The 43,186-nt window shown below is 39.4% G+C and carries 35 protein-coding genes, 2 tRNA genes and 3 rRNA genes (1 of these 40 running past the window's edge); 26 read left to right on the top strand and 14 right to left on the bottom strand.

Features of this window, described 5'->3' with window-relative positions:
- Positions 1-255 precede the first annotated feature (255 nt).
- Positions 256-927 carry a recombinase family protein gene (locus ADHAQ_RS0109740; RefSeq protein WP_026462764.1) on the top strand — a complete coding sequence of 224 codons (672 nt, stop codon included), beginning with the start codon at positions 256-258 and terminating at the stop codon, positions 925-927.
- A 237-nt stretch (positions 928-1,164) separates the two neighbouring features.
- On the opposite strand, the gene ADHAQ_RS0109735 is transcribed toward ADHAQ_RS0109740, so the two are convergent.
- Entirely contained in the window at positions 1,165-2,091 is a 927-nt protein-coding gene (locus ADHAQ_RS0109735; RefSeq protein WP_026462763.1) for a replication initiation protein, read from the bottom strand.
- A gap of 659 nt (positions 2,092-2,750) precedes the next feature.
- Between ADHAQ_RS0109735 and ADHAQ_RS0109730 the strand changes: the two genes are divergently transcribed.
- The 13 genes from ADHAQ_RS0109730 (at position 2,751) to ADHAQ_RS0109670 (ending at position 16,652) form a co-directional block, all read left to right on the top strand.
- On the top strand, positions 2,751-3,353 hold the full coding sequence (locus ADHAQ_RS0109730; protein WP_026462762.1) for a ParA family protein: 603 nt from the start codon (positions 2,751-2,753) through the stop codon (positions 3,351-3,353).
- Positions 3,354-3,426: 73 nt separating this feature from the next.
- Positions 3,427-3,702, top strand: coding sequence for a hypothetical protein (locus tag ADHAQ_RS0109725; RefSeq protein WP_026462761.1), 276 nt, complete (start codon positions 3,427-3,429; stop codon positions 3,700-3,702).
- Between the two features lie 896 nt (positions 3,703-4,598).
- Positions 4,599-6,119: ribosomal RNA gene (locus ADHAQ_RS0109720) — 16S ribosomal RNA — on the top strand.
- Between the two features lie 240 nt (positions 6,120-6,359).
- Positions 6,360-6,433, top strand: a tRNA-Ile gene (locus tag ADHAQ_RS0109715).
- Positions 6,434-6,446: 13 nt separating this feature from the next.
- Positions 6,447-6,520 (top strand) — tRNA-Ala (locus tag ADHAQ_RS0109710).
- Positions 6,521-6,753: 233 nt separating this feature from the next.
- Positions 6,754-9,641: ribosomal RNA gene (locus ADHAQ_RS0109705) — 23S ribosomal RNA — on the top strand.
- 127 nt (positions 9,642-9,768) lie between these two features.
- A 5S ribosomal RNA gene (gene rrf, locus ADHAQ_RS0109700) occupies positions 9,769-9,880 on the top strand.
- Together the 16S, 23S and 5S rRNA genes with 2 tRNA genes alongside form the textbook arrangement of a ribosomal RNA operon.
- A gap of 266 nt (positions 9,881-10,146) precedes the next feature.
- Positions 10,147-12,171: a BatA domain-containing protein gene (locus ADHAQ_RS0109695; RefSeq protein ID WP_026462760.1), complete on the top strand. Its 2,025-nt coding sequence runs from the start codon at positions 10,147-10,149 to the stop codon at positions 12,169-12,171.
- A gap of 1 nt (position 12,172) precedes the next feature.
- Positions 12,173-13,447: a dihydroorotase gene (locus ADHAQ_RS0109690; protein WP_026462759.1), complete on the top strand. Its 1,275-nt coding sequence runs from the start codon at positions 12,173-12,175 to the stop codon at positions 13,445-13,447.
- Between the two features lie 28 nt (positions 13,448-13,475).
- Positions 13,476-13,985 (top strand): DUF4199 domain-containing protein, encoded by a 510-nt coding sequence (locus tag ADHAQ_RS0109685; RefSeq protein ID WP_034256719.1) that lies wholly within the window; start codon positions 13,476-13,478, stop codon positions 13,983-13,985.
- Between the two features lie 12 nt (positions 13,986-13,997).
- Positions 13,998-14,540 carry a DUF4199 domain-containing protein gene (locus tag ADHAQ_RS0109680; protein ID WP_051359829.1) on the top strand — a complete coding sequence of 181 codons (543 nt, stop codon included), beginning with the start codon at positions 13,998-14,000 and terminating at the stop codon, positions 14,538-14,540.
- Positions 14,541-14,548: 8 nt separating this feature from the next.
- The gene (locus ADHAQ_RS0109675; protein WP_026462756.1) at positions 14,549-15,526 is read left to right on the top strand and encodes a glycosyltransferase family 2 protein; all 978 of its coding nucleotides are present in this window, start codon (positions 14,549-14,551) and stop codon (positions 15,524-15,526) included.
- Positions 15,519-16,652 carry a glycosyltransferase gene (locus tag ADHAQ_RS0109670; RefSeq protein WP_026462755.1) on the top strand — a complete coding sequence of 378 codons (1,134 nt, stop codon included), beginning with the start codon at positions 15,519-15,521 and terminating at the stop codon, positions 16,650-16,652. The genes ADHAQ_RS0109675 and ADHAQ_RS0109670 overlap by 8 nt, the downstream gene beginning before the upstream one ends.
- Here ADHAQ_RS0109670 and ADHAQ_RS25200 read toward each other — a convergent pair.
- Both ADHAQ_RS25200 and purB read right to left on the bottom strand, forming a co-directional pair.
- On the bottom strand, positions 16,627-17,739 hold the full coding sequence (locus ADHAQ_RS25200; protein WP_051359828.1) for a glycosyltransferase family 9 protein: 1,113 nt from the start codon (positions 17,737-17,739) through the stop codon (positions 16,627-16,629). The two genes, ADHAQ_RS0109670 and ADHAQ_RS25200, sit on opposite strands and share 26 nt — an antisense overlap.
- A gap of 36 nt (positions 17,740-17,775) precedes the next feature.
- Positions 17,776-19,125, bottom strand: a complete 1,350-nt coding sequence (gene purB, locus ADHAQ_RS0109660) for an adenylosuccinate lyase (RefSeq protein ID WP_026462754.1) — start codon at positions 19,123-19,125, stop codon at positions 17,776-17,778.
- A 229-nt stretch (positions 19,126-19,354) separates the two neighbouring features.
- Between purB and ADHAQ_RS0109655 the strand changes: the two genes are divergently transcribed.
- The gene (locus ADHAQ_RS0109655) at positions 19,355-21,373 is read left to right on the top strand and encodes a biosynthetic peptidoglycan transglycosylase (RefSeq protein ID WP_245590592.1); all 2,019 of its coding nucleotides are present in this window, start codon (positions 19,355-19,357) and stop codon (positions 21,371-21,373) included.
- A gap of 96 nt (positions 21,374-21,469) precedes the next feature.
- Here ADHAQ_RS0109655 and ADHAQ_RS0109650 read toward each other — a convergent pair whose 3' ends face one another.
- Together ADHAQ_RS0109650 and ADHAQ_RS0109645 are read right to left on the bottom strand one after the other, a co-directional pair.
- Positions 21,470-22,426: a TerC family protein gene (locus tag ADHAQ_RS0109650; protein ID WP_026462752.1), complete on the bottom strand. Its 957-nt coding sequence runs from the start codon at positions 22,424-22,426 to the stop codon at positions 21,470-21,472.
- 172 nt (positions 22,427-22,598) lie between these two features.
- Positions 22,599-23,330 (bottom strand): polyprenol monophosphomannose synthase, encoded by a 732-nt coding sequence (locus ADHAQ_RS0109645; RefSeq protein WP_026462751.1) that lies wholly within the window; start codon positions 23,328-23,330, stop codon positions 22,599-22,601.
- A 155-nt stretch (positions 23,331-23,485) separates the two neighbouring features.
- Between ADHAQ_RS0109645 and ADHAQ_RS0109640 the strand changes: the two genes are divergently transcribed.
- Entirely contained in the window at positions 23,486-24,013 is a 528-nt protein-coding gene (locus ADHAQ_RS0109640) for a D-glycero-alpha-D-manno-heptose-1,7-bisphosphate 7-phosphatase (RefSeq protein WP_026462750.1), read from the top strand.
- 37 nt (positions 24,014-24,050) lie between these two features.
- Here the strand turns inward: ADHAQ_RS0109640 and ADHAQ_RS28070 are convergent, their stop codons facing one another.
- Complete coding sequence (locus tag ADHAQ_RS28070; protein WP_157433388.1) at positions 24,051-24,200, bottom strand: hypothetical protein; 150 nt, start codon at positions 24,198-24,200, stop codon at positions 24,051-24,053.
- Positions 24,201-24,267: 67 nt separating this feature from the next.
- Complete coding sequence (locus ADHAQ_RS0109630) at positions 24,268-25,668, bottom strand: type III PLP-dependent enzyme domain-containing protein (RefSeq protein WP_026462749.1); 1,401 nt, start codon at positions 25,666-25,668, stop codon at positions 24,268-24,270.
- A gap of 264 nt (positions 25,669-25,932) precedes the next feature.
- Here ADHAQ_RS0109630 and argS point away from each other — a divergent pair, with 264 nt between their 5' ends.
- From argS to ADHAQ_RS0109615, 3 genes are all read left to right on the top strand, one after another.
- Positions 25,933-27,723 (top strand): arginine--tRNA ligase, encoded by a 1,791-nt coding sequence (gene argS / locus ADHAQ_RS0109625; RefSeq protein WP_026462748.1) that lies wholly within the window; start codon positions 25,933-25,935, stop codon positions 27,721-27,723.
- Between the two features lie 95 nt (positions 27,724-27,818).
- A complete protein-coding gene (locus ADHAQ_RS25195; protein WP_084523998.1) occupies positions 27,819-28,337 on the top strand; it encodes a glutathione peroxidase in 519 nt (172 codons plus the stop codon).
- 29 nt (positions 28,338-28,366) lie between these two features.
- Positions 28,367-29,275, top strand: coding sequence for a 1,4-dihydroxy-2-naphthoate polyprenyltransferase (locus ADHAQ_RS0109615; RefSeq protein WP_026462747.1), 909 nt, complete (start codon positions 28,367-28,369; stop codon positions 29,273-29,275).
- A 28-nt stretch (positions 29,276-29,303) separates the two neighbouring features.
- Here ADHAQ_RS0109615 and ADHAQ_RS25190 read toward each other — a convergent pair whose 3' ends face one another.
- Entirely contained in the window at positions 29,304-30,602 is a 1,299-nt protein-coding gene (locus ADHAQ_RS25190; protein ID WP_425393679.1) for a DEAD/DEAH box helicase, read from the bottom strand.
- Positions 30,603-31,022: 420 nt separating this feature from the next.
- Between ADHAQ_RS25190 and ADHAQ_RS27220 the strand changes: the two genes are divergently transcribed.
- From ADHAQ_RS27220 to ADHAQ_RS0109585, 5 genes are all read left to right on the top strand, one after another.
- Positions 31,023-32,342, top strand: a complete 1,320-nt coding sequence (locus ADHAQ_RS27220; protein ID WP_051359827.1) for a T9SS type A sorting domain-containing protein — start codon at positions 31,023-31,025, stop codon at positions 32,340-32,342.
- Positions 32,343-32,763: 421 nt separating this feature from the next.
- Positions 32,764-32,925, top strand: a complete 162-nt coding sequence (locus ADHAQ_RS28065; RefSeq protein WP_157433387.1) for a hypothetical protein — start codon at positions 32,764-32,766, stop codon at positions 32,923-32,925.
- Positions 32,926-32,943: 18 nt separating this feature from the next.
- The gene (locus ADHAQ_RS27215) at positions 32,944-34,614 is read left to right on the top strand and encodes a T9SS type A sorting domain-containing protein (RefSeq protein WP_051359826.1); all 1,671 of its coding nucleotides are present in this window, start codon (positions 32,944-32,946) and stop codon (positions 34,612-34,614) included.
- A gap of 201 nt (positions 34,615-34,815) precedes the next feature.
- Positions 34,816-35,568 (top strand): YebC/PmpR family DNA-binding transcriptional regulator, encoded by a 753-nt coding sequence (locus ADHAQ_RS0109590; RefSeq protein ID WP_026462746.1) that lies wholly within the window; start codon positions 34,816-34,818, stop codon positions 35,566-35,568.
- Positions 35,569-35,728: 160 nt separating this feature from the next.
- Entirely contained in the window at positions 35,729-36,394 is a 666-nt protein-coding gene (locus tag ADHAQ_RS0109585) for a hypothetical protein (RefSeq protein WP_026462745.1), read from the top strand.
- Between the two features lie 22 nt (positions 36,395-36,416).
- Here the strand turns inward: ADHAQ_RS0109585 and ADHAQ_RS0109580 are convergent, their stop codons facing one another.
- The 4 genes from ADHAQ_RS0109580 to ADHAQ_RS25175 form a co-directional block, all read right to left on the bottom strand.
- Positions 36,417-38,306, bottom strand: coding sequence for an ABC-F family ATP-binding cassette domain-containing protein (locus ADHAQ_RS0109580; protein WP_026462744.1), 1,890 nt, complete (start codon positions 38,304-38,306; stop codon positions 36,417-36,419).
- A 373-nt stretch (positions 38,307-38,679) separates the two neighbouring features.
- On the bottom strand, positions 38,680-38,847 hold the full coding sequence (locus ADHAQ_RS28060) for a hypothetical protein (RefSeq protein WP_157433386.1): 168 nt from the start codon (positions 38,845-38,847) through the stop codon (positions 38,680-38,682).
- 171 nt (positions 38,848-39,018) lie between these two features.
- A complete protein-coding gene (locus ADHAQ_RS0109570; protein ID WP_157433385.1) occupies positions 39,019-39,627 on the bottom strand; it encodes a hypothetical protein in 609 nt (202 codons plus the stop codon).
- 141 nt (positions 39,628-39,768) lie between these two features.
- Positions 39,769-40,419, bottom strand: coding sequence for a class I SAM-dependent methyltransferase (locus ADHAQ_RS25175; RefSeq protein WP_051359824.1), 651 nt, complete (start codon positions 40,417-40,419; stop codon positions 39,769-39,771).
- A 108-nt stretch (positions 40,420-40,527) separates the two neighbouring features.
- On the opposite strand from ADHAQ_RS25175, the gene ADHAQ_RS0109560 reads away from it, so the two are divergent.
- Positions 40,528-41,418: a c-type cytochrome gene (locus ADHAQ_RS0109560; protein WP_034256716.1), complete on the top strand. Its 891-nt coding sequence runs from the start codon at positions 40,528-40,530 to the stop codon at positions 41,416-41,418.
- 20 nt (positions 41,419-41,438) lie between these two features.
- On the opposite strand, the gene ADHAQ_RS0109555 is transcribed toward ADHAQ_RS0109560, so the two are convergent.
- Positions 41,439-41,933: a CinA family protein gene (locus ADHAQ_RS0109555; RefSeq protein WP_026462741.1), complete on the bottom strand. Its 495-nt coding sequence runs from the start codon at positions 41,931-41,933 to the stop codon at positions 41,439-41,441.
- 60 nt (positions 41,934-41,993) lie between these two features.
- Complete coding sequence (gene thpR / locus ADHAQ_RS0109550) at positions 41,994-42,542, bottom strand: RNA 2',3'-cyclic phosphodiesterase (protein WP_034256715.1); 549 nt, start codon at positions 42,540-42,542, stop codon at positions 41,994-41,996.
- An 83-nt stretch (positions 42,543-42,625) separates the two neighbouring features.
- Between thpR and ADHAQ_RS0109545 the strand changes: the two genes are divergently transcribed.
- Positions 42,626-43,186, top strand: the 5' portion of a protein-coding gene (locus ADHAQ_RS0109545) for a phosphatase PAP2 family protein (RefSeq protein WP_026462739.1). It continues 144 nt past the right edge of the window; 561 of the gene's 705 nt are visible here — the first part of the coding sequence; the start codon lies at positions 42,626-42,628; its stop codon lies off the right edge, out of view.

Here is a 43,186-nt window from a genome sequence, read left to right as displayed (position 1 = left end):
AGGTAGCCGCCAACCCCATTCTAAATCCCCTGTTTATTCGTAATCAGGGGATTTTTTTTTGCCTAACCTTAAATATTACTACCCCTAACTGCTCTCTTACCCCCTAAACCTGTATATCCCCCCTTTAACTTACTTTAATTGGTCAAACCGCAAAAGGGAATTTACATTTCTTAAACATGCGTTTGTAGTTTGTAAATTAGGAGGTATACTTACTTTACAACCACTTTCTATTATTTATTAAAATTAGCGACTCTTATGGAGGGTAAAAAGTACATTGCTTATTATCGGGTTTCTACTGCTAAGCAAGCTGCCTCCCGATTAGGTCTAGAAGCACAAAAGTATGCAGTGGATACTTTTGTAAAAGGAAGCTCTATAATAGCCGAGTACATCGAAATAGAAAGCGGTAAAAAGGATAATCGACCTCAATTACAAGCAGCAATAGTGCATGCAAGTAAAGCCAAAGCAACGCTGGTAATTGCAAAATTAGATAGGCTTAGTCGTAACGCTGCTTTTATCTTTGCTTTAAAAGATAGCGGAATAGATTTTGTATGTGCTGATATGCCAGACGCTAATACCTTAACTATTGGCATATTTGCGGTGTTAGCTCAGCACGAAAGAGAATTAATAAGCTCTCGTACTAAAGCAGCTCTACAGGTTAAAAAAGCCCAAGGCTTTAAATTAGGCAAACCAGAAAACTTAACTAGTAAAGCCAGAATAGCAGCGGTACAGGTACTGAAAGAGAAGGCCTTTACTAACGAAAATAATATACGGGCAGCGGCTCTTATTCAGGCATATAAGTTTCAAGGATTAACTTGGTCAACTATAGCTGATAAATTAAATGCTGCTGGCTTTAAAGCGTCGCGTGGAGGCAAGTTTCAGGCTGTACAAGTACAACGGATACACGAACGGCTACTCAATCTAACATAAAGCTATTATAAAGCCTTTTAACGGATGATAATAGACAACTAAGGTGTTTCCCTGAATTAAGATAAATTATTTAACCTTGGGCATATTAAAGGCTAATAACAGTTGCTTTATAAGTTATATTGATGCTGTATATTTCTGCTCGACAAAAAAACTGATAATTTCTATTTAAGATTTACTGGAATTGGGATGCGGGTATAAGTTTTGAGTTTAGTTACGAAAGCCAAAAATATTATAAGCTTAAATTCCCAGAGTAGTTCGAAAATAACCAGCTGGGTTGCTTATGTCTTTTCTCCGAATAGCAATATCATATAAACATTTATTTGCTTTTTTCCTTAAATCCGTGCTATTGAGCACCAGGTTAATCAAAGTTTTATCTAGTATGCCAATATCATTTAGCCTACGCTTTAACTGAATTGCTTCCTGATCTGTATCGGAAGTTTCGAAGGGAATAACAGTTTGATATTGGTCTACCGTTCTTATAGTAAAATTAAGCTTGTGGATGGCCCTTCCTTTCTTCTCAATGGTATATTCTACCCGGATATCAGATAGTTCATTTATTTGCTTAATGGATGGCTCAATTACATTGTCTTTAAACTGTCCCCATTGTTTGTACTGTTCGGTATTCTTGCCGTTAGGATCTTTCAGGTTGAGCCTATACCGTAGTTGCTCCACTTCAAAAGATAAGTAACCTATATCCTTCCAGCGAGAGAACTGTACATACAGCCACTTGGCGTATTTACTGCTCATGGATAGCACACAAAAGAGCTGGAAAGAAGTAAAATTATTTTTCAGATCTACTAGATACGGTTTAAGCTCATCGGCAATGGTTAACTGAATCCGCCCCTGCCCTTTCAAATATTTGGCACTGCTCATCATGGCTACCTGCAAAAGCCCATCTTCCTCTTCTATTTCAAAAACTTTTCCAATTAATCCGGCAGTAGCTTCCCGTAACTGCTGGTAGTTCCAACCCCGGCCCGTAAGTTCTTCTATCTCCTTAACACTTATTTGATATTTGGTAGATGCAGTATCCCCTGGCTTTAACCGGGAAAGCAACATAAAGTAAATATCTAATTGTACAGCAGTTAAATCATGTCGGGCATTAGTAATTGCATTGTGGTGTCTTACCTGCAGGTGCGTTTCTTTAGTCTCCAGAGCTTCCATCATGCAGGCAAATTAGCAAAAAACTAGCACAAAAAACAGGTCAATGCGTACTTGCTGTTTTTTAACTTATAAAACCTGTTTGATAAACTTATAAAACCTGTTTTTTACGCTTATAAAACCTGTTTTTTAACTTATAAAACCTGTTTTTTAACTTATAAAACCTGTTTTTTAATCGCTGTAAATAATTGAATGTCAGTAGCTTGCAAACCTTACAAATATATCAAATAATTCAAATAATTCACAAATTTGTGATGTAAAGGCTTTTAGGAGGGTTTAAAGAAGTAAATTCAAAAAAAATCAAATCAAAAAAATCGGGAATGCGTAGAGGGGCGGCGGGCGGCGCAAAAAACAGGTTTCATAAGTTAATTAAATGCTAAAACGCTTAGTATTTACTAAGTTTTATAACTATTGCAATCTCATACTAGTTTTGAATTTAAAAGTTGAATAGATCATCTTCTAGGAATAAAGGTTTCTGATTAGCGCTTACTAATTTTAGGACCCACTAAGCGCATTACTTGCCTACGCTTATCAAATAACCTATTAAAGTAAGATAATAATGGTAATTTTAAGGCCAATTGGTTATTTTACTACTAACCTAGGATGATATTTTATTATTTTAATTTATAATTATTATCCTAGTATAAATGTTTTCTTAGATTTTTATGCCTAAAATTATAACTGTAGCACATCAGAAAGGAGGAGTAGGGAAAAGTACTTTAGCTTTGAATCTTGCTGCTTGCTTTATAGGTCAACTAAATATTGCTTTGGTAGATATTGATCCACAAGGCAGTATTAGTGGATTAAAAGAACTATTTCCAGATATTACAATTATTACAGAAGATCAATTTAGTCAAATTCAGGCCTTAGATTATGATGTAGTAATAGTCGATACGCCGCCTTATTTGTCGGCCCGCTTACCTGAGCTGTTTCAAATATCTGATTATGTGCTTGTACCTACAAAAGCCGGATTTTTTGATGTGATGGCCATAAAGGGAACCTTGGAATTAATTAATCAAGCACAGCAGCTACAACCTGGTTTAAAAGCCGGGATAGTATTAAATATGGTTAAGCATCGGTCCGGTATCAATTCAGAAGTAACAGAGCTTTTAAAAAGTATGGAAGCTCCTACACTTAAAACTGTTATTCATGATCGGGTGAGTTTTGCCCGATCGCCAATTAATGGTGGTGTATTAACTAGTGAGGATAAAAAAGCAAAAGAAGAAATAACCAGTTTAGCCGGTGAAATTGTAGAAGCAATCAAATAAATACTTTAATAGGTTTATATTTTAATATTATTGTAGGGTATTAGGTTAGTATAAGTACAAACAATAATGATATATGGCTAAAAAAGATATTCAGTCAGAAAAGTTAAAAGGATTTGCAGACATGCTAAAATCAAGTCCGGCTAAGGCTCCTATTCAGGAAATACGGCCCATTGAGCAACAATCCGAACACGAGGACCCCAAGGAAATTATGAAACAGTTAAATGTTTTAATTCGGGGAAGCATATTAAAGGCTGCTAAAAAGCATAGCGTTATTAATGATATACCATTAAAAGATATGGTAGACCAAGCTTTAGAAGCTTATCTGAAAAGCTTAGGGGCAATAGAATAAGTGTAGGTAGTCATTTGTAAACAGACAGTTATCTATACCTATTTACCTAATTGCTATCAGATGCTTTATAAGGCGCAATAAAATATAAGGCATATAATGTAATAAGGAGCGGGAAAGATTTTACTTAATAGTAAGTATCTTATTGACGGATACATAAAGTTCTTTAGAAGCTTAGAAGCAAAAATTAAAAAAAACTTTACGCAGAAGTTTGCAAGTAGAAAAAAGTTTTCTACTTTTGCACTCCCAAATCGAAAGAAACAGTCTTTCGGGGTTTAGTGAGACAGATAATAAAACATACCACAATATTGCCTTGTGACGATTGTCTAAATAGTTAATGTATCTCGAGTAGATACGCTCTTCAATAGAAGCTTGAAACTGATAAGCTTCATCAAAAAAAAACTTCATATAAAAGTTTATCCCAAACAACTAAAAAGTTTAGTGTTTCGGGAACAAAACGATCAACTAGGGTTGTTTAGCTTAGGTTGGTCTCTTAAGCAAAGAAGAAGATAACAGCAGGTTTTAGGAATGATCAAGTGGAATAATAATCCAGATGATTCTTCTGAAAAAAATAAAAAAACTTTGCATAGAAGTTTGCGGGTAGAAAAAATATTACTACCTTTGCACTCCCAAAACGAAAGAGGATGTCTTTCGGAGCTTGTTTGAAGCAAGTATATAAAAAATAAGTAATATATCACAACAACAGGTTGTGACAATTTAAACTACCAGGGGCTAAGCTTTTGGAGATGAGTTTAAAAAAGTTCTTTGAATAACTGAATAAGAATAGCAAACCGCATAAGTGCTTAATGTTAGCTTCGGCTAACAGGGTCTTATGTTAAAAAAAGAGCGTTGCGATCAGACTACACAAATTGAATCGAAAGATTCACAATCTATTTTCTACAATGGAGAGTTTGATCCTGGCTCAGGATGAACGCTAGCGGCAGGCCTAATACATGCAAGTCGAACGGGTCTAGGTAGCAATACCTAGATTAGTGGCGCACGGGTGCGTAACGCGTATGCAACCTACCTTCTATTGGGGGATAGCCTTCCGAAAGGAAGATTAATACCGCATAATATCATTTGATGGCATCTGAAGATGATTAAAGCTACGGCGATAGAAGATGGGCATGCGTGACATTAGCTAGTTGGTTGAGGTAACGGCTCACCAAGGCTACGATGTCTAGGGGTTCTGAGAGGATGATCCCCCACACTGGTACTGAGATACGGACCAGACTCCTACGGGAGGCAGCAGTAGGGAATATTGGGCAATGGACGCAAGTCTGACCCAGCCATGCCGCGTGCAGGATGAAGGCCTTCTGGGTTGTAAACTGCTTTTATCTAGGAAGAAAATACTCTTGCGAGAGGAACTGACGGTACTAGATGAATAAGCACCGGCTAACTCCGTGCCAGCAGCCGCGGTAATACGGAGGGTGCAAGCGTTGTCCGGATTTATTGGGTTTAAAGGGTGCGTAGGCGGCCTTGTAAGTCAGTGGTGAAAGCCCATCGCTCAACGATGGAACTGCCATTGATACTGCAAGGCTTGAGTACAGACGAGGTAGGCGGAATTGATAGTGTAGCGGTGAAATGCATAGATACTATCAAGAACACCGATTGCGTAGGCAGCTTACTAGGCTGTAACTGACGCTGAGGCACGAAAGCGTGGGGAGCGAACAGGATTAGATACCCTGGTAGTCCACGCTGTAAACGATGATTACTCGATGTTGGCGATAAACTGTCAGCGTCTTAGCGAAAGCGTTAAGTAATCCACCTGGGGAGTACGCCCGCAAGGGTGAAACTCAAAGGAATTGACGGGGGCCCGCACAAGCGGTGGAGCATGTGGTTTAATTCGATGATACGCGAGGAACCTTACCTAGGCTAGAATGCGCGTGACCGATCCAGAGATGGATCTTTCCTTCGGGACACAAAGCAAGGTGCTGCATGGCTGTCGTCAGCTCGTGCCGTGAGGTGTTGGGTTAAGTCCCGCAACGAGCGCAACCCCTATCTTTAGTTGCCAGCACATTATGGTGGGGACTCTAAAGAGACTGCCTGCGCAAGCAGTGAGGAAGGTGGGGATGACGTCAAGTCATCATGGCCCTTACGCCTAGGGCTACACACGTGCTACAATGGACGGTACAAAGGGTCGCTACTTGGTAACAAGATGCCAATCTCAAAAAACCGTTCTCAGTTCGGATTGAGGTCTGCAACTCGACCTCATGAAGCTGGAATCGCTAGTAATCGCGTATCAGCAATGACGCGGTGAATACGTTCCCGGGCCTTGTACACACCGCCCGTCAAGCCATGGAAGTCAGGGAGACCTGAAGATCGTAACCCACAAGGAGCGATTTAGGGTAAAACTGGTAACTGGGGCTAAGTCGTAACAAGGTAGCCGTACCGGAAGGTGCGGCTGGATCACCTCCTTTCTGGAGCTGATTGCAAACCTTATCATATTGTCTTCGGGCAATTGTTATAGACGCCTTTAAGTTAACTATTAGTAGCAATACAAAAGTTAGCAAGGTTTGCTATTCTTATCTCTTATTCAATCTTATCACGATCAGCAACAGGCTGGTTGAACAAAATAGTTTTAGTGGAATAACAGCGTGTAAGCTTGTGAGGGTAAGCAGGGAAAGACTAACAGGATTGCAAGTCACATGTTTAAATGCGGGCTTGTAGCTCAGGTGGTTAGAGCGCTACACTGATAATGTAGAGGTCCCTGGTTCGAGTCCAGGCAGGCCCACTCAAAAGTACCAGGGGGATTAGCTCAGCTGGCTAGAGCGCCTGCTTTGCACGCAGGAGGTCAACGGTTCGACTCCGTTATTCTCCACTAGATTAAAAACCAAGTAAAGACAACAGGTCTTTACTACTACATCTTGACATCATGAACAATACCAACAGCAACTACGATATGAGAAGCTGTTAGTACATGAACGATTAAGAAGAAAGTTCTTTGACATACTGAGAAGAGAGAATAATAATAAGATTCATAAAAAGAAGGTTTGTAGCAATACAAACAAAGTTTAGAGCAATCTAACTATAAGTAAAGAGTAAACTATTTTAAAGAAAGTTACTAAGAGCGTATGGGGGATGCCTAGGCTCTCAAAGGCGAAGAAGGACGTGATAAGCTGCGATAAGCTGCGGGGATTGGCACATACGAGTTGATCCGCAGATTTCCGAATGGGGCAACCCGGCTAGTTGAAGACTAGTCACACTTTAAGTGAGCAAACCCGGAGAACTGAAACATCTAAGTACCCGGAGGAAGAGAAAATAAAAATGATTCCCTAAGTAGTGGCGAGCGAACGGGGAAGAGCCCAAACCATAGTTGTTACGGCAACTACGGGGTTGTAGGACCACGATATGAGACTAAAAATTGAAGCTAAACTACCTGGGAAGGTAGGCCATAGAGGGTGATAGCCCCGTCAGCGTAAGCTTTTTAGCTCTAGTGGTATCCTGAGTAGGGCGGAACCAGAGAAATTCCGTCTGAATCTGCCGGTACCATCCGGTAAGGCTAAATACTTTTGAGAGACCGATAGTGAACCAGTACCGTGAGGGAAAGGTGAAAAGAACCTTGAATAAAGGAGTGAAATAGAACCTGAAACCATACGCTTACAAGCGGTCGGAGCCCTTTTGTGGGGTGACGGCGTGCCTTTTGCATAATGAGCCTACGAGTTACTCCTCTCTGGCAAGGTTAAGAGTCTAAAGGCTCGGAGCCGCAGCGAAAGCGAGTCTGAATAGGGCGCACAGTCAGAGGGGGTAGACGCGAAACTTTGTGATCTACCCTTGACCAGGTTGAAGTGTGGGTAACACCACATGGAGGACCGAACCAGTTTCCGTTGAAAAGGATTTGGATGAGTTGAGGGTAGGGGTGAAAGGCCAATCAAACTGAGAAATAGCTCGTACTCCCCGAAATGTTTTTAGGAACAGCGTCGTGGTTGAGTTTTATAGAGGTAGAGCTACCGATAGGACTAGGGGGAGTCAAATCCTACCGAATCCTGACGAACTCCGAATGCTATAAAATATACACGGCAGTGAGGCTTTGGGTGCTAAGGTCCAAGGCCGAGAGGGAAAGAACCCAGACCATCAGCTAAGGTCCCTAAATTTATGCTAAGTTGAACAAAGGAGGTCCAGTTGCTTTGACAGCCAGGATGTTGGCTTGGAAGCAGCCATTCATTTAAAGAGTGCGTAACAGCTCACTGGTCGAGCGACAGGGCATCGATAATAATCGGGCATCAAGCATAATACCGAAGCTATGGATATATTTATATATGGTAGGGGAGCATTCTTAACCGCGATGAAGGTACCTGGTAATGGGTGCTGGAGCGTTGAGAAAAGCAAATGTAGGCATAAGTAACGATAATGCAGGTGAGAAACCTGCACGCCGTAAGACTAAGGTTTCCTGAACAACGCTAATCGGTTCAGGGTTAGTCGGGTCCTAAGGCCGCAAGCGAAAGCAATGGTCGATGGACAACTGGTTAATATTCCAGTACTTGTTTTATTGAGTGATGTGGTGACGGAGTAGTGAAAGGTCTGCGCACTGACGGAATAGTGCGTTAAAGTCCGTAGGTATTGGTTTGGTAGGCAAATCCGCCAGACTAGCTGAAAGATGATAGTACTCCAAGCCTTCGGGCAAGGAGATAATGACCCTAATCAGACTTCCAAGAAAACCCGCTAAGCGTTTACAATAAAACAACCCGTACCGTAAACCGACACAGGTAGTCGAGGAGAGCATCCTAAGGCGCTCGAGTGAATCACGGCCAAGGAACTCGGCAAAATGGCCCTGTAACTTCGGGAGAAGGGGCGCTTCCTTGCAGCAATGCAAGAAGCCGCAGTGAAAAGGCCCAGGCGACTGTTTAACAAAAACACATGGCTTTGCGAAATCGAAAGATGAAGTATAAGGCCTGACACCTGCCCGGTGCTGGAAGGTTAAGAGGGGGGGTTAGCCGCAAGGCGAAGCTCTGAATCGAAGCCCCAGTAAACGGCGGCCGTAACTATAACGGTCCTAAGGTAGCGAAATTCCTTGTCGGGTAAGTTCCGACCTGCACGAATGGTGTAACGATCTGGGCGCTGTCTCAGCCGTGAGCTCGGTGAAATTGTAGTCTCGGTGAAGATGCCGAGTACCCGCAACGGGACGGAAAGACCCCGTGCACCTTTACTATAGCTTAACATTGACTCTGGATAACTCATGTGTAGGATAGGTGGGAGACTATGAAGCGGCGTCGCCAGGCGTCGTGGAGTCAACGTTGAAATACCACCCTTGGGTTATTTGGAGCCTAATCTGGAAACGGAGACAGTGTTTGGTGGGTAGTTTGACTGGGGTGGTCGCCTCCAAAAGAGTAACGGAGGCTTTCAAAGGTACCCTCAGCACGCTTGGTAACCGTGCGTAGAGTGCAATAGCAGAAGGGTGCTTGACTGTGAGGCCGACAAGCCGAGCAGGGTCGAAAGACGGATATAGTGATCCGGTGGTCCCGTATGGAAGGGCCATCGCTCAAAGGATAAAAGGTACGCCGGGGATAACAGGCTGATCTCCCCCAAGAGCTCATATCGACGGGGAGGTTTGGCACCTCGATGTCGGCTCGTCACGTCCTGGGGCTGGAGAAGGTCCCAAGGGTTCGGCTGTTCGCCGATTAAAGTGGCACGCGAGCTGGGTTCAGAACGTCGTGAGACAGTTCGGTCCCTATCTGTTGTGGGCGCAAGAAATTTGAGAGGACCTGACCTTAGTACGAGAGGACCGGGTTGGACAAGCCTCTAGTGCACCTGTTGTGGCGCCAGCTGCAGCGCAGGGTAGCTACGCTTGGACGAGATAAGCGCTGAAAGCATCTAAGTGCGAAACTCACCTCAAGATGAGATTTCTTTTAAGGGTCGTTATAGATGATGACGTTGATAGGCTGCAGGTGTAAAGGTAGAAATATCACAGCTGAGCAGTACTAATTACCCGTATGCTTTCTTTAAAGCAAGTAGTTTACTTTTTACTTCTACTTCTTTTCTTTTTAATTATTCTCTCTCTCTTTAAGTCAAAATACTTTAAAAACATTAATGCTGAATCGTCAGCATCACGATCGAAAGATCAAGAAAAATAATGGTGGTTATTGCGCGGGTGTTCACCTCTTCCCATTCCGAACAGAGAAGTTAAGCCCCGTTGCGCCAATGGTACTGCTGTCACAAGCGGGAGAGTAGGTAGCCGCCAACCCCATTCTAAATCCCCTGTTTATTCGTAATCAGGGGATTTTTTTTTGCCTAACCTTAAATATTACTACCCCTAACTGCTCTCTTACCCCCTAAACCTGTATATCCCCCCTTTAACTTACTTTAATTGGTCAAACCGCAAAAGGGAAATTTTGTTAATCACCCTTTTTTTCTTACTTCCGTTTAACAGAATATTTAAAATAATATTTTACCTTTCCTGTTTTAGTAGTATCTTTTTATTATAGCTTCGGGTTTACCAACAAATAAGATATGAATTTTCTAGCTCCTACTTTTTTATTTGGATTACTTGCTATATCTATTCCAGTCGTTATTCATCTTATAGAGTTAAGGAGGGCTAAAAGAGTTGCTTTTACTAATGTTGCTTTTATTAAAGAGGTTAAAAATATTACTTCAAGTCATAGAAGGTTAAAGCATATCCTTGTTCTGCTTTCTCGGGTTTTTTTTATTGTATTTTTTGTTCTAATGTTTGCGCAACCTTTTATCCCAGAGAACATCGTTGATCAAAGAACTTCGAATCACCTGAAAATTTTTGTGGATAATTCTTTCAGTTTAGAAAATGAAGCTGAAACGGAAGGAAATAATTTATTAGATATTGCTAACAAACATTTGAGAAGTTTAATTGAATTTTCTGGAAATAACAGCAGGTTCTTTTATGTAGATCAAACTAACAGGTCTAATATATATAATGCCTTTACTAAAGAAAAAGTATTAAATCATTTAGATGATGTTACTTTCTCAGCTAATAATAAATCTCCTAAATCTGTTTTTTCTAGCATTGCCATTTCAAGTAAAGAACCCGCGGAAATTGTTTTTTACTCCGATTTTCAAAGGAACTACTTCAATCCTAATTTACTTAAAGAGCTTACTCCTGATAATAATTACTATTTTATTCATTTAAAAGGGACAGCGGAACATAATGCTTTTGTTGATAGTGTTTTTCTGGAAGATGAGTTTGTCCGGCTGAATGATCTTAATAAGATTACAGTTAAATTAAGGAATTCTGGTTTGAAGGAAATAAAAAGCTGCCAGGTTAAATTTTTTATTGGATCTCAACAGGTTTCTGCTTTGGCTGTAAATATACCTGGTAAAGGAATTTCTAATGTTACCTTCCAATTTAAATTAAGTGATCCTAATTTAAAACAATGCAAAATTGTTTTACAGGATTTTCCGGTTGAATTTGATAATACTTATTACTTTACTTTACAAGCTTCCAGTAAATTAAACATTTTAGATTTATCAGAACAAGGTGGTGTACCTACTCAGCATTTGTATGCTAATGAACCTGTATTTAATTATTCCCATTTAACTGCTGCTCAATTTAATTTTGCAAAACTTCAAAAAGCTGATTTAATTATTGTTAATGGTCTTAATACCGTTTCTATGGCCTTAGTTGGTAATTTGGAGGATTTTGTCGCTAAAGGAGGAAATCTTATTATAGTACCACCTAAAGAAATTAATGGTAACTTTTTACAATTTATAAATAAGTTGAAAATTAGCTCTTCGGCAGCAGACAAAAGTCCTTCCAACACTGCTCAAACCGAACTTGCCTCTCCTGATAAAAGTAATCCTTTTTTTGAACGTATTTTTGAAATGAACCATTCTCGCATAGATATGCCTAAAGGATTTAATATTCTTAGGTGGACCAAAGCAACCGGTGATATTTTAAAATTTAAAAATGGAGATAAATTCCTTTCCTTTTTTAAAAGAGGGTCTGGACAAGTGTTTTTGTTTAGTACTCCCTTACTAGAGGAATATACCAACTTTGCTAACCATTCCTTATTCGTTCCTGTGATGTATAAAATTGCTATGGAAAGTTTTAAACTTAAGCAGTATTCGGCTTACGATTTAGGATCTCCCGCTATCAACTTTTCATTAATGGATCAAAAATATTCTGAAAAAGATGTTTTTAAATTGGTAAAAGATAGCGTAGTATATATACCGGAACAACAAGTTAGGGAAGGAAAATTAGTTTTTAGTATACCTAATGAATTAAATAAATCAGGGTTTTATCAATTAACCAGTAACCAGAAAGTGCTAACAGATTTTGCATTTAATTTCCCTAAACAAGAATCTGAATTAGATAGTTATTCTGTAACAGAGCTCAAAAATTTTGCTGAAAACGCTAAAAATATTAAAATACTAGATGCTTCTGATGAAATTGCTATTAAAAAAATCTTCTCTCAGGAAAACTTTGGTACGCAACTTTGGAAATATTGCCTAATATTGTGCTTGATTTTCGCATTTTTTGAAATTTTACTAGTCAGGTTTTTATAATATGAAGCGTACGCTCCTTAAAAACATTAAAATATTTGATCAGTCCTCCTCCTTTCATCTTGCAAATTCCAATATTCTAATTGCTGAAGGTAAAGTTGTTTATTTAGGGCCCGATGAAAAAGAAGCTGATGATATAATTGAAGAGGAAGGTTTGTGTTTATCCGCTGGTTGGGTTGATATGAATTGCTGGTTTGGTGATCCTGGATTTGAGCATAAAGAAGATTTATTTTCAGTGGCAAATGCAGCCGCTAAAGGTGGATTTACAGAAATAGTAAGTTTGCCTACTGTTCAACCTGTTGTTCAGACTAAAAATGCTATTGCCTACATACAGAGCCGTACTGCTCATTTACCTATTACCTTTTTACCGGCAGGAGCTGTTTCAGTAGATACGTTGGGTAAAGATTTAACTGAAATGATAGATCTGCATCAGGCAGGTGCAGTTGCCTTTACTGATGGGGAAGAAGGAATTCAAGGAGCCGATCTACTTCTAAAAGCTTTACATTATGTACAGTTTTTCGATGGTCTTGTTATACAAAGGCCTCAACATGCAGGTTTAAGCCAGCATGGTCAGATGCATGAGGGAATAGCCAGTACTAGGCTAGGTTTGAAAGGTATTCCGGCATTAGCTGAAGAGGTGGTTGTATCCCGTGATTTACAATTGCTGGAATATAGTGGGGGTAAACTTCATCTTTCTTTGCTTTCTACTGCCGGGGCAATTAATATGGTCCGGGAAGCCAAAGTCCGAGGCTTGGCGGTAACTTGCGATGTGGCCAGCTACCAGGTTGCCTTTACGGATGAAGATATATTGGATTTTGATACCAATTATAAAGTTAACCCTCCTTTTCGGTCTCAAGCGGATAAAGAGGGTATTATTCAGGGATTAAAAGATGGCACTATTGATGCCTTGGTTTCGGCGCATAAGCCACAGGATACTGAATCTAAGAAACTAGAATTTGATTTAGCAGAGTTTGGTATAATTAATCTTGAAACAGCTTTTTCAGTGGCCATTACTTATTCTTCCTTAGAGGTCGAGGATTTAATTACTAAGTTTACCGTAAACCCCAGAAAAATTTTAGGATTACCTGTTCCAGTATTAAAAGAAGGAGAGTTAGCTAATTTTACTTTATTTAATCCTTTAAAAAAATGGGTGCCCCTAGTTCAAAATTCGGCTTCTAAAGCCGATAACAGCCCATTCTTTGGTCTGGAACTAACCGGGCAGGTATACGGCATCATTAATAAGGGACAAGTGGTAATCAATCCGGAATATAATTTATAGTTACCTTTGTCCTCAAATTTAAAAATTTATGTTTGATCAGGCTGTTGTGCGGACTGGAATCCGGTATGGTGTAATTTGTGCCGTATTTGGGTTTACAGTAATTCTTATTTTATATTTTACTGGCTTAAACCCATACGGGCAAAGTAGCTTATTTTCCCTGGTGTTTTTGCCCGTTTTTATTATTGCAGGATCCTCCTCTTATAAAAAATATAATGACCAGAATCTTGGGTTTCTAAAGGCATTTCGGGTTGCCCTTACTATAACCTTTTTTGCTGCTTTGGCATCGGCTATGCTTACCTATATATTTTCAGTATTTGCCGGAATTGAAGTTATTCAGCGGCATATAACTGAAATGAGAATGGCTATGGAAGCAGTTAGAGCTCAAACTATTGAAATGATTGGGGAGGCCAATTATAAACAAACCTTAGCTCAATTAGAAAAAACAACTCCTTTTAACCTGGCCATGGATGACTTCATGAAGAAAATGCTGACCGGGTTTATTATTTCTATAGTTGCAGCTACATTTTTTAGAAAATAAAATATCAACGCCATGAACGAAAATCTTCCCTTGGATCAGCCTGCTGGTAATAGCCCTACTGGGGTAGCTATACGATATGGCTTTTTTACCAGCTTCCTAAGCGTTGTTTATAGTTTATTATTATTTGTAACGGGGTGGAATGTAACGAACCAAGCCTTAACCTGGATTTCCTTTTTAATTTTAGGAGCAGGTATTTTTTTAGCTCATAATTATTTTAAAAGTTCAGGTAATGGCTATATGCGATATGGTCAGGGGATTGGAATTGGGTCGTTGCTGGCTCTAGTGGTGGGATTGATCTCAGGAATATTTACCTATGTTTATGTAAAGTTTGTGGATAGCGGTTTTATGGATCGGGTAAAAGATATGCAGGTGGCTCAATTAGAAGAAAGGGGAATGAGCGATGAGCAAATTGAACAAGCCATGCAAATGAGTGAAAAGTTTATGGGGCCGGAGATGATGGTTGTCTGGTCTGTTTTAGGTACTTTATTTTTTGGTTTTTTAGTATCTTTAGTAATTGCCGCCATTACTAAAAATACAAAACCAGAATACGAATAAAAGCATTCATGTTGGAAGCAATTTTAAATATTTCGGTTGTGGTTCCGTTGCTTAACGAAGCCGAATCGCTACCGGAATTAACCCAGTGGATTAGCCGGGTAATGCAGGAAAATCAGTTTTCCTACGAGGTTTTGTTAATAGATGATGGCAGCACGGATGATTCCTGGCGAATTATTCAATCTTTAGCAGCGGGTAATTCCCATATTAAAGGTATCCGGTTTAACCGGAACTATGGTAAGTCAGCTGCGTTGAACGTAGGTTTTCGTCAGTGCCGGGGTGAGGTGGTCATCACCATGGATGCTGATTTACAGGATTCGCCGGATGAGATTCCAGAATTGTACAATATGATTAAAAATCAGGGGTATGATTTAGTTTCAGGTTGGAAAAAGAAACGTTACGATCCCCTTACTAAAACCATTCCTACTAAATTATTCAATGGGGTAACCCGTAAGATTTCTAAAATTAACCTGCACGATTTTAATTGTGGTCTGAAAGCTTATGACCAGCGAGTAGTTAAAAGCATTGAGGTTTATGGGGAAATGCATCGGTATATACCCGTTATTGCCAAATGGAATGGTTTTTATAAAATTGGAGAAAAGGTAGTACAGCACCGGGAGCGAAAGTATGGCATTACCAAGTTTGGCTTAGAACGTTTTGTTTATGGATTTCTGGATCTCCTGTCAATTACATTTGTATCTAAGTTTAAAAAGCGCCCAATGCACTTTTTCGGAACGATGGGCACGCTTTCTTTTTTCTTAGGACTTCTCATAACTATCTGGCTTATTTTAGAAAAAGTATTTCATTTATATACCGGACGGCCGCGGGATATTGTAGATAAACCTTTATTTTACCTGGCTTTAGTAGCCTTAATTGTTGGAGTACAATTGTTCCTGGCGGGGTTTTTGGCCGAAATGGTGTCTTTATCTGGGAGCCGAAAAAATGAGTATTTAATCCGGGACCGGGTGGGCTTAGAGTTTTATGGCTAATGTTATAATTATTGGGCCGGCCTATCCCTTACGGGGAGGCTTAGCTACTTATAACGAGCGGCTAGCTAAAGCTTTCCAGGACCAGGGCGACAGCGTAGAGATTGTTACTTTTAGTTTACAGTATCCTGATTTTTTGTTTCCGGGCCAAACACAATATTCTTCGGAGCCTGCTCCCCAAAACCTAACTATTAAACCGCTTATAAATTCTGTAAACCCTATTTCATGGGTTAAAGCTGGAAATTATTTAAAACATAAAAAGCCAGCTATCATAATTTTTCGGTTTTGGCTGCCCTTTATGGGACCGGCCTTAGGTACAATTGCCCGTATAGTAGCACTCAATAAATTTACTAAAATTTTAGCTATAACGGACAATGTAATTCCGCACGAAAAGCGCATAGGAGATGTCCCTTTTACTAAATATTTCCTTTCGCCTATTCAGGGTTTTATTACCATGTCACGGGCTGTTTTGCAAGATCTGGAAGTATTGCAGGCTAAGAAACCTAAGGTATACCATGCTCATCCGTTATACGATAATTTTGGGGAACTGGAATCCAAGGCTAAGGCTTTGCAATATCTAAAATTAGATCCCCATTATAAGTACATCCTGTTTTTTGGTTTTATCAGGGCTTATAAAGGATTAGATTTATTGTTACATGCTTTTGCTGATGAACGATTAAAATCATTACCAGTCAAGTTAATAATAGCCGGAGAGTTTTATGAGGATCCCCAACCTTATGAAACCATTATTAAAAAATATGACATGGAAGAACGCATTATAAGAGCCACCAATTTTATACCTAATAATGAAGTGGTACACTACTTCTGTGCTGCTGACTTAGTGGTACAACCTTACAAACACGCAACCCAAAGTGGCGTGTCGCAAATTGCTTATCATTTTGATAAGCCAATGTTAGTAACCGATGTGGGAGGCTTGGCTGAACTTATTCCGGATGGCAAGGTTGGTTATGTAACACCTGCCGAGCCACAGGCTATAGCTGATGCGTTGGTAGATTTTTATACCCATAACCGGGAGGCAGAATTTACAGCAAATATTCCTGCTTTAAAAAAACAATTTTCTTGGGAAAGTATGCTAACGGTAATTAAACAGTTAGCATACCAGGTTTAGATTGCGGCAAGCAAAGTTTTACATGGTGCAGGACCTTGGCTGGCGGTAAATCTTCCATACATGATACGCCAAATTTACAGGTGCCCCGGTAAAAGCAGGCACATTCTTTCTCCGGTTGTACAATGTATCCCCGGTTATATAACTCAAACTCGTAAGGGTTAAATATATTATTCATTAGTACCAGTTGTTTCTGCAGCGCAATGGAAATATGCATGGCCATGGTAACCTGCGTTACAATAACATCCATCTGGTACATCAGGTTAATAAACTGTTCTAGTTTAAAATAACCCAAATAAGTAGCCCCGGTCAGGCTACTAAGGGTTTTATTACGGGCGTCTTCCTGTTCACCACCTAATAGTACAACATTATAATGTTCCTGTTGTAATAATTTTATTAATTCAACCCATTTCTCATCCGACCATAAACGGGTAGTCCAGCGGTCACCGCAACCAGTATTTAAACCAATAAGGGGGTGGGTTTTATCGAAAGGCCAGTTGTAGCCTTTCTCTTCATGGTTGTCAAAAATATATTCTTCGCCTTTAAATTGCCATCCGCAAATTTCAAAAATTTCTTCTACGTAAGATTTTTGGTTGCTTAAACTGATATCATCAAAAACCCCGGTCAGGTATTTATGATTGGCTAATTTATTGGATGGAAAAGCCCCGCCGTTTTCCATCCGGTAACCATATTTTTCCTCGGCCCTTATGCTATCATGCAAGGCACAAGCTTCTTTATCTTTATCCAGGTTGTACAGAACATCAAATGAGGTGCTTTGTAGGTAAAGGATAGCAGCCAGATCAAATTTAAGGATTTCATCTACGGCATACTTGGGTAATATGGCCGGGGTATGCGTAAGCCAGGTAATTTTAGCATCAGGGTATTCTTCCCTGATTTTCCGGACAAGCGGTGTGGTCCGGATAACATCGCCAATGGCTCCTAATTTAATAATTAAAACTCTTTTTTGAATTGGTGTATAAACCGGGCAACCTTCACAGCGGTATCCTTCTTCCTTGTTAGGTTTACAAGGAAGATCGCCTCTAAAATGAATGCAATCGGTATTAACTAATACACCGTTTATTTCTGGCATGCCTAAAAGTTATTAAGGGTATGGAGTAAGTAGTTTCTAAAACTTGATTCCAGTATAATTAAACGGCGAAATAGCTTTTAACTCTTGTTTTACGGCATCACTTACCTCTAAAGTATCGATAAATGTGGCCATTGTTTGGGCCGAAATTTTTTCATTTGTTCGGGTTAAAGCTTTTAAAGCTTCATATGGTTCAGGATAAGCTTCCCGCCGCAATATAGTTTGGATTCCTTCGGCTACTACTGCCCAATTATCTTCCAGGTCTGCCAGTAGGGCATTTTCATTTAACTCTAATTTGCCAATTCCCTTTTGTAACGATTTTAAAGCTAACAGGCTGTGAGAAAGAGGTATGCCTAGATTACGAAGCACCGTAGAATCCGTTAAATCGCGTTGTAAACGGGAAATAGGAAGTTTAGCCGCTAAAAATTCGAAAATCGCATTAGCCAGGCCAAAGTTGCCTTCCGCATTCTCAAAGTCAATAGGATTTACTTTATGAGGCATAGCAGAAGAACCTACTTCGCCGGCCTTAATTTTTTGTTTAAAATACCCCAAAGAAACGTATTGCCAGACATCCCGGGCAAAATCTATCAGTATGGTATTAATTCTTTTTAGGCCATCAAAATAAGCAGCCAAGTTATCGTAATGTTCAATTTGGGTGGTATGTACGCTACGTTTTAAGCCTAGCACCTCTTCTACAAAAGATTTACCAAAGGCGGTCCAATCGGTTTGCGGGTAAGCTACAAAATGAGCGTTGAAATTTCCTGTTGCGCCACCAAATTTAGCCGAGAATGGCACTTGCGCTAATAAGGAAAGCTGGCCTTCCAGCCGCTCAGCAAAAACTTTGATTTCTTTACCCAGCCGGGTAGGAGAGGCTGGTTGGCCATGGGTACGAGCCAGCATCGGTACTTCTTGCCACAGCTCAGCTAAACTATTTAAAGTATCTAGTAAATTAGTGTATAACGGTATGATGAATTTATCAGAAGCTTCCTTTAAAGAAAGCGGAATAGCGGTGTTGTTTACGTCCTGAGAGGTTAAACCAAAATGTATAAATTCTTTATAAGCGGTTAAGCCTAATTCATCAAATTGTTTTTTTATAAAGTATTCTACAGCCTTTACATCATGGTTTGTTGTTTTTTCCAACTCCTTAATGTAAAGCGCATCTTCTTCACTAAAATTAATATAAATATCTCTTAGCTGCTGAAATAAATCTTGGTTTACTTCTGCAAGTTGTGGTAAAGGTAATTGACATAAAGCGATGAAATATTCTACCTCAACCCGAACCCGGTAATGGATGAGTCCAAATTCAGAGAAATAAGGAGCTAGTTCTGTTAGTTGTTTGCGATAACGACCATCTACCGGGGAAATAGCGGTGAGCGTATTTAAATCCATAATAGGTTAATTTTTTTCAAAAATAACAATTTCCTGTAGAAAGCACGCGCAAATCTGTGAAAGAACTAACTGATTATAAATTGAACAATTGCGTTATTGGATTTGCTTTTATCCTTTATATAATTTTTTCGTTAAATACGCTCGTGCCTACGTATTTACTCTAAATGAATTTGCGTAGTTCTTGCTGTTAATTACACTTTATTCTGTTAATTCGCGTTATTATTGTATTTTGAAAAAATTGAACAAGGAAGCATTTAAAAATTTCATAAAACGGAACTGGAAAAAGTGGGCGATCATCTCCTTTTCTATTTTCTTTATTTTAGCAGTTGCCATATATCTTTTCCGCGCCCGGATCCTTCAACTGGTAGTTAAGGAAGTAATCACTAAAGTAGAAGCAAAATATCCTGTAGATTTTACTATTCAAAAAGCTTTCTTCAGCGATATGAATACTGTCAGGATGGATAAAATTGCCGTTGTACCACATGGGCAGGATACGCTGATGCAAATAGGAAATATTGATGCCGAAATAAGCGTGAAATCCATGTTTTTGCTAAGGCCGGTATTTAGTGAGCTAATAATAGAAAATGCCTTTCTTACTGCTCTTAAGCATAATGGGCAGGATAATTTTTCTTTTCTGTTAAAGAAAAAGAGCAATGCTCCCCGCGATACTACTAAGTCTCGAAATTACGGTGAATTATTAAACCGGTTAATTGAAACGGCTTTTGAGAATGTGCCTGATGCGGTAGATTTCCGGAATTTTAGAGTTATATATGATAGTGATCATCGGAATATCGCCATTACAATGCCTGAATTAAAGGTAGAGGATGGCAATATTCAAACCGATATTACTATTAAGATAGATTCATTGGTTAATCAGCTCCGGGTTAAGGGATTTATAGATCCGGATGATTATGTTATTTCTGCCAGTTTGTATACGGAGGATGCAGCAGGTATTCGGGTACCTTACATCAAAGAAAAATTCAAGGCCAAACTTTCGTTTGATACCCTGCACGTAAGTTTAGCCAATAAAAGATATGAGGATGAGCGCTTAACTATTAAGGGTACAGCCCGGGTAAATAATTTGGAGGTCAATCATCCGCAATTAGCTGAAAAGGATGTCCGGATAAATAATGGGGCCTTAGACTATATTATTACGCTGGGGCAAAATTATTATTCTTTAGATACCTTGTCTAAAGTAAGGGTAAATAAAATGATACTTTATCCGCAGGCCAAATTTGTAACTAAGCCTTCTAAACAAATTACCTTAAAACTTAATTCGGCGCAGACAGAATCCAATGACTTTTTCCAGTCTTTGCCAGAAGGCATGTTTGAATCTTTTGATGGTTTAAAAGCCCAGGGCTACCTTACCTACAATATGAATTTTTTTGTGGATTTGGCCAGGGTGGATAGTCTGAAGTTTGAATCGGACCTGCAAGGAAAATATTTTAATATTCTGCAATATGGGAAAACCGATTTTAGGAAAATAAACCAGCCGTTTGAGCATACGGTTTATGAATATGGTAAACCTTTGCGCACCTTTACCGTGGGGCCAACCAATCCTAATTTTACTCCTTTCGAACAAATTTCGCCTTACCTCAAGAATGCCATTTTAACTTCTGAAGATCCGCAATTTTTCAGGCACAAAGGTTTTCATAAGGGCGCCTTCCGGCAATCAATGATTGACAATATTAAAAAGAGTTCATTTGTGCGCGGCGGTAGTACTATTTCAATGCAGTTGGTTAAAAACGTGTTCTTAACCCGTAATAAAACCATAGCCCGGAAAGCCGAGGAAATCTTAATTGTTTGGCTAATGGAGAATAATCGGATTAGCTCTAAACAGCGGATGTATGAAGTATACCTGAATATAATAGAATGGGGGCCTAATGTTTATGGCGTCAAGGAGGCAAGTAACTTTTTCTTTGAAAAAAGCCCGGCTAACCTGACTCTAGAAGAAAGTCTTTATTTAGCCAGCATTATTCCGAGTCCTAAAAAATACCGTTATTCTTTTGATGCCTACGGTAACTTGCGCAATCGGCCGCGCTATTATTTCCGGTTAATTAGTGGCATTATGCACCGGAAAGGTTTAATTTCTGATTATGATTATTCTACCATGTATCCGCACGTAAACTTAAGAGGTCGGGCCCGGAGTTTAATTGTGACTGCAACGGCTCCGGATACTACGGTAGCAGAAAGTTTACCTTTTAATATTGACATGGACTTAGAAGCTCCTATAGACGTGCTGGATTAATTTCCAATAAATGGTTATAATTTAATTTTATTAATTTACAAAAAAGCGGTCCTGCTATTATAGCAGGACCGCTTTTTTATTGGCTGACTTATTAGCTTATTCCGTAGGATGTTCTGGTTCTACCTTAACCGGTTTATCTTTCTCCTTTTTAGGAAACATAATCGAAAGAATAACAGAGCCTATTAGAATAGCCGCTACTATTAAAAGGGCATAAAGCATATCAAACTTAAAGAAACCTGCTGTTAGTAATTTAGCCCCAATAAACACTAATATTAATGACAAGCCAAAATGCAAATAATGGAATAACTGCATGATGCCGGCTAAAGCAAAATACAAGGCGCGCAAGCCCAATAAGGCAAAAACATTAGAGGTGTAAACGATAAAAGAGTCCTGAGATATGGCCAGAATAGCCGGAATAGAATCGGCTGCAAAAACCACATCGGTTGTTTCAACCATTACCAGCACAATAAAGAGGGGAGTTGCAAATAAAATATTATCTTTCCGAATAAAGAATTTATCAGCTACCAGCGTATTAGTAACAGGTATAAAACGGCTAACAAACTTCACTACCGGATTAGACTCCGGATCTATTTTCTCTTGTTTCGTGGTGGCCATCTTTATACCCGTAAATATTAGGAAGGCACCTAAAATATAAGTTATAAAGTGAAATCTTTCCAGCAAAGTAACTCCCACCAATATAAACACTGCGCGCATTACCAGGGCGCCTAATACTCCCCAGAAAAGGATTTTATGTTGGTATTGAATGGGTACATGGAAGTACCCAAAAATCATTAAGAATACAAATAGATTGTCAACACTTAAGGACTTTTCAATTAAATAGGCCGTCAGGAATTCCATAGCTGGTTCGCGGCCCATTTTTATGTAAATAAACAGGTTGAATAACAGCGATAGGGTTACCCAGAAAACGCTCCATAGAATTGCTTCTTTAATCTTTACTTCATGGGCTTTTCGGTGGAATACAAAAAGATCCAGGCCCAGTAAAAGCAAGACAAAAGCATTAAAAATTACCCAGAAATAAATATTAATTTCCATTCTGCCAGAGTTATGAACCTTATTCTCCAGGTAATAAATATTTTAACTTATTGCTAAAATGCGCTAAGTAATATACCAATTACCAATGGCAAATAAAGTTAAATATAGTTGTTGTGGCAGGTATACGGAAAATATATAGGAAAAGTGAGTAAAACTTATAAAAGGTAATAGTTTAACGGGTAAAATGCCGGAAATAGCTGTCTATTTTCATTTTAAGTACGCCTAAAAAAGCTTCTTTAATAATGCCTTTGCTCATTTTAGACTGCCCCTTGGCGCGCTCCGTGAATATAATAGGAACTTCTTTGATCTTGAAGCCAAATTTATAAGCCAAAAATTTCATTTCAATTTGGAATGCGTATCCAATAAACCGGATATTGTTCAAATCAATTGTTTCCAGAACCTCTTTGCGGTAGCATTTAAAGCCGGCCGTAGCATCCTGAATAGGCATACCAGTAACAAGCCGAACATAATAACTGGCAAAATAAGACATAAGTACCCGGTTCATGGGCCAGTTTATGACATTAACACCTTCTATGTATCGGCTGCCAATGGCTACATCATGGCCTTGATCATGACAAGCAGCTCGCAGTCGTACCAAATCTTCCGGGTTATGCGAAAAATCAGCATCCATTTCAATGATATACTGATAGCCCCGGCGGAGTGCATATTTAAAACCGTGGATATAAGCAGTACCTAATCCTAATTTACCTTTTCGCTCTTCCATGAAAAGCTTATCCGGAAACTCTTTTTGTAATTCCCGAATAATATTGGCGGTACCATCCGGCGAACCATCATCAATGATTAAAACATCAAAAGGAACAGGTAATGAAAATACTTTTCTGATAATATCAGGGGCATTCTCTTTTTCGTTGTAGGTTGGAATTACAACAAGCGCATCATTCATGTGGCAAAGATAGGAATTGAAGGGCAAAGCTAATTTATGGAATTGATAAAAGGAAAAATTTTCTTTTTTATAGAAGTAAAAATGGCTGGCGCTTAGTAAGGATTAAAATCACTTTATAACTTGCATTTGTAATTTGCTGCTTAAAATTAATTTAAATGAATTTAAATAAATGTGTTTTCCTGGATAGGGATGGCGTTTTGAATGAAGAACGGGGTGAGTATACGTTTACTGATAGCGATTTTTTGATTATAGATAAGGTGCCGGAAGCTATACAACTTTTAAAGGAGCATGGTTATTTATTAATTGTTGTAACCAACCAGGGAGGAATAGCAAAAGGAATTTATACCAAAGCGGATGTGCAGCGCTGCCACCAGAAATTGCAGGCTGTGTGTAACGATAACATAAATGCCATTTATTATGCGCCGGCTCATCCTTCAGTTTCGGCTTCCCTGGCCCGCAAACCTGATTCTTTAATGTTAGAGCGAGCCATTGCTAAATATAGCATAGATGTTACCCAATCTTATTTGGTAGGCGACCGGAAACGCGATATGGATGCCGCTCTAAAAGTTGGCGTAACTCCTATTTATGTTGAAAATACGGAAACACCCCCGACCGGAATTACTAAAGTGAAAAATTTATATGAAGCGGCAGAATTTATACTAAAACAAAAAACCGGCATGTAGCCGGTTTCCTGTTCAATAGCATTACTTATCTGATGTATTAAATACGGGCAGTAGAAGATTTAACTACTTCTTTAGCGTAGTTAAGATCGTTATTAGATTTAGCATTAGAATAAGCCGGGCATATTTTCTGGCCACAGGAAGCTAATCCTAACAAACATACAGCAGATAGTAGAGTCAATATTTTCATGGGTTTTTCGTTAATATATCAAAATTAAAAAATTTAATTAATTAATAATTAAGCAGAACGAAATATTTTATAAGTAACCCAATATTTTTAACATCGATTCACTGCTTTGCTCTTCAGCAAAAAGCCAGGTTTTTAATTTCCCATTTTCATCGCGATCAATAATTACGTGCTTAGGAGCTGGAATTAAACAATGTTTTATACCGCCATAACCACTTAACGATTCCTGATACGCACCCGTATGGAAGAAACCGATGTACAAGGGCTCTTTTTCGTTTCTTGTAATCTTCGGCAGGAAAACCTGAAACGAGTGGGTTTCAGAATTGTAATAATCCTGGCTGTCGCAGGTTAAACCACCGATCTGTATACGTTGATATTCCTTGTTAAGATGATTTATGGACAATAAAATATAGCGCTGGCTTAATGCCCAGGAATCTGGCAAGTTAGTAATAAACGATCCATCAATCATGTACCACAATTCTTTATCGTTTTGTAGTTTCAAATCCAGGATAGAATATATATTAGCTCCGCTTTCCCCAACTGTGTAAATACCAAATTCAGTAAAAATATTTGGTTCGGGCACGCCTTCTTCTTTACAAATCCGCTGAATGGTTCGTAATATTTCCTCAATCATGTAGCGGTAATTGTATTCAAACTGAATAGAGGTTTTAATTGGGAAACCTCCACCAATATCAATAGAATCCAGTTCCGGGCAAGTCTTTTTAAGCTCGCAGTATTTATGAATAAACCGGCTTAATTCACTCCAGTAATAACTGGTGTCTTTAATACCGCTATTAATAAAATAGTGCAGCATTTTCAGCTCAAATTTGTCATTACCTTTTATTTTATTCAAATAAAGGTCAACAACATCGTTGTAGCGAACTCCCAAACGAGATGTATAAAATTCAAATTTAGGCTCCTCATCAGATGCTACCCGAATACCTACCCGGGTTTTGCCAACGGTTACGTGCTCCTGGTAATAATCAATTTCATCGAAACTGTCCAGAATAGGCGTACAGTTGTAAAAGCCGTCGTTAATTAAATCAGTTATGTTACGACGGTAAACTTCCCGCTTGTAGCCATTACAAATAATGTAGCTATCTTTTCTTATTTTGCCTTTCTCGTATAGTGCCCTAATAATAGGAATATCATATCCAGAAGAAGTTTCTATATGGATATCATTCTTTAAGGCTTCTTCCAGTACAAAAGAAAAATGAGATGACTTGGTGCAGTAGGCATACGTATAAGAGCCCTGATAATCCAGTTTCTCCATAGATTCATGAAACAGCTTTTTTGCTTTCTGAATCTGAGAACTGATTTTAGGGAGATAAGTTAATTTTAAAGGCGTTCCATACTCTTTAATGATTTCCATTAACGGAATGCCATTGAAAATCATTTGATCGTCTTCCACATGAAATTCTTCTGTAGGGAAATCAAATGTCTGATTAATTAGATCTATGTATTTATCCATTCTTTGGTGTTAGTTCCTAGTAGTTCGTGTAAAATTGTTTGTATTTTACCATCTTTGCAAAACTTTGTTAGTAGTTTTAATAAAACCTTAACAATAGCAGCAGGTTAAAATAATATAACCTAAAAGGTTAAAGTAAATTTATCTGCTTGTAGAAGAGTAAAATCATTAATAAAACAAAAAAGCTGCATTTAAATTCATTATGAGTGTGGCCACGAAGTAAATTTTTTCTAACCTCTTTTTGCTTGCAGAAGAGAAATTTTTGAAATGAAAGCACTAGAAAACCACCTTGCCCAAGCCATTACCGGAGCCTTACAAAATTTATTTTCAATAAGTGTTCCGGCCGAACAAATTGCTTTACAGCCTACTCGACGGGAGTTTGCCGGTACGTTTACTTTTGTTACGTTCCCTTTTACCAAACAAGCTGGTAAAGGTCCGGAGCAAATAGGGCAGGCTTTAGGTGAATATTTAAAAAGCAACATAGCCGAAGTAGCTGATTTTAACGTGGTGAAAGGGTTTTTAAATCTGGTAATCAGCGATGCAACCTGGCTTACTATTTTTCAGGATCTGGTTTCGGGTAAATCAGCGGAACGTACTGCCCCAGCCCAAAAGGTAGTGGTAGAGTACTCTTCGCCTAATACCAATAAACCTTTGCACCTAGGCCACTTGCGCAATAATTTCTTAGGTTATTCAGTAGCTGAAATATTAAAAGAAAACGGCGATGAGGTATCTAAGGTAAATTTGGTGAACGACCGTGGTATACACATTTGTAAATCGATGGTAGCCTACCAAATATTAGGAAATGGCGAAACCCCTGAATCAGCGGGCATAAAAGGTGACCATCTGGTTGGTAAATACTACGTTGCTTTTGATAAAATATACAAAGAGCAGATTGAAGAACTGGTAGGCAAGGGAGTAGAAAAAGAAGCTGCTAAAAAAGAAGCCCCTATCATGCAAGAAGCTTCTAAAATGCTGTTGCGTTGGGAAGAAGGAGATACCGAAACGATAGGGCTTTGGGAAAAAATGAATGGCTGGGTATATGCCGGATTCGACGAAACGTATACCAATATTGGCGTTGATTTTGACAAATATTATTACGAGTCGCAAACCTATTTATTAGGGAAAGACTTTGTTGCCGAAGGATTAGCAGCAGGCGTTTTCTTTAAAAAAGAGAATGAATCTGTTTGGGTAGATTTACAGGAAGAGGGACTGGACGAAAAACTGGTACTGCGGGCAGATGGGACATCAGTTTATATTACTCAGGATTTAGGTACAGCTGATTTAAAATATAAAGATTTTGGGTATGATAAGTCGGTTTATGTTATTGCCGATGAGCAGAACTACCACATGCAGGTGCTAAAAGCTATCCTGAAAAAACTGCAAAAACCTTATGCCGATGGTATCTATCACTTGTCTTATGGTATGGTAGATTTACCTTCTGGTAAAATGAAATCACGGGAAGGAACAGTGGTGGATGCGGATGAACTGGTAGCAGAAATGATAGATACCGCCCGCCAGCGTACCGAAGAACTTGGTAAAATTGAAGGCCTGTCGGAACAGGAGTTAAAGCGCTTGTACCACATGCTGGCCTTGGGAGCCCTCAAGTATTTCTTGTTAAAAGTAGATCCTAAAAAGCGAATGCTCTTTAATCCCGAAGAATCCATTAACTTCCAGGGAAATACCGGTCCTTTTATTCAATACACCCACGCCCGTATTTCGGCAATAATGCGTAAGGCCGGCGAATTAGGTTTAGGCAGTAATGCAACAGATTTTAGCGGATTACAAAATTTACACGAAACCGAAAGCGAGGTAATTACGATGCTGGCTAATTACCATAAAGTAGTAGCAGAGGCGGCTTCTTTGTATGCCCCTTCCGTAATAGCGCAATATGCTTATGACTTGGCTAAAGCCTATAACCGGTTTTATACAGAAGTTTCTATATTTCAGGAAACAAATCCGCAGGCTTTACATTTTAGAGTAGCATTTTCAGGGCAGGTAGCAACTACAATTAAAAATGCCATGCGCTTATTAGGTATTGAAGTACCAGAACGGATGTAATAAGAACAGCCTTGTTTAAACAAATTTTAACGCTTTTAGTATTGCTAGTTACTGTTGGTTGTCAGCAACCGCAGGATAAACTAATTTCTAAAACTATGGATACTACCACTATACAAGCACAGGAAAGTACTGCCGGGCCATCTATATATGATTTTGAGCTAAAAACATTAAATGGCGAACTTATACCACTTAATGAATTTAAGGGTCGGAAAATGTTAATTGTAAATGTAGCCTCGGAGTGCGGTTATACACCTCAGTATAAAGAGTTACAGGCGCTATATGGTAAATATGGCGATAAAGTAGTGGTATTAGGTTTTCCGGCTAACGATTTTGGCGGCCAGGAGCCCGGCTCTAACGAAGAAATTGCGACCTTCTGTGAAAAGAATTTTGGCGTAAACTTTCCTGTGTTTCAGAAAATTTCTGTTACCGGGCCTGAAACACACCCATTATACAAATGGCTTTCCGATAAATCAATGAATGGCGTAACAGATGAAAAGCCTACTTGGAATTTTTGTAAATATTTAATAAGCGAAAATGGCCGTATTATTGGCTTTTTCCCTTCAAAAGTCTCTCCTCTTAGTTCTGATATAATATCGGCAATTGAGGATAAATAAGGAAGCATTATCTAAAGCAACATTTATTTTTGGCGAAGCATAACATTAAGGCCTGGGTGGCCGCATTTCGGTTGCGTACGCTACCATTGGCCCTGTCTAGCATTGGGATGGGAAGCTTTTTAGCCGCAGCAAATGGTTATTTCCGCGGCGGAGTAGTGGCCTGGTGTGCCCTTACAACGGTGCTGCTGCAAATACTTTCTAACTTAGCTAATGACTACGGTGACTCCATGCACGGAGCCGACAGTGTGAACCGGAAGGGCCCGCAACGAGCCGTGCAAGCCGGGCTTATTACGCCTGCTCAAATGAAAGCGGGCATGGGTATATTTACTATGCTTTCGCTTTTCTCCGGTTTGATGCTTCTCTGGACGGCCTTTGGCACCGAAGGGATTTTCCTGTTTATTCTTTTTCTGATATTAGGATTGGCGGCTATCTGGGCCGCCATTAACTATACGGCCGGTTCCAGGCCCTATGGCTATGCCGGGCTGGGAGATATTTCGGTTTTTCTTTTTTTTGGATTAGTAGGAGTACTCGGTACCTATTTTTTACAGGCGCAGAAATTTTCTTCTGATTTATTATGGCCGGCGGCCAGTTTAGGTTTTTTCTCTACGGCGGTACTTAACATAAATAATATCCGCGACATAGAGTCCGATAAATTAGCGGGCAAAAATTCGGTTCCGGTGAGGCTTGGATCCGTAAATGCCCGCTATTATCATTTATTTTTATTAGCGGGTGGTACTTTAAGCGCGATGATATATACTTTGGGGCACTACTATTCGCCTTGGCAATATTTGTTTTTGCTTACGCTGCCATTTTTAATTATAAATGCCCGGCAGGTTTGGAAACTCAGAACTGCCCCGGACTTAGACCCATATCTTAAGCAAATGGCGATGAGTACTTTATTGTTTGTATTCTTGTTTGGTATTGGATTGCTAGTTTAATTAAACTAAACAATCCAATTAATTAAGTTTATTCTGTCTTTTGCCGGTTTACTGGTTTTATTGGCCGTTGTTCTCCGGTTGGGGCGCTGCTGTCTTTTTTCTTATTGAAAGGTTTTTTGCGTTTTTTCTTATTGTTAAAGGTACGTCCTTCCCCAGAACTACTGTTTTTAGTTGGTGCGTATTCAGGCCCAGGTTCAAACCCTTCGGGCAATGGCAGTTTAGGTAGTTCCTTTTCTATCAGGCGTTCAATACGAATTACCCGGTGCTGTTCCTTGTCGCTTATAAAAGTAATGGCTGTGCCGGTAGTATCGGCCCGCGCGGTACGTCCAATCCGGTGAATGTAGTCTTCCGGGTCTTGGGGTACATCATAGTTAACAACGTGGCTGATATTATCGACATCTATACCGCGCGATAAAATATCAGTAGCTACCAAAATTTTAAACTGTTTATTACGGAAGCCTTGCATAGTCGCTTCCCGTTCCTCCTGGGTACGGTCTGACATAATACCTTCGGCTGAGAATCCCATCTTGGTTAAGGACCGTACAATGTCGTTTACTGCTGATTTGCGGGAAGTAAAAATAACCATGCTGTGCACTTCCATGTTTTTAATCAGGTGTTGCAGGAGCGGTAATTTTTGTTTATCATATACCAGGTAGCTGCGTTGGTCTATGCCTTCAGCTGGTTTAGAAACGGCTAAACTTATTTCGGCGGGATCCTGTAATATTTTACGGGCAAATTCCCGGATTTTGGGCGGCATGGTAGCCGAGAACATAAGGGTCTGTCGTTTTTGAGGAAGTTCCCGCACAATTCGCATAATGTCGTCCATAAAGCCCATGTCCAACATTTTGTCTGCTTCATCCAATACCAGATAGTCCAGTTTATCCAGTTTTACATAACCCATATTCATGTGGGCTATCAAACGCCCCGGGGTAGCTATTATAATATCGGCACCGCTGGTTAAAGCATTTTTTTGCAAGTCCCAGCTATCTCCTTTGTTGCCACCATAAATAGCAATAGAAGTAGCCGAGACAAAATAAGCAAAACCTTCTACCTGGTCGTCAATTTGTTTAGCTAACTCCCGGGTCGGAACCAGGATCAGGGTGCTGGTATGGTCGTGTTTAGCATGGGAGATCCGGTCTAGCAGGGGCAATAAGTAAGCTGCTGTTTTCCCCGTTCCGGTTTGGGCGCAGGCAATTAAATCTTTGTTTTCTAAAATTACCGGAATAGCTTGTTTTTGAATAGGAGTAGGACTTTTAAATCCCATGGCTTGAATCCCGGAAAATAAATCGTCGTGCAGATTAAAAGAGGCAAATGTATCGTCAATCATCAATAAACTTATTGTCTGTGTGTCTTTTGTAAATATAGAAAATTTTAATGGCTTTAGTAAATTAAAATGTTAAGCATTATAACCAGTTTAATCTGCTTCTTAGTTTTTATTTGTTATTTTACCTATATATTAAAGTTCTATATATCAAGAAATAGTTATTTAATTGTTTTGCGATAAATAAACAATAAAAGTAGGAAAAGTTATAAAAGTAAATTTATTGATAAATTGTATATAAGGTCATATTAAACTCAATAACAGCTATATATTGAATATTGATTTATAAAGAATTAAAGAATGTAGTTGTAGTATTTTTTTTTGTATTTAAAAAGTGCAACTGCAAAACAGGTGTCCCGTTCAAGTAAGGTATATAAAAAGTTATAAAAAAATAAGTATATAATTAAACCTTTACTCTGAACTACAATGAAAAAATACATACTTTCTCTATTCAGTCTGCTTTCCTTTTTGCTCTATAGCCAGATAGGCTTTACCCAAGGCAATAACAATAATAAAAATGGCGGAGGAACCACTACTGTTAATTGTTCTGAATCCCAGCCTCGTCCTATTACCGGTGAACAACATCCGTGTCCGGGTACCATTGAAACTTATTGCATCGAAAATGACAGAGGGTATACCTCATTTGAATGGGACGTGCCAAGAGCACAGGCCGGAGAGCCTCCTGTAGGCTGGCAAATCATTTCTGGGCAAGGTACCAACTGCGTAAAGGTATTAGTAGGTTTAAAAAGCGGAACCATGAAAGTTAAAGTAACGGATCCTGTTTGTGGTACTAAAGTAGCTACTTTACCCGTAAAACCAGGAAATGAGTTTGAAGTAGCAATTACCGGACCAACTGAAGTGTGTCCTGATGAAGAGCAAGCTTATACGGCTTCTGTTACAAAACGGAATGGTAATGGGAACGGCAATGGCAATGGAAACAACAATGCAGTTTATACTTATGTTTGGACGGTGCCTTCTGACTGGACTATTGAATCAGGACAGGGTACTTCATCAGTAAAAGTTACTCCAGGTGCCGAAGAAGGTGAAGTAAGTGTATATGTAGCTAACGAAGAAGGAAGAACTGGTAATGGTAACAATGGTGTTGGTGTAGGTGGAATAAAAGCTAATTGCGGAGCCGGTTCGGCTGTGCTTGCGGTAACAATGGGGGAAGAGTGTGGCGATTTAACTCCATTGCCAGTAGAGTTGGTATCCTTTAAAGGAGAAGCTACTAAGAGTGGGGTACTATTAGAATGGTCTACAGCTTCTGAAAAAAATAACGAGAAGTTTGAAATTGAAAGAAGCCAGAACGGTCAGACATTTGCTAAAATAAGTGAAGTAAAAGGAAATAATAACAGCAGCACCCAGCGCACCTACTCTTTCCGGGATGCCAAAGCTGAAATGGGTACTAACTACTACCGCTTGAAACAAGTAGATTTGGATGGTAAGTTTGAGTACAGCAAAGTAATAGTGGTAGAAAATAGATTTGGAGCCGCTGCAGTAACTAAAATTTTAGTAGCTCCAAACCCGATAACCACTGGCCAGTTTGCCGTAGCTCTAGAAGGAACTGAAGGTGGTGTGTTACAAATTATGGATATGAGTGGCCGGGTATTATATGCGCAAAATGTGGCCCAAGGCAGTCGGGAGTTGTTGCTCAATGCACAAAGTTTAGGAATGAGCTCAGGTATGTATCTGATTTCGATTAAGAATAATACCTCATCTACGAATGCCAAAATAATGGTAAGGTAAAAGAGAGATAAAAAGTAGACTTTCAGCAGCAGCGGAATGGTTAAAACCACCTCCGCTGCTGCTTTTTTTATGCCCTTTTACTTGCGATATCCCTTTGGGAAATTTAAAATTTAAGTTGCCACAAAATTGTTTAGTAACCCAAAGGTCTCATGACTAAAGTGCCAAAATGTTAGTCATTGATTGATGCTGGCATGTATATTAAATATAGGTTTTGTCCTAATTTGTTTTTGCCTCTCAAAATATATATGTGAAAAAAGAGTAAAAAGCAAGCTAAAAATGTGCTTTTTATATAAACATATCAAGAAAAGCATTGCAATATTAAATATAGGTTATTTAAAGTGCAACTGGTGATTCGGCGCGGCGTTGAAGAAGCTTGTTAACAAAATGATAAAAATATAGAAAAATTTTACTTAAAAATAAAATGAATACAACTATAAAATATGAATTACCCACCTGGAGAGCCCAGGTTAGCTTACCCGGAAACCTGAATTCCATGACTTTTTTCAATGCACAGAGCCAACTTTCTCATCAACCAGAATGGTCAGCTTCTGTTTTAACCTTTTCTGATTCATTAGCACGATAACTATTAACTGAAAAAACTATGAAAAAATATATACTTTCCTTGAGCATTTTATTAGTGGCCTTGCTTGCCACTACCGTTGGTTTCGCCCAAGTTACCACAACCGTTAATTGTACCAAACCATCTAACTGTTTTGATTTTACTTATAAAGGTTACGTTACTAATGTGAATGGTACCGTAACGCTAAACTTTAGCGTTAAAGTAAATTGTGGTGCTGATTTGAGCCATGCTTCATTTGAGTTACCTGCAGGAGCAACAGCAACTAATCTTTCTGGTCCTGGTAGTAACCAAGCAAAGAACCCAACTAATGAGCCTTTTTACTCTGTAAAGTTTGAAATGGGGAGTGGGTATAAAAATGGAGAAACGGCCAATTTCTCTTATACGATTACGGCTGCTCAGTTTTTGGCTATGACTACCATAAGAGCTGAAGCAAAAGCATCAGCTACAGTGGGTATGGTTGCCTTTAATGCAAAAGGTGGTTGCGAACCAATTATAACCGATCCAACGCAAAATTGCCCAACCTCTCAACCGCGCCCTATTAGCGGTGAACAACATCCTTGCCCTGGTGCCATTGAAACGTATTGCATCGAAAACGATAGGAATTACACTTCTTTTGTATGGGATGTACCAAGAGCACATGCCGGTGAGCCACCAATTGGATGGGAAATTATTTCCGGACAAGGTACTAACTGTGTTACCGTAAGAGTGGGTTTAAAAAGTGGAACCATGAAAGTAACTGTGCAAGACCCGATTTGCGGTACTAAAGTAGCTACATTGCCAGTCAAACCAGGAAAATATTTTGAAGTAGCCATCACCGGCCCAGATGAAGTTTGTATAGATGAAGAACAGACCTATACTGCCGCTGTTACGCCAAGACAAAATGGCCACAACACCGACTACAATTTTATATGGACAGTGCCTGTAGGATGGACAATTGTTTCCGGACAAGGTACCTCTAACTTGGTAGTAGAACCAAACGGAACGGCAGGACAAGTAAGTGTATATGTGGCCAATGAAGAAGGCCGGACAGGCGATGGCAACAATGGTACTGGAGTTGGTAACATCAAAGCTAACTGTGGATCGGCCTTCGCTGTAAAAGAAGTAGAAGTTAGTGAAGATTGCGATTTGACACCTTTACCGGTAGAGTTGATTTCTTTCAAAGGGGAAGCTACCAAGAGTGGAGTGTTGTTAGAGTGGTCTACAGCTTCTGAAAAAAATAACGAGAAGTTTGAAATTGAAAGAAGCCAGAACGGTCAGACATTTGCTAAAATAGGAGAGGTAAAAGGCAATGGCAACAGCGCAACCCAACGCACCTACTCTTTCCGGGATGCCAAAGCTGAAACCGGTACTAACTATTACCGCCTGAAACAACTAGACCTGGATGGCAAGTTCGAGTATAGCAAAGTAGTGGTAGTAACTAATGCAGCAAGCTTAACCAGTACCTCTGCTAAACTCTTAGTTGCTCCAAACCCGGTATCTGGTGGTCAGTTTAGCTTATTGCTGGAAGGCATTGAGGGTGGTCAGTTACAGGTTATGGATATGAGTGGAAGAGTTTTATTCACCCAAACAATTAATCCGAATGTTAGGGAGCTGACGCTGAACACGCAATCGTTAGGTATGTCCTCAGGTATGTATATGATACTGGTGAGAAACAATACTACCAGCACCAACACAAAATTAATTGTAAGATAAAAACTAAAAGTAAGTAAAAAAGCTGTGGCAGCAGCGGAAATGGCACTTGCCGGCTCCGCTGCTGCCACAGCCTTTTTAGAGAATAAATATAAAGAATAAACGTAACAGGTTAAGAGCGGAAGCAGTTTAAACTATTTTGCAGGCTGTTAAAAAATAATAAATTGCGTCTTTATATACATATCTAAAAAAGACTAAAAGTTTATGTCAGGGCATAGTAAGTGGTCTACAATTAAGCGTAAAAAAGGCGCGCTAGACGCCAAAAGATCAAAAATATTCACCAAAATTATAAAAGAAATTACCGTTGCTGTACGGGAAGGAGGTCCAGATCCGGAAGGGAATCCACGTCTTCGGTTAGCCATTCAGAATAGCAAAGCGGCCAACATGCCCAAAGACAATGTAGAGCGGGCAATTAAAAAAGGCTCGGGTTCTGATGGTGCTGTTTACACAGAGGTAACCTACGAAGGGTATGCCACCCATGGAGTAGCAATTTTTGTTGAATGTATGACGGATAATATTAATCGTACAGTTCAAAATATCCGGTCAGCTTTTAATAAATATGGCGGCAGCCTGGGCACCAATGGCTCTTTAGAGTTTATTTTTGACCGGAAAGGGGTATTTAACATTAAGTTAAGCGATAACCTGACTTTAGATGAAGAGGAATTCACGCTGGAAATGATAGATGCCGGTGCAGAAGAAGTAGCTTTTGAAGAAGATTATGTTACCGTTTATTGTGCCATGGAAGATTTTGGGGCCATGCAGAAAAAAGTGGAAGCGCTAAAGCTGGAAGTAGAAAATGCCGAACTGCAACGGATACCCAATACAACGGTAACCCTGGATGAGGAATCGCTTAGGAAAGTGATGAAGTTTATTGATGTCCTGGAAGACGATGACGATGTGCAAAAGGTATATCATAATATAGAACTGAATGAAGAAGCCCTGGCAGCACTGGAGTAAGCAGGTAGCCAGGTCTTTTATGGAGCGTGCGTCATAAAAGAAGGTGGCGGTTGCTATTTTATAAAACTGAAATCTTTAACATTTTTAAGTTATTTACGGTAAATACCTATCGGTTCTTTAACCGGTGCCGTTTTATAAGCTACAGCTAGGTAAATAAACTATGGAAGATAAACTTGAGGTAATTTTTGAAGGATTAAAACAAAAGTCAATAACTAAGCAAACCATATTCCGGAATACGAAGGAAACTTTTGATCAACTCCGGGATTGTGCCTACCATATTGTGGAAGAACTTAGCAAAAAAATTACCGAAGTAGACTCTACAGTAGCAATTGAATACCGGAATATAAATGATTTTGAATTTCAGATAAAGTTTTCCGGCGATTTACTCATTTTTGTGATGCATTCTAATGTGGTTACCTTTTCGGAGGATAATGCCTTGATGACCACGCCTTATGTAGAAGAAGATTTTAGAAGAAGATTTTTCGGGCACATTATGGCGTATAACTTTATGGCTGATTCTATAAAGTATGGTCGGATGAACGATCCGGGATATTTGCTGGCCCGCTTACTGATAAATTTTGAAAACCATTACCACATAGAAGGAGTAACCGAACTGGATTTACCTACCTGCGATATTGCCAAAAATCTTATAGATGAAGATGCCCTGCGGCTATTTATAGAGAGTGCCATGGTGGCGGCTGTAAATAACGACTTAATGGCGCCGGATATTGATGATATTAAGAAAATTACAGTAAAACAGAAAATGGAGAACCAGCAGGTAAGTCGAGGTCAGAAATTAGGTTTCAGCTTTAGCTACGAACAATAACCGTAGCTAAAGCTGAAATTTTTTAATCCATCAGGTCAGCCAGTTCCAGCCAACGTTCTGTTTTAGCTTCTAATTCAGCTTCTATTTCTTTTAATAAAGCCGCATTTTCAGCCATCTTTTTATGGTCAACGCTTTCGCTGGCCATTTGGTTAAACAAGTCTGTTTTCCGGGCTTCTAATTGCTGAATAGCTTCATCTAATTGCTCAAACTCTCTTTTTTCATTAAAAGAGAGTTTCCTTTTCTTTTCAGTAGTACCTGGCATGGCAACAGGTGCAGCCGGTGCCGGCACTACAGGTTTTGTTTCCGGCTTTTCTTTTTCTTCTTTTTCCTGTTCGGCTAGATATTCGCGGTAATCTGTGTAATTACCAGGAAAGCTTTTAATATTTCCTTCGCCATCAAAAACAAATATGTGCTCCACCAATTGGTCCATAAAATACCGGTCGTGCGAAACAATAAGTAAGCAGCCTCCAAAGTTTAGCAGGAAGTCTTCCAGAATATTTAAGGTAATAATATCCAGGTCGTTAGTAGGTTCATCCAGAATAAGGAAGTTTGGGTTTTTGATAAGTACCCGTAATAATTGTAACCGGCGCTTTTCCCCTCCGCTAAGTTTGCTTACATAGGTGTATTGCATAGCCGGGCTAAACTGGAAATGCTGCAGAAATTGAGCAGCTGTAATGGTTTCGCCTTTTCCGGTTTCTACTACTTCTGCTATTTCTTTTACTACATCAATTACCCGTTGGTCGTCCCGGAAAGTAAGTTCATCCTGGGTATAGTAACCAAAAACAGTAGTTTCGCCGGTAGCTATTTCACCGCTATCAGGTTGTAATTTACCAGTAAGTATATTTAAGAAAGTTGTTTTGCCAGCCCCGTTCTGACCAATTATACCAATACGGTCTTTCTTTTTAAATACATAGGAGAAATCATTTATTACTCTTTTCTCGCCAAATGATTTATTGATATGATCAACCTCAATAATCTTTCCGCCCTGGCGGGTTGTTTTAACCGACAGCTCCAGGTTGGTGGTGGTTACTTTGCTATTAGCTTTATCTTTTAAATCATAAAAAGCATCTATCCGGGATTTTGATTTGGTACCCCGGGCTTTTGGTTGCCGGCGCATCCAGTCCAGTTCTTTGCGCATCAGGTTCCGGGCCTTTTCTATTTCGGCGTCCTGTTGTACTTCCCGCTCGGCCTTTTTCTCCACAAAATAGGTGTAGTTTCCTTTGTAAGAAAATATTTGCCCCCGATCTAGTTCGGCAACCTCAGTGGCTACTTTATCTAAAAAATAGCGGTCGTGGGTAACCATTAGTAAGGTTTGCTGCGAGGTAGATAAAAGTCCTTCCAGCCATTCAATGGTATCCAGGTCCAGGTGGTTGGTAGGTTCATCTAAAATTAGTAAATCGGGCTCATCAATGAGCACACGGGCCATGGCTACCCGTTTACGCTGTCCTCCGGATAATTGACTAATCTGACGATCCAGGTGATGGATACCCAGTTTCGATAATATTTGTGTGATTTTTAATTCATAATCCCAGGCTCCCAGTTCGTCCATGCGCTCCATTACCGCTTGCATTTTCTCGGCGGATGTATTGCTATCTTCTAAACACTTTTCATAATCCTGAATGGTCGCCAGTATTTCATTACTGGTAGCAAAGATTGTTTCGTGCACCGTCAGGGATTCGTTAAAAATCGGCTGCTGTCCTAAGTATCCTATCTTTATACCTTTACGCACACTCACCGAACCTGTATCCGGGGGGATAAGGCCAGCTAAAACATTTAAAAGTGTGGATTTACCCGATCCATTTATGCCCACCAGGGCAATCCGTTGCCCCAGGTTTATGCCAAAGTTAAGGTTCTGAAAAAGCCACCTATCGCCGTAGGATTTGGAAATTGATTCTGCTGAAAGGTAATTCATACTACAAAGTTAGCTAAAACGCCTAAGTTATACGTGTCTTCCTTAAAGTTTTGTACAGGTTTGGCTCTATATAATAACCTGCGTTAGCATCCTGGGTTATAAGTGAATTTCTTCGCTATAAAGCCCGGAAGTTATAAAATGCCATGTACTTGGCCGATTGCTGTTAATTCTTGTCGGGTTCTGAGCATAAATCAGCTTTACTGATTTTTCATCCTAGTGGTCGCAGTGGTCATGGTAGCGGAGCAGTTAAGGAATATTCTGAATATTCTTACTGACCATAGGCACGGTGGTTTTTCTTTAAATAAATGGTAAATTAAAAAGAACCCGGTTTATCAGAAAGTTTAATGCCAGCAAACCTGAATAAAAAGGTAATTTAATCTGGCCAAATGAGAGCATTGGCTTTGTTTATAAAAATATCGGGATTCTGCTTTACAACCGGGCAGTAATCATCTTTTGCTTTTTCTGTTTGTTGCGGACTTCTGGGAATCTCCACCGCAATATATTTTAAAGTAAAATACAAATAATTCTTCCCCGTTGGCATACAGGCCATCTGTTTTTTATTGCCGGCCCAGCCGGCTTAATAGTTTTGATACGGAGTTTCATTTATAAGCTATTTGCACAGGACAAGGTGCAAACGCCCGTTTATGCTAAATAAAAACAGCCCAAACTGTTTCCAGTTGGGCCGTTCCGTAAAAAAATATTTTATCTGATCCTAAAAGCCAAAAGGAGAATTAAATCCTGGGTAATACAGGTTATTGTAGCCATTGCCATCAGAATACCGGATGCCCCCTGAAATAGAGAAATTTTCAGTAACCTTATAATGAGCTCTAAACTGCATACCCGATGAGCCCATAGGAGAAAATAAGTTTACCGTATTGTTCTGCATAGGCATTTTGGAAAGGTCACGCCAGATGCTACCAGTTATATTTAGGCGATCGTTTACCAGGTAATTGCCGCCTACATTTACAATGTAATGCTGGTTTCGGATAGGCGCTCCTCCGTTAGATGCTTCCCCGTAGAAACCATTATGATTTGTGCCGTAGGCAGTAATAATATTTAAGCTGGTAAAAGCCTGAAAACGTTTATTAACCGGAAACATAACGCTCGGTTGCATATAAAAAGCAGAACCAAACCTGCTAAATTGTGAACCCATTGAAAGGCCATAATGTAATTTTGCAGGTTGTTTTAAGTTATTTGTTCTTTTTATAGGTTCCTCAGTGGGCTTATCGGCAGGTAATGGTGTTGCTATGGCTGGAGGCGTAGTATTTAGTTCAGCACCACTAACCTCAGAAACCGCTTGTGCTTTACTTAGGAAAGGCACAAGGATAAAAAGTCCGTAAAGGAGTATATTTTTTACTTTCAAGGTCATCAATGTTAAAGTTACTATACTAAAAGTACGAAAATATTTCAAAAATCGTGCCTTTTATCTGCACAATATTGCAGCGGCTGTCCTGGAAAAGAGTCATCTAGCGTTTTTTTGTAACAGTTCTGTTTTTATCAGTCCATTATAAAAATATCTTATCTGTAACGGAATTAAATGGTATTGCTTTAAATGGTTTTCCCAGGCAGGTAATTTTGTCGCTGTTATGTTACACGTAATTCTGAAGAAAAGATACATACTCGAAAACAAAACAGCAGCCCAGACTTTTTTATGTACAGCTCCGGAGGGATAAACAAAATCAGTTACCAGCCAATAACCTCCGGGTACCAAAGCATTATATAAAATATCTGTTATTTCCTGTAATGGTTTAGCCGCAAATAAATCCAGAAAAAAGGGGGTTAGCACCACCTTAAACTTTTCTTCTTCCGAAATACTTTTTTCCGTACCTAATCGGAACTCAATTCGCCCGGTATAATCAGGTGGAGGAATTACTTTCTTAGCCTTTTGGAGCATTTTGGAAGAAGCTTCTAAAAAAAGAATATCAGCCTTTGTGTTTCTCCGGGTTATTTCCTTCAGGATATTACCAGTACCGCCGCCGATTATTAAAATTTTGGCCTCTTGGCTTATATTTCCCAAAAAAGCCTGTTGCGCCTTTATAATTTCCTGACCAAACACCAGCCTGGCTAAAGCATCATAAAAGGGAGCTACTTCATTAAACTGAGGGGCATTCATGAAAGGATAAATTTTAAATAAATTATTATTTATGCTTGACTTTTAAGCATTTATGTAATATTTTAATTCTCTAATATTATTAATCGCCAACCCTTTCCTTATGTTGTCATGAAAAAAATCTTTAAATGGGCAGGTATAATCCTGGGAACTTTAATAGCCATTTTATTAGTGGCTTACGCCTTTATTTACTTCCGGGTGGAAGGAAGATTAAACAAACAATACAATGAAGTTGCTGTAAAGCCTGTTAAAATTCCTTCCGATTCAGCTGCCATTGTTCTTGGAGAGCACATTGCCAACATTAAGGGATGTAACGATTGCCATAATGTAAATTACGAAGGAAGAATTATAATTGATGATCCGGGTTTAGGAAAATTAGTGGCTCCTAACTTAACCACTGGAAAAGGTGGCTTAACTACCCGATACACCTCTTATACCGATCAGGATTTTGTGCGGGCCATTAAGCATGGCATCGGGAAAGATGGGAAATCCTTGAAATTAATGCCTTCCTATGAGTATAATTCTTTATCTAATGAAGACTTAGGCGCTTTAATAGCTTATATCAAATCCCGGCCAGCTGTTGATAATGAGGTGCCAGCTATTACCTTAAAACCGGTTATTTATGTATTAGCTAATTTTGATAAGTTTCCATTGGTTTCGGCAGAAAAAGTGGATCATGCTGCGCCTGGTATAGATGTCGTAAAACCTGAAGTAACACCTGCCTATGGTAAATACCTGGCAATTTCTTGTACGGGTTGCCACCGCGATACTTTTACGGGAGGAGAACCTTTAATTCCGGGTTCGCCGCAAGTGCCTAATATTACCAGAACTGGCAGTGTTGGTAAATGGACGGAATCTCAGTTTATAGAAACTTTACGGACAGGAGTAACCCCGGAAGGTAAAAAACTTGATCCTCAATTTATGCCCTGGCCTATGGCAAAACAATTTACCGATACTGAAATTAAATCACTTTACTTATTCCTGAAAAATTTACCGGCCTAAGTAAATATTAATTTAAAAAGTTATTGGTGTTCAAAATGGCGGTCGAGGGTAGCTTCTATTTTCTGGAAGATAAAATCGGCTGCCTGTTTCCGTATAGTTGTGCTATTGCCATCAAATACCTCACGGTATTCTTCTACTTTCCCTTCGCAAAGAATAGAGAAAAAAACGGTTCCTACTGGTTTTTCTTTAGATTCTGAAGCCCCTACACCACCTAAACCGGTAACTGCCACGGAAACATTAGCCTTCAATAATTTATTTAAGCCAATTACCATTTCGTTTGTTACCTGTTGCGACTCTGCAGTGTATAGCTTCAGCGTTTGCCTTTTTACGCCTAATACTTTTTGTTTTACTTCTTCGGCATAGGTTACAATACTGCCTAATAATACGTCGCTGGTGCCTTTGGCTTTAATAAATTCCGAAACTAACATACCACCGGTAATACTTTCGGCAAAGGCAATGGTTTGGCCTTTGTCTTTCAGTTTCATTACCAACCGGGTTAAATCAGATTGCGTCATAGCTATAAAAGAATCAATAAATTATAATAGCCCTATTACTACCTTTTAATCTGATAAGTTTTACCCGCTGGCAGGAGGTCCGAAATTAAATTCCTGTATAATGCTGTACCGGGGATGCGGGGTTTGTAACTCAGAACTCCATAAAGCAAAAGAGGTTACTGAAAATACGGGAGGTTCATCTGATGTAATAATGGACAGGTTTTGGGGTTTATTAGTATCTTTCCGGAAGCGGGCCAGGGTAACATGGGGAATAAATTTGCCATGTGCTCCCGGAGGAGCATGCATAGCGGCACATATTTTAGTTGCCAATTCCTCATATAATTTATTTTCCTGAAACCGTGCCCAGATTAACCTTGGCGACCGCAAAGTTGGCCCAGGAGCGATTTCCTGGAAAGTAAGGTCGAAAGTTGATTGGAAGCTGGCTATTTCCTGGAGGAGCTTAGCTAATTCCGGTACCTTGTTTTCCGGGTAATCACCAATAAAATGTAAGGTTAAATGTAAATTCTCTTCTGGTATAAACCTGATTTCTGCTGTTTTATATCCCTCACGCAGTTTAACTAGGTTTAGCTTTATGTATTGGTCGAGAGGAACGGCTATAAATAATCTCATAAATTTAATGGTTTACCTATTGTGCCAATGAATTTAGGTTAAGTTATATCTGCACCAAAAATTATACGTATAAATCCGCTACTATGGACCGACTAATTAGAAGAACAGTAGCGATATTTGCCTTATTTACGGTAGAACTAATATTTATATTAGGGATGTTTCTGGCTTGCGTTTGCGTGTTTTTATTGCTTGGGCACCAGATTCTGGCTGGAACGGATTTAAAGTTTGATAGTCGCGCATTTGCCTGGGCGGATAGTTTAGGTTCAGATGCTTTTACCAGGTTTATGGTTGTGATTACTTTTTTTGCGTCCCGTAATTTTATTAGCGCGGTTTCTCTTATTTTGATATTTTATTTTTTGTTTGTCCGGCGCCATAAATGGTATTCGTTAAAAGTACCGGTAATAGCATTGGGCAGTATTTCTTTAAATCTGATTTTAAAATACTTTTTTAATAGGCAACGGCCCGAAATCGATCATTTAGTAGAATCTTCGGGATTAAGCTTTCCAAGTGGACATGCTATGATAAGTGCCTCATTTTATAGTTTGTTGCTGTATCTTATCTGGAACCGCGTAAAAAATCCAGTTTGGCGAATAGTGCTTTTAATTATAATAGGTGCTTTGATTTTGCTCATTGGCTTTAGCCGG

It is taken from the genome of Adhaeribacter aquaticus DSM 16391, from assembly GCF_000473365.1.
GTDB classification, from domain to species: Bacteria; Bacteroidota; Bacteroidia; order Cytophagales; family Hymenobacteraceae; genus Adhaeribacter; species Adhaeribacter aquaticus.
This window is presented reverse-complemented; position numbering and strand designations above follow the sequence as displayed.

Bases quoted from the DNA above. Each gene is read 5' to 3' on its own strand.
- ADHAQ_RS0109585 (WP_026462745.1), top strand. From the start codon at position 35,729: ATGGAAGATAAACTTGAGGTAATTTTTGAAGGATTAAAACAAAAGTCA.
- ADHAQ_RS0109685 (WP_034256719.1), top strand. From the start codon at position 13,476: ATGTTTGATCAGGCTGTTGTGCGGACTGGAATCCGGTATGGTGTAATT.
- ADHAQ_RS25175 (WP_051359824.1), bottom strand. From the start codon at position 40,419: ATGAATGCCCCTCAGTTTAATGAAGTAGCTCCCTTTTATGATGCTTTA.
- ADHAQ_RS0109555 (WP_026462741.1), bottom strand. From the start codon at position 41,933: ATGACGCAATCTGATTTAACCCGGTTGGTAATGAAACTGAAAGACAAA.
- ADHAQ_RS28070 (WP_157433388.1), bottom strand. From the start codon at position 24,200: ATGAAAATATTGACTCTACTATCTGCTGTATGTTTGTTAGGATTAGCT.
- ADHAQ_RS0109650 (WP_026462752.1), bottom strand. From the start codon at position 22,426: ATGGAAATTAATATTTATTTCTGGGTAATTTTTAATGCTTTTGTCTTG.
- purB (WP_026462754.1), bottom strand. From the start codon at position 19,125: ATGGATTTAAATACGCTCACCGCTATTTCCCCGGTAGATGGTCGTTAT.
- ADHAQ_RS0109730 (WP_026462762.1), top strand. From the start codon at position 2,751: ATGCCTAAAATTATAACTGTAGCACATCAGAAAGGAGGAGTAGGGAAA.
- ADHAQ_RS25195 (WP_084523998.1), top strand. From the start codon at position 27,819: ATGGATACTACCACTATACAAGCACAGGAAAGTACTGCCGGGCCATCT.
- ADHAQ_RS27220 (WP_051359827.1), top strand. From the start codon at position 31,023: ATGAAAAAATACATACTTTCTCTATTCAGTCTGCTTTCCTTTTTGCTC.
- ADHAQ_RS0109645 (WP_026462751.1), bottom strand. From the start codon at position 23,330: ATGAATGATGCGCTTGTTGTAATTCCAACCTACAACGAAAAAGAGAAT.
- ADHAQ_RS0109725 (WP_026462761.1), top strand. From the start codon at position 3,427: ATGGCTAAAAAAGATATTCAGTCAGAAAAGTTAAAAGGATTTGCAGAC.
- ADHAQ_RS0109580 (WP_026462744.1), bottom strand. From the start codon at position 38,306: ATGAATTACCTTTCAGCAGAATCAATTTCCAAATCCTACGGCGATAGG.
- ADHAQ_RS28060 (WP_157433386.1), bottom strand. From the start codon at position 38,847: ATGCCAACGGGGAAGAATTATTTGTATTTTACTTTAAAATATATTGCG.
- ADHAQ_RS27215 (WP_051359826.1), top strand. From the start codon at position 32,944: ATGAAAAAATATATACTTTCCTTGAGCATTTTATTAGTGGCCTTGCTT.
- ADHAQ_RS0109735 (WP_026462763.1), bottom strand. From the start codon at position 2,091: ATGATGGAAGCTCTGGAGACTAAAGAAACGCACCTGCAGGTAAGACAC.
- ADHAQ_RS0109680 (WP_051359829.1), top strand. From the start codon at position 13,998: ATGAACGAAAATCTTCCCTTGGATCAGCCTGCTGGTAATAGCCCTACT.
- ADHAQ_RS0109560 (WP_034256716.1), top strand. From the start codon at position 40,528: ATGAAAAAAATCTTTAAATGGGCAGGTATAATCCTGGGAACTTTAATA.
- ADHAQ_RS0109670 (WP_026462755.1), top strand. From the start codon at position 15,519: ATGGCTAATGTTATAATTATTGGGCCGGCCTATCCCTTACGGGGAGGC.
- ADHAQ_RS0109695 (WP_026462760.1), top strand. From the start codon at position 10,147: ATGAATTTTCTAGCTCCTACTTTTTTATTTGGATTACTTGCTATATCT.
- ADHAQ_RS0109640 (WP_026462750.1), top strand. From the start codon at position 23,486: ATGAATTTAAATAAATGTGTTTTCCTGGATAGGGATGGCGTTTTGAAT.
- ADHAQ_RS0109740 (WP_026462764.1), top strand. From the start codon at position 256: ATGGAGGGTAAAAAGTACATTGCTTATTATCGGGTTTCTACTGCTAAG.
- ADHAQ_RS28065 (WP_157433387.1), top strand. From the start codon at position 32,764: ATGAATACAACTATAAAATATGAATTACCCACCTGGAGAGCCCAGGTT.
- ADHAQ_RS0109690 (WP_026462759.1), top strand. From the start codon at position 12,173: ATGAAGCGTACGCTCCTTAAAAACATTAAAATATTTGATCAGTCCTCC.
- ADHAQ_RS0109675 (WP_026462756.1), top strand. From the start codon at position 14,549: ATGTTGGAAGCAATTTTAAATATTTCGGTTGTGGTTCCGTTGCTTAAC.
- ADHAQ_RS25190 (WP_425393679.1), bottom strand. From the start codon at position 30,602: ATGATTGACGATACATTTGCCTCTTTTAATCTGCACGACGATTTATTT.
- ADHAQ_RS0109630 (WP_026462749.1), bottom strand. From the start codon at position 25,668: ATGGATAAATACATAGATCTAATTAATCAGACATTTGATTTCCCTACA.
- thpR (WP_034256715.1), bottom strand. From the start codon at position 42,542: ATGAGATTATTTATAGCCGTTCCTCTCGACCAATACATAAAGCTAAAC.
- argS (WP_026462748.1), top strand. From the start codon at position 25,933: ATGAAAGCACTAGAAAACCACCTTGCCCAAGCCATTACCGGAGCCTTA.
- ADHAQ_RS25200 (WP_051359828.1), bottom strand. From the start codon at position 17,739: ATGCCAGAAATAAACGGTGTATTAGTTAATACCGATTGCATTCATTTT.
- ADHAQ_RS0109590 (WP_026462746.1), top strand. From the start codon at position 34,816: ATGTCAGGGCATAGTAAGTGGTCTACAATTAAGCGTAAAAAAGGCGCG.